Source organism: Actinomycetospora rhizophila, from assembly GCF_042657905.1.
GTDB classification, from domain to species: domain Bacteria; phylum Actinomycetota; class Actinomycetes; order Mycobacteriales; family Pseudonocardiaceae; genus Actinomycetospora; species Actinomycetospora rhizophila.
Map to the genome: position 1 here is coordinate 276,154 of NZ_JBHSKG010000005.1, position 57,671 is coordinate 333,824.

General features: G+C 70.5%; 44 protein-coding genes (2 of these 44 only partly in view). 22 read left to right on the top strand and 22 right to left on the bottom strand.

Features of this window, described 5'->3' with window-relative positions; genetic code table 11:
• Both ACFPK1_RS12710 and ACFPK1_RS12715 read right to left on the bottom strand, forming a co-directional pair.
• Positions 1–1,007: the 5' portion of a PfkB family carbohydrate kinase gene (locus ACFPK1_RS12710; RefSeq protein WP_378021284.1), read on the bottom strand. The gene continues 322 nt to the left of window position 1, outside the view; the window shows 1,007 of its 1,329 coding nt (coding positions 1–1,007); its start codon is at positions 1,005–1,007; its stop codon lies off the left edge, out of view.
• Positions 1,004–1,660, bottom strand: coding sequence for a sigma-70 RNA polymerase sigma factor region 4 domain-containing protein (locus tag ACFPK1_RS12715; protein WP_378021285.1), 657 nt, complete (start codon positions 1,658–1,660; stop codon positions 1,004–1,006). Before ACFPK1_RS12715 ends, ACFPK1_RS12710 begins: the two co-directional genes overlap by 4 nt.
• A 780-nt stretch (positions 1,661–2,440) precedes the next feature.
• Here ACFPK1_RS12715 and ACFPK1_RS12720 point away from each other — a divergent pair.
• Together ACFPK1_RS12720 and ACFPK1_RS12725 are read left to right on the top strand one after the other, a co-directional pair.
• Positions 2,441–3,091 (top strand): hypothetical protein, encoded by a 651-nt coding sequence (locus ACFPK1_RS12720; RefSeq protein WP_378021286.1) that lies wholly within the window; start codon positions 2,441–2,443, stop codon positions 3,089–3,091.
• A gap of 38 nt (positions 3,092–3,129) precedes the next feature.
• Complete coding sequence (locus ACFPK1_RS12725; protein WP_378021287.1) at positions 3,130–5,520, top strand: tetratricopeptide repeat protein; 2,391 nt, start codon at positions 3,130–3,132, stop codon at positions 5,518–5,520.
• Positions 5,521–6,514: 994 nt separating this feature from the next.
• Here ACFPK1_RS12725 and ACFPK1_RS12730 read toward each other — a convergent pair.
• From ACFPK1_RS12730 to ACFPK1_RS12760, 7 genes are all read right to left on the bottom strand, one after another.
• A complete protein-coding gene (locus tag ACFPK1_RS12730) occupies positions 6,515–7,132 on the bottom strand; it encodes a DUF6308 family protein (protein WP_378021288.1) in 618 nt (205 codons plus the stop codon).
• Between the two features lie 613 nt (positions 7,133–7,745).
• A complete protein-coding gene (locus tag ACFPK1_RS12735; protein WP_378021289.1) occupies positions 7,746–8,642 on the bottom strand; it encodes a haloalkane dehalogenase in 897 nt (298 codons plus the stop codon).
• Positions 8,643–8,673: 31 nt separating this feature from the next.
• The gene (locus ACFPK1_RS12740) at positions 8,674–10,509 is read right to left on the bottom strand and encodes a CocE/NonD family hydrolase (protein ID WP_378021290.1); all 1,836 of its coding nucleotides are present in this window, start codon (positions 10,507–10,509) and stop codon (positions 8,674–8,676) included.
• Positions 10,506–12,242, bottom strand: a complete 1,737-nt coding sequence (locus ACFPK1_RS12745) for a CocE/NonD family hydrolase (RefSeq protein WP_378021291.1) — start codon at positions 12,240–12,242, stop codon at positions 10,506–10,508. The genes ACFPK1_RS12740 and ACFPK1_RS12745 overlap by 4 nt, the downstream gene beginning before the upstream one ends.
• Before the next feature lie 55 nt (positions 12,243–12,297).
• Positions 12,298–12,609, bottom strand: coding sequence for a YrhK family protein (locus ACFPK1_RS12750; protein ID WP_378021292.1), 312 nt, complete (start codon positions 12,607–12,609; stop codon positions 12,298–12,300).
• Positions 12,606–13,520 (bottom strand): alpha/beta hydrolase, encoded by a 915-nt coding sequence (locus ACFPK1_RS12755; RefSeq protein ID WP_378021293.1) that lies wholly within the window; start codon positions 13,518–13,520, stop codon positions 12,606–12,608. Before ACFPK1_RS12755 ends, ACFPK1_RS12750 begins: the two co-directional genes overlap by 4 nt.
• Positions 13,517–14,128, bottom strand: coding sequence for an HdeD family acid-resistance protein (locus ACFPK1_RS12760; protein WP_378021294.1), 612 nt, complete (start codon positions 14,126–14,128; stop codon positions 13,517–13,519). Before ACFPK1_RS12760 ends, ACFPK1_RS12755 begins: the two co-directional genes overlap by 4 nt.
• Before the next feature lie 104 nt (positions 14,129–14,232).
• Here ACFPK1_RS12760 and ACFPK1_RS12765 point away from each other — a divergent pair, with 104 nt between their 5' ends.
• Both ACFPK1_RS12765 and ACFPK1_RS12770 read left to right on the top strand, forming a co-directional pair.
• Positions 14,233–17,142, top strand: coding sequence for an AfsR/SARP family transcriptional regulator (locus ACFPK1_RS12765; protein WP_378021295.1), 2,910 nt, complete (start codon positions 14,233–14,235; stop codon positions 17,140–17,142).
• A 92-nt stretch (positions 17,143–17,234) separates the two neighbouring features.
• Complete coding sequence (locus ACFPK1_RS12770) at positions 17,235–18,239, top strand: enoyl-CoA hydratase/isomerase family protein (protein WP_378021296.1); 1,005 nt, start codon at positions 17,235–17,237, stop codon at positions 18,237–18,239.
• Here ACFPK1_RS12770 and ACFPK1_RS12775 read toward each other — a convergent pair.
• The 7 genes from ACFPK1_RS12775 to ACFPK1_RS12805 all read right to left on the bottom strand — a co-directional run bounded on the left by ACFPK1_RS12775 (position 18,188) and on the right by ACFPK1_RS12805 (position 26,511).
• Positions 18,188–19,693 (bottom strand): flavin-containing monooxygenase, encoded by a 1,506-nt coding sequence (locus ACFPK1_RS12775; RefSeq protein WP_378021297.1) that lies wholly within the window; start codon positions 19,691–19,693, stop codon positions 18,188–18,190. The genes ACFPK1_RS12770 and ACFPK1_RS12775 overlap by 52 nt on opposite strands.
• Entirely contained in the window at positions 19,690–20,493 is an 804-nt protein-coding gene (locus ACFPK1_RS12780) for an MBL fold metallo-hydrolase (RefSeq protein WP_378021298.1), read from the bottom strand. The genes ACFPK1_RS12775 and ACFPK1_RS12780 overlap by 4 nt, the downstream gene beginning before the upstream one ends.
• A gap of 30 nt (positions 20,494–20,523) precedes the next feature.
• On the bottom strand, positions 20,524–21,771 hold the full coding sequence (locus tag ACFPK1_RS12785) for an MBL fold metallo-hydrolase (RefSeq protein WP_378021299.1): 1,248 nt from the start codon (positions 21,769–21,771) through the stop codon (positions 20,524–20,526).
• A gap of 1,017 nt (positions 21,772–22,788) precedes the next feature.
• A complete protein-coding gene (gene dmpG / locus ACFPK1_RS12790; RefSeq protein ID WP_378021300.1) occupies positions 22,789–23,817 on the bottom strand; it encodes a 4-hydroxy-2-oxovalerate aldolase in 1,029 nt (342 codons plus the stop codon).
• Positions 23,814–24,764 carry an acetaldehyde dehydrogenase (acetylating) gene (locus ACFPK1_RS12795; RefSeq protein WP_378021301.1) on the bottom strand — a complete coding sequence of 317 codons (951 nt, stop codon included), beginning with the start codon at positions 24,762–24,764 and terminating at the stop codon, positions 23,814–23,816. The genes dmpG and ACFPK1_RS12795 overlap by 4 nt, the downstream gene beginning before the upstream one ends.
• The gene (locus tag ACFPK1_RS12800; RefSeq protein ID WP_378021302.1) at positions 24,761–25,537 is read right to left on the bottom strand and encodes a 2-keto-4-pentenoate hydratase; all 777 of its coding nucleotides are present in this window, start codon (positions 25,535–25,537) and stop codon (positions 24,761–24,763) included. The genes ACFPK1_RS12795 and ACFPK1_RS12800 overlap by 4 nt, the downstream gene beginning before the upstream one ends.
• Before the next feature lie 89 nt (positions 25,538–25,626).
• Entirely contained in the window at positions 25,627–26,511 is an 885-nt protein-coding gene (locus ACFPK1_RS12805) for an alpha/beta fold hydrolase (RefSeq protein ID WP_378021303.1), read from the bottom strand.
• 306 nt (positions 26,512–26,817) lie between these two features.
• Here ACFPK1_RS12805 and ACFPK1_RS12810 point away from each other — a divergent pair, with 306 nt between their 5' ends.
• From ACFPK1_RS12810 to ACFPK1_RS12835, 6 genes are all read left to right on the top strand, one after another.
• Positions 26,818–28,386, top strand: a complete 1,569-nt coding sequence (locus tag ACFPK1_RS12810) for a 4-hydroxyphenylacetate 3-hydroxylase N-terminal domain-containing protein (RefSeq protein ID WP_378021304.1) — start codon at positions 26,818–26,820, stop codon at positions 28,384–28,386.
• A gap of 117 nt (positions 28,387–28,503) precedes the next feature.
• Positions 28,504–29,274, top strand: a complete 771-nt coding sequence (locus tag ACFPK1_RS12815; RefSeq protein ID WP_378021305.1) for a FadR/GntR family transcriptional regulator — start codon at positions 28,504–28,506, stop codon at positions 29,272–29,274.
• 59 nt (positions 29,275–29,333) lie between these two features.
• Positions 29,334–29,924, top strand: coding sequence for a flavin reductase family protein (locus ACFPK1_RS12820; protein WP_378021306.1), 591 nt, complete (start codon positions 29,334–29,336; stop codon positions 29,922–29,924).
• Positions 29,925–30,068: 144 nt separating this feature from the next.
• Positions 30,069–31,046 carry a catechol 2,3-dioxygenase gene (locus tag ACFPK1_RS12825; protein WP_378021307.1) on the top strand — a complete coding sequence of 326 codons (978 nt, stop codon included), beginning with the start codon at positions 30,069–30,071 and terminating at the stop codon, positions 31,044–31,046.
• Positions 31,047–31,125: 79 nt separating this feature from the next.
• The gene (locus ACFPK1_RS12830; protein ID WP_378021308.1) at positions 31,126–31,965 is read left to right on the top strand and encodes a cytidyltransferase; all 840 of its coding nucleotides are present in this window, start codon (positions 31,126–31,128) and stop codon (positions 31,963–31,965) included.
• Between the two features lie 1,023 nt (positions 31,966–32,988).
• Positions 32,989–34,143 carry a CaiB/BaiF CoA transferase family protein gene (locus ACFPK1_RS12835; RefSeq protein WP_378021309.1) on the top strand — a complete coding sequence of 385 codons (1,155 nt, stop codon included), beginning with the start codon at positions 32,989–32,991 and terminating at the stop codon, positions 34,141–34,143.
• On the opposite strand, the gene ACFPK1_RS12840 is transcribed toward ACFPK1_RS12835, so the two are convergent.
• Both ACFPK1_RS12840 and ACFPK1_RS12845 read right to left on the bottom strand, forming a co-directional pair.
• A complete protein-coding gene (locus tag ACFPK1_RS12840) occupies positions 34,125–35,318 on the bottom strand; it encodes an FAD binding domain-containing protein (protein WP_378021310.1) in 1,194 nt (397 codons plus the stop codon). The two genes, ACFPK1_RS12835 and ACFPK1_RS12840, sit on opposite strands and share 19 nt — an antisense overlap.
• 117 nt (positions 35,319–35,435) lie before the next feature.
• Positions 35,436–37,187, bottom strand: a complete 1,752-nt coding sequence (locus ACFPK1_RS12845; protein WP_378021311.1) for a helix-turn-helix domain-containing protein — start codon at positions 37,185–37,187, stop codon at positions 35,436–35,438.
• Positions 37,188–37,341: 154 nt separating this feature from the next.
• Here ACFPK1_RS12845 and ACFPK1_RS12850 point away from each other — a divergent pair, with 154 nt between their 5' ends.
• The 7 genes from ACFPK1_RS12850 to ACFPK1_RS12880 all read left to right on the top strand — a co-directional run bounded on the left by ACFPK1_RS12850 (position 37,342) and on the right by ACFPK1_RS12880 (position 44,963).
• The gene (locus ACFPK1_RS12850) at positions 37,342–38,223 is read left to right on the top strand and encodes an FAD binding domain-containing protein (RefSeq protein ID WP_378021312.1); all 882 of its coding nucleotides are present in this window, start codon (positions 37,342–37,344) and stop codon (positions 38,221–38,223) included.
• The gene (locus ACFPK1_RS12855; RefSeq protein WP_378021313.1) at positions 38,220–38,732 is read left to right on the top strand and encodes a (2Fe-2S)-binding protein; all 513 of its coding nucleotides are present in this window, start codon (positions 38,220–38,222) and stop codon (positions 38,730–38,732) included. The genes ACFPK1_RS12850 and ACFPK1_RS12855 overlap by 4 nt, the downstream gene beginning before the upstream one ends.
• Position 38,733: 1 nt before the next feature.
• Positions 38,734–41,181, top strand: coding sequence for a xanthine dehydrogenase family protein molybdopterin-binding subunit (locus ACFPK1_RS12860; protein WP_378021314.1), 2,448 nt, complete (start codon positions 38,734–38,736; stop codon positions 41,179–41,181).
• 77 nt (positions 41,182–41,258) lie between these two features.
• On the top strand, positions 41,259–42,122 hold the full coding sequence (locus ACFPK1_RS12865) for an AAA family ATPase (protein WP_378021315.1): 864 nt from the start codon (positions 41,259–41,261) through the stop codon (positions 42,120–42,122).
• On the top strand, positions 42,119–43,300 hold the full coding sequence (locus ACFPK1_RS12870; protein WP_378021316.1) for a vWA domain-containing protein: 1,182 nt from the start codon (positions 42,119–42,121) through the stop codon (positions 43,298–43,300). Before ACFPK1_RS12865 ends, ACFPK1_RS12870 begins: the two co-directional genes overlap by 4 nt.
• Positions 43,297–44,427: a DUF3500 domain-containing protein gene (locus ACFPK1_RS12875; protein WP_378021317.1), complete on the top strand. Its 1,131-nt coding sequence runs from the start codon at positions 43,297–43,299 to the stop codon at positions 44,425–44,427. Before ACFPK1_RS12870 ends, ACFPK1_RS12875 begins: the two co-directional genes overlap by 4 nt.
• A 14-nt stretch (positions 44,428–44,441) precedes the next feature.
• Positions 44,442–44,963 carry a pyridoxamine 5'-phosphate oxidase family protein gene (locus tag ACFPK1_RS12880; RefSeq protein WP_378021318.1) on the top strand — a complete coding sequence of 174 codons (522 nt, stop codon included), beginning with the start codon at positions 44,442–44,444 and terminating at the stop codon, positions 44,961–44,963.
• Positions 44,964–45,023: 60 nt separating this feature from the next.
• Here ACFPK1_RS12880 and ACFPK1_RS12885 read toward each other — a convergent pair whose 3' ends face one another.
• The 3 genes from ACFPK1_RS12885 to ACFPK1_RS12895 form a co-directional block, all read right to left on the bottom strand.
• Positions 45,024–46,055 carry an alcohol dehydrogenase catalytic domain-containing protein gene (locus ACFPK1_RS12885; RefSeq protein WP_378021319.1) on the bottom strand — a complete coding sequence of 344 codons (1,032 nt, stop codon included), beginning with the start codon at positions 46,053–46,055 and terminating at the stop codon, positions 45,024–45,026.
• Between the two features lie 106 nt (positions 46,056–46,161).
• Entirely contained in the window at positions 46,162–47,343 is a 1,182-nt protein-coding gene (locus tag ACFPK1_RS12890) for an acyl-CoA dehydrogenase family protein (RefSeq protein WP_378021320.1), read from the bottom strand.
• Between the two features lie 47 nt (positions 47,344–47,390).
• Complete coding sequence (locus ACFPK1_RS12895) at positions 47,391–49,214, bottom strand: sigma-54-dependent Fis family transcriptional regulator (protein ID WP_378021321.1); 1,824 nt, start codon at positions 49,212–49,214, stop codon at positions 47,391–47,393.
• A 267-nt stretch (positions 49,215–49,481) separates the two neighbouring features.
• On the opposite strand from ACFPK1_RS12895, the gene paaZ reads away from it, so the two are divergent.
• The 3 genes from paaZ (at position 49,482) to ACFPK1_RS12910 (ending at position 54,182) form a co-directional block, all read left to right on the top strand.
• A complete protein-coding gene (gene paaZ / locus ACFPK1_RS12900; RefSeq protein WP_378021322.1) occupies positions 49,482–51,044 on the top strand; it encodes a phenylacetic acid degradation bifunctional protein PaaZ in 1,563 nt (520 codons plus the stop codon).
• Between the two features lie 407 nt (positions 51,045–51,451).
• The gene (locus ACFPK1_RS12905) at positions 51,452–53,086 is read left to right on the top strand and encodes a flavin-containing monooxygenase (protein WP_378021323.1); all 1,635 of its coding nucleotides are present in this window, start codon (positions 51,452–51,454) and stop codon (positions 53,084–53,086) included.
• Positions 53,087–53,177: 91 nt separating this feature from the next.
• A complete protein-coding gene (locus ACFPK1_RS12910) occupies positions 53,178–54,182 on the top strand; it encodes an LLM class flavin-dependent oxidoreductase (RefSeq protein ID WP_378021324.1) in 1,005 nt (334 codons plus the stop codon).
• A gap of 57 nt (positions 54,183–54,239) precedes the next feature.
• Here ACFPK1_RS12910 and ACFPK1_RS12915 read toward each other — a convergent pair whose 3' ends face one another.
• Positions 54,240–55,799 carry an AMP-binding protein gene (locus ACFPK1_RS12915; RefSeq protein ID WP_378021325.1) on the bottom strand — a complete coding sequence of 520 codons (1,560 nt, stop codon included), beginning with the start codon at positions 55,797–55,799 and terminating at the stop codon, positions 54,240–54,242.
• 173 nt (positions 55,800–55,972) lie between these two features.
• Between ACFPK1_RS12915 and ACFPK1_RS12920 the strand changes: the two genes are divergently transcribed.
• Positions 55,973–56,872, top strand: a complete 900-nt coding sequence (locus ACFPK1_RS12920) for an SMP-30/gluconolactonase/LRE family protein (RefSeq protein WP_378021326.1) — start codon at positions 55,973–55,975, stop codon at positions 56,870–56,872.
• Positions 56,873–57,671, top strand: partial view of an NAD(P)H-dependent flavin oxidoreductase gene (locus ACFPK1_RS12925; RefSeq protein WP_378021327.1) — the 5' portion only. 206 nt of this gene lie beyond the right edge of the window; the window shows 799 of its 1,005 coding nt (coding positions 1–799); the start codon lies at positions 56,873–56,875; the stop codon falls past the right edge of the window. It begins immediately after the preceding gene.

Here is a 57,671-nt window from a genome sequence, read left to right on the forward strand (position 1 = left end):
GCGAGGCCGCCCCGGAAGGCGTCACTCACGCCGGTCGGATCCGCGTGCTCGCGCGTATGGGCGATGTGCACCCGTTGGGTCTCGACGTCGTCCCCTTCGATGGTGACGTCGCGATGCCCCGAGGTCGTGACCAAGACGCCGATCGTCGAAAGCAGTTCTTCGTGGCTCCACCCCGTGAGGTCCAGAATCCGCCGCAGGTCGCGCTGGGTGACCACGACATAGGTGCTGCCGGTCAGGAGCTCGCGGAGCTCCGATCCCTGGAGCCCGCTCCAACGGATCGGCCCAGCAGGATCGACGAGGTGGTCAAGGCGCAACCGTCGTGCCGTCCGCTTGGCCTTGATCATGCCACTGATTGGTCCGGCGGTGATGACGACGAGATCGGTGCGGCCCAGGTTGCTGACCACGGCATCGAGGTCCACGTCGCTCTGCCGATGGCTTGACCCGTCTTCGAATACGGCTAGCTGGTTGAAGTTCTCGTCTGTCACGCAGCTGAACCGTGGGGTGCGGCCGCCCGCGACCATGACGACGTGGCTGGTGTCCACGCCTTGCGCGTCGAGCTCGCGGAGCACACGGCGGCCCTCGCCCGCCCCGACTGCACTGATGAGTGTGGGACGCAGGCCCAGTCGGGTCGCTCCGTAGCAGATGTTGGCGGCGATCCCTCCCCGACGGGTGACGACTTCGTCCGAGTGGGAGTTGTATACGTAGGAACGCTGATCGTCGCTGCCGCCCCCGTCGGTGAAGAGTCCCGCATATCTGATGAGGCGGTCGATGGCAGTGTGGCCGACGACGATCAGCCCGGTGCGCGGGTCGAGCCGCTCGTCTGTCCGGGACTCCTCCTCCGACCGCTCCTGGTCCCGTCGCGTAGCGATGAGCTCCCGGGCCAGCGTTGGCCGTACGCACTCCCAGGTCTTGAGCGCGATGCGCTCGTCCTCCATCCCGGCCAAAGCCGCCAGTGTCTGCACGACGTCGTCGTCGATGGAGCACGTCTCGGGTTCGTGCGCGCTCATTCCACTTCCCCTCTCTCACGACGTCGCCGGTCGATGAACCTGTAGTAGCGCCGTCGGGTGGCCTCCTCGGAGCAGTTGATGTCGTCGGCGATCGTGCGGAAGTCGTATCCGTCAAGCCGCATCCGCAGGATGCGAAGAGTCACAGGGTCGCGAATTGACTTTGCGAGCCGTTCGAGGATGTCGTAGTAGATAGCCCAGTCCTCTGGCCCGTAGCGGGTGTCGGCGAGACTCGCCAGGTCAGCAATGTCCTGGTACTCGAGAAGTCGCCAGCCGTTCGATCGCAGCCAGCTCCGCCACGCGTTGGAGAACTCCCGGAGGCAGTCCCCGTAGAACCAGGACGTGAGGTTTGCGCCGCCGTCCGGCGTCCAGCCGCGGCCCTCTCGTGCTCTGCGCACCAGGTATTGCAGGCCCCGGAAGACCGCATCGAGAGCGAGTTCCTCGACTTCGTGCTCTTGGGGTCGCAGCGGGGACCGGCTGTAGGGCAGGCGATGCTCAGCGAGCTGTTCAAAGATTGACCGGTTGGCGATGGACTGGCTCAAGCGCGGAAGCGCGTAGTTCACGAGCAGCGTAGTGAGCTTCCTCCATGCCGGACCGCGAAAATCATCCGCGGACGCCTGTTGGTAGAGCGCGGCGAGGTCCGAGAACTCGTACACCGGGCCTCCGTCGCGCGCAGCGTCGTTGTCGCGTCCCAACCCGATCCTCCCTCGCCGGCCCAGTGCTTCATCTGTCCGGCGCGCCCGCGCCTGTGACATGTCGAGGACGAGATCCTCGCGACGTTTGTCGCTGACTCATCGAAGGACAGAGGACATGACACAGACGGCGAGGACGACCGGGGGTCGAGATGGTCACGACGTGGGTCATGGTGGTGATCGCACAGGCCGTAGTGGTTGGCTCGTGTCTCCTGCTCGGCTTTCTGGTGGGGGTCGCCTGTTGGCAGGAGCGCGAGGCACGACGGGTACGGCGCGAGGCCCGTGCTTGCCGCACAGCCCGCGGATCAAGCTCCTGAACCTGGGCAGACGCCGCATGCTGCCCTGATAGCTGGCCACTGCGAGCGGCGTCGAGGGAGTGCATCTCTGCTAGGGCTCAGCGGGACGACTCAGCATGGGTTCGTTCCGCATGCACCCCGAGCCACATGATCGATGGTGGGCGTGCGACGCGACGGGCGCACGTCCGAGGCTCGTTGCTCAAGAGGTCTTGTCTAGACCGCCCTGCTCACACGTCTTTGGGCAATCGTCCGTCGTTAGCAACCACCGGGTCCTATGTCTATCTTGCGGTCACCCGAATGGACTCAAGAACGCCTCTCTCGACGAGCTGAGAGGGCCGAGAGGGTGGATCGGGTCGCCGTCCCGGTGAGTAAAGCGGGCCGTCGATAACACCGCTCTCAGCGACAGCGAGTGACGGATAGGGAAGTCAGCATCTTGGGGGGCGTCGGCGTGATCGGAAACAAGATTGCCGACGTCATCACGACGATCGGTGTCCCAACCTTCCTCGCGGCCGGGCTCGTCCTCAGCCTGGCCGCGGCCGGGCGGGTTCCCTCCTCGGTTCGGGTGCCGGCATACGCGGGCTTCTGGGTGGGGATTCTGGCGTGCACGGCGTACGCCTTGTTGCTTCCCCACCTCGTTCCTTACCTCCCGCTGCAGATGGTGGCGCCGAATCCTCCGAGTCCTGCTTCCTTGCATCGGCTGATGAGCAGCGGTGCCGTCGGTATCCTCGTCGGAGTTGCGGGACTCGGGCTCTTCGGTCTGTTGCGCCGGAGCCGCTGGGTCGGTGTCGTCTGCTTCTGTCAGTCGCTGGGCTCGAGCGGATTGCTCCTGAGCTACTACGTGGTCGATGGCTGGAAAGAGATCATCGTCGGCCTCGCGATGGGCTGCGCCCTTGGGACCTTCCTGCTCTTCCTAATCCCCCGTCGGATCAACGAGTGGGCCGTGGAGCGTTACGAGGACCGGACGATCCGACGTCGCCGGGAACGGGTCAAGCGGAAGAACGATCAACGGGTTGATAGGGCGAGAAGACGAGAGCCGCGCGACCGGCCACCGACCGGTCGATCACGCGGATGGGGGCGACTGCTCCGGGGCCATCGATGAGGACGCGCCGTCTCCGCACCAGCACCCTGGCAACGTCGGTGGCCCTTCCTCGTCCGGGCAGGTGGATTGTCGCGACGATCGCGCTGGGAGCCGTTGCTCTCGTCGTTCTCTACCTGCCGGAGCTTGCCGTCCTGCTGAAGCGCCCGGCGCTGGGCGCCCCGGGGGTCCCGGTGCGGGTGCGTCAGGTGATGTCGGCCGTGCTCGGTGTCGTCGCGCTAGTCGCGATGCGGCGCGCGCTGTACGACCGGCTCGCTCGTCGACCCGGACCAGTGGAGATTCAGTCGTTCACGGGTGAGCTTCTGGGGGACGGCGTGCACCGCACTGAGGACGTCCTGTCCGAGTTCCGCCGGTTGCTCACGAGGATGAGCTTGTCGGCGCCAGAGCCCGTCCCCAACGCGCCGGCCAGCGACGGGGTTCTGGACGACGTGCGCACGGCGTTCGAGGGTCAGCGTTCCCCTGTTCAGAGTGCCGTCCACCTCCTCGTGTCGCTGATCCGCATCAAGAACGCCTACCGGGTCTCAGTGCAACTGCGCACCCGGGAGGGGGCTGGGCGGTGCGGCATATCCGTCCATGTCGTCCGCCTGCCCAGCGGGCACGGTGAGGTTCGCACTGTCTGGGATGACACCTGGAACCGTGCCGCCGAGCGAGCGGCCCATGTGGTCGGTGCGTTCGTCATCCCAAGGAGCCGACTCTCGCGGCGTGCCCCATGGCGAGCCTGGCACGGCCTGGAGATGCCCTACGAGCTGTTCCACCACAGCCAGAAGGCGTCGAACTACGTGCGCGAACGCCGATACGAGTACGCCCTCGGCTCGTTGCACGACGCGCTCGACCTTGATCCGCAGAACCCGTATCTACGCATCGATCTGGGTCACGTCCAGGTGCAGCTCGGCCTGTACATGGACGCCGCGGCGACCTTCGCCGACGTGGTCGCCGTGCAGTCATGGTACGACCGGCGTCTCTGGCGCCGACTGCGCCGCCTGTTGAACGACGACACGACGGGCCCGCCGCCGGCCTGGATTCAGCGCGACCCGAACGGTCGCGAGGCCCTCCTGATCTCGCGGTACCGCCTCGTCGCGCAGCTTGCGGCAGCCGAGCAACTCGTCGGCCAGTGGTATCGCGCGCCGGCCGATGACGACGCCGTGTTCCATAGCAAGCGTGACGCTGAGCGTGAGGCGCTGCGACGCCGCCTATGGATCTGGCTTCGCTCATACGCGCACCGCTACGTCGATGAGTCGGAGATCCTCTCGGAGGAGCAGCGGAACGACCGCGAGTTCGTCAACGCGCTGTCGCAGCCGCCGGGGAAGGTGGTCAAAGGCCAGCTGGTCTGGTCTGAGGAGCGGTTTCGCCACTTCCTGCAGTTCGTGGCCCGCGAGGAGGTCGAGTCACTCGTCGACGACTACCGGTGGAGTCGTGGACGGCGGATCCCAGGAATGTCCGTACCGCAGACAGGGCTAAGCCTTATGCGGATCTGGGCGCAGCTCTACGTCAGGGTCGCGGAGGAGGCCTACTACTCGGGCGGCGAGAGGACGAAGCTTGCCATCGATGCACACGGCCTCGACCTGCAGATCTCTCGCTACCTCGCGCTGAAGCCGGGGTGGGCGCGCGGGTGGAACGAGTACTACAACGCCGCTTGCGTCGTTGCGGTCGCGCTGCGCTGCCACCTCGGCGACGACCAGCTTGAGCGGAAACGCGTTGAGCAGGAGCTGGCCATGCACGCCGTGCGGCACCTCGAGAGGGCAGTGCGGAGCACCGACAGCGGCTACGTGGCTCGCTATGCACAGTGGCTCGCGACCGGCGACCCGGACCTCAATCCACTACGTTCGACCGAGCAGTTCATCGATTTCCTCGACCGCTACCTCCCCAACGTCGACCCGAGGGCGCCCAGACCGGCGCAGGGTCTGCTCGAACTCGTGATGTCATTGCACGCCCTGAGGACACTCGCCTCCTTCTGTCGCGTGCGGGCGGAGTTCTGGAAGTCGTACGAGTCGACGTGGCCCGGTGACGCGTCGTTCCCGACCGTTGAGCTCGAACGGGAGGAGGAGGTCGTCCGGCTGGCGCGGGAGTACACACTTCAACACCGCCACTGGCAGACGCGACTCGAGCTCGTGCAGAAGGCCGACCAATTCGCTCGCACCCACCGCATCAAGCCCGTCCGAGGCGAGTTCCCGAGGTTCCAGGACGACCCCGTCGTCCGCGAGGTGACGACCGCAGCCGGCGGAGATCGCTTTGAGGCGTGGAGGGAAGCGGTGCGAACATTGCGGTGGAACACCTGGCGCGAACTCGTGAAGCGTTTCGACCAGCGGCCGACCGGCTCGCTCCCACTCCCAGGCCGAGAACTCCACCGCTACTGGTCGAACCTCGAAACCTATATCGAGGCTCAGCTCGGACGGCCGGATGAAACCGCTGAACGGTGGTTCGGTCCGGGGTGAGTCGCACCCCGGCTGCCGCCGGTCGCGGCTGGAGGATGTGCGCGACGGTCACTTCCGCACGTCGTCGCGGGTGGCAACGGGGCGCGCTTAGCCACCGACTCTGGGGAAGCTGCCCGCCGCCTCCGAGCAGCGAGCAGCGCTGAGAGGTGGTCCTCGTCCGGTGAGGCCGCAGGCTGCTGGCCGCGTCGGGCGCCAGAACATCAATGACGTCAGCTTCGGCCCCATCGGCGGGGCCTCCTGCCGACGCGATCACTTCGGAGTGGCCGAGCTGGCCCAGGCGCACGCAAGCCGCCAGCCACGAGATCACCCCGCTGAGGGATGGGCCGCGTACCCGTGGCCTCAGGTCGCGGCGTCGCAGAACAAGGATGCAGCCGCGCTGCAGCGGGAGATCGTCGGGGCGGCCGGGCGTCCCGCGCAGACCCGCGCCGTCCTCGCCGCCGTGAGCGAGGCGCTGCAGGTCGAGTACGACCGCGCCACCGAGGTTCGGGAGGAGCGCCGACCATCGGGGTCGCTGCAACGGAGGTGTTCGACCGGATCGTCGCGCTGGGCCGCAGCGACGCGAAGTAACGCGCCCGAGTTGTTGAGCGCGACATCGCCCACCACCTCGTGCGGCTCGGGGGGCTCCGGAGCTCCGCGTTGTCGTCGTGCGCAAGGACCCGCACGCGGCGTCGGCCGACCAGTACGTCACCGCGATCTACGTCGGTCGCTTCCACCGCCGCGGCGGCGAGCGCGTCAACCGGACCCGGATCGATCCCGGCGAGGCGCTGCTCCAGGCCGCAGGCGCACGCATACAGCGACGCGGAAGCACCAAGGAGATCGTGGGCCTCGATCTCAGTGGGGACCAGGGACTGCGGAAGCTCGTCGAGCAACTTCGTCCTACTACCGTACGTGGCGCGTCACTCCCGGCGTTGGGCCACTGCGTAGCAAGGCTCGCCAGCTCCTGCCGACGTGTTCGGCGAGAAAGAGCCCGGAGCCGCATGCCTGCGGGGATGGGTCAAGCGGGCGAGTGGCGCGTGCCCCACGAGGGCGGCGGGCAGCCCGGCTGTCGGCTCATCCACAGCAGGACATCGAAGCAGCGCAGCAGGCTGATCCCGTCGGCGAGGCCAGCTGCCGCGTGGGCGGCGCGCAAGAACTCCCAGCGCGGTGACTCCTCGCGGAGGTAGTCGCGCATCTGACGCCAGTAGTCACCGGACCACGTGATGGCGAGGACCTCGCGCACGACAGAGTCGATGACCGGAAGGAGCCGTGGGCGCTTTCGTGCGAGCAGCTTCGAGGTCGTGGTCTCGCCGACGGGGTGGTAACGATCGACGCGCCGCCACAACTCATCAGCAGGCGAATCAGGGCCGATCTGATGGTTGTCGGCATCGATGAGGTCGAGTTCGGCCGGGATCTTGGCGAGCAACGCCGAGAGATCGTCCGCCTCGGTCTCGAGCATCCGCAGCGCCGCACGCGGGTCGACCGAGACGCTGAGCATGGTCACGGCGCTCAAGTCGTCGGCGGTGAATCGGTTGGCGACCTTCGGTGCGTCGCCTCCACCGGCGAGCCGATCGAAGGCCGCTCCGGTGTACAGCGGGTCTCCCGCGTCCCGGCGGTCGTGGAAGTAGGTCTGCAAGACCGTTGCAGCCCAGTCCCGCCGATCCGGGTCCTCCGGCTCAGCAAGAAATTCCGGCACTGCCCACGGTTTCCGTTCGTTCGATCGTCCCCCCATACCGGCCGACCGTAGGAGGCAGTGGTGGCGTGGCACGAGACCACGATCGGGCAGACAGAGCCAGGCATCCGGCTGCCAGCCGTAACGGCCGACGTGAAGGTCGAAGACGTCAGCTTCGGCCCCTCGGCGGGGCCTGCTGCTCGACTCGATCAGCTGCGGCGGGGCGGCTCCTAGCGATCTTCACACGACCGCCCAAGGGGCCATCGCGCAGGAGTAAACGGCCCGTCGGACCAGTCTGGAGTCACTGTGAAGATCGTTCGGTAGAGCTGTGACCAGCAGAAAGGGGGCGCCGTCAGGGACTCGAACCCCGAACCCAGTGGACAGGAGTCAGGGCGGCAGTGGTGGTGTCCGGTAGTCGTTTGTGCCGGTCAGTAGCCGTGTATTCGAATGTCGATCATCAGCGGCGGCCTCTCGACATCGGCCGTGGTGTGACGAAAGCGGTACCCAAAGCGGGACCACTCCGCCGGCTTCGAGGTGACCGGTCGAAGGACAGGGCGGTGCGGGTGGGCGGAGCTGTCTAGGCCCTCAGACCCTGGAGGAATCCGCGCAGTGCCTGCCCGATCTGGTCGGGTGAGTCCTCCTGGAGGAAGTGGATGCCGGGGACCTCGACCTCGTGCTGGTTCGGCCATGTGCGGCAGTGGTCGACCTCGACGCCGGGCTCGTGGAGGATGTTGCCGGGGTTGGCCCGCACGAACAGCTTCGGAATCGGTGAGTGCGCCATGAACGCGGCGTAGTCGTTGACGATCTCGAACACGTCGGCGGGGCGGGTCTCGCCCTCGACCGGGATCTCCCGGGCCCACAGCAGGGTGGGGATGCGGCTCTCCCGGGACGGCCAGGGGGCGCGGTAGACCTCCATCTCCGCGTCGGTCATCTTGCGGATGACCGTGTTGGGGATGACGTCCTCGACGAAGATGTTGTCGCCCAGCGCCATGTCCTCGCCCCGGGCGGTTCGCAGCGCCCGGAACATCGGCTCGCCGTCGCCGAAGCCGTCCCAGGGCCGGGGCTGGACGAGGGCTTCCATGTAGGTGATCGAGGCGATCTGGTCGGGGAAGCGCTTCGCGCGGTGGAATCCCAGGCCCGAGCCCCAGTCGTGGACGACGAGGTGGACGTTGGCGGTGGCGCCGACGGTGTCGAACCACTCGTCGAGCCACCGCACGTGGTCGACGAAGCGGTAGTTGTACTCCGGTGCCTTGGCCGAGTCGCCGTGCCCGATGAGGTCCGGCGCCAGGCAGCGGCCCAGGTCCGCGACGTGCGGGATGACGTTGCGCCACAGGTAGGCCGACGTGGGGTTGCCGTGCAGGAAGACGATCGGGTCGCCGATGCCGGTCTCGACGTAGGACATCTCGAGCCCGTCGACCTCGACGCGCCGACGGGGGTGGGGATCGGTGGCCGACGGTGTCGATGCCGTGGTCATGGTCTGTCTCCTGTGATGGTCGGGTGATCGGTCACGCCTGGTCGGCGGGCAGGATCGGCAGCAGGAGCCGCGACGACGAATGGACGGTGTTGCGGCTGGACTCGGCGATCGGGCTGTGCACGAAGCCGAGCACCGTGGGGCCGTCGGGACCGTCGTCGTGGCTGGCCAGCACGAGCTGCAGGCGGTGCCCGGGCTCGATGCGCCGGGCGTTGGGCACGATCGGTATGCGGTAGCGGACGACGCGGCCGACCGGCACCGCGACCGGTTCGCGGCACGGGATCACCGGGCTGCCGGGCCGGCTCGCGATCTCGTCGACGGTGCGCAGGGTGGCGCGCAGCCATCCCGCGGTGATCGGCGTGGCGGTGGCGTCGGGGGCCAGGTCGTAGAGCACGGCGATCCACGCCGTGTCCAGGGCGGAGATCTCGGCGTCGAGGTCGAGCTCGATGTCGCCGACGATGTCCATCGGCTCGTCCGCCGCCTCGGTCTGCCACGACAGGCGGTCGGGCAGCACGGGCGGGTTGGCGTTGCGGGGCCGGCCGACCTCTGCCGCGATGTACAGGTAGCTGCGGGACCCGGCGTCGCCCTCGTCGGGCGAGAGGACGCCGTCGGCGCGGAGCGCGAAGGGCACCAGCGTCGTCTGCTCGGGGGGCCACTGCTGCGCGGTACGCCAGCGGTCGGTGCCGGGGATGACGTAGCGGATCGGCGGGCCGTCCATGATCCCGGTCTCGCGCCCCTGGAGCCAGTGGTCGAACCAGGCGAGCGCCTCGATGTGCATGCTCTCCCACGGCCACGCCAGGGCGTCCTCGGCGGGCAGGGTCATCCGCACGTGCGGGTTGTGGGCGAGCGCGCGCCAGACCGGGAAGGTGCTGGGGAGGTGCATCGGCGCGTTGTCCCATTCGCACCCGAGGTAGACCGGGATGTCGATGTCGGCCAGCGCTGGGCGCACGGAGCGGGCGTCCCACCAGGCGTCATGGGTGGGGTGCTCGATCGCGCCCTCCTGCCACAGGCGACCGAAGGGCTCTTCGGCGTAATGGGTGTGGTTGAGCGACCCGAGGACCTTGGCCGCGGTGTCGCCGGTGACATGCGCCATCTGCCGGTGCACGTGCGGGGTGTTGAGCAGCCGGCGGGCGAAGCCGACGCGGTGGCCGCGCCAGAACTCGTCCGGCACCGCGGCCATCGCCCCCACCGCGGACATCCACGAGGCGAAGAATCCGGAGCTGAGCACGCCGCGGTGCCAGACCGCGTCGTAGAGGTCGTCCAGCGTCGCGTAGGGGAAGATCGCTTTGAGGTGCGGGGCCTTGAGGGCTGCTGCGGCGAGCTGGGCCATGGCGAAGTAGCTGATGCCGATCCCGCCGACGGAGCCGTCGCACCAGGGCTGGTCGGCCATCCACTCCACGACGTCGTGGACGTCCTCGTGCTCCTGGCCGTCGTAGAGCCCGAAGGTGCCCTCCGAGCCCGCCGTGCCCCGGGCGTTGACGATCACGTGGGCGTAGCCGCGGGGGACGAAGAAGTCGCTGGCGCCCGCCTCGATGAACCCCAGCGGCGCGCCCAGGTCCTGGACCTGCCGCGGATAGGCGGTGAACGAGAAGAGCGCGGGGGCGACGATCCCGTCGGGGTCGTCGTGGACCTCCCCGGCGGAGCTGGACGTCGTGGTCGGCTCGCCGTCGGAGGGCAGGAACACGTCGGCCCGCAGACGGGTCCCGTCCCGGACCGGGATGGTGACCGAGTTCGTCCGCGAGATCGCGTACCGGGGTGCGCTGAGGTCGTGGTAGGTGCGGCCGGAGGTCTGCAGCCCGTTGAGCTGGCGCTCGCCGGGTCCGGTGCCGGCGGAGGCGACGTGGCTGAGCGGTCCGCGTGCAGTGGTCATGATCGTTCCTGGTTCTCGGGAGTGGTGATCGAGGGGGCGACGGGCAGCAGCAGCCGCGAGGTCGCGTGCACGGTGTTGGTGGCGGTCGTGGCGACCGGGGTGTGGGTGAAGCCGAGCATCGGGCGGCTGCCCGGCACGGTGTCGTCGCTGGTCACGGTGAGCCGGACGCGGTGGCCGGCGGCGAAGCGGCGGGCGGTCGGCACGAGCGGGATTCGGTAGTCGACCGGCTCGCCGATCGGGATGGGGGCTGCGCGGCGCACGGGCAGGATCGGTCGGCCGGGTGCGCTGGCGGCCTCGTCGACCTCGCGCAGCGCGGCCCGTAGCCAGCCCTGGGTGACCGGGGTGGCGGTGCCGTCGGGGGCGAGGTCCTCGAGCAGCACGATCCAGCCGGTGTCGGTGGCGGTGCTCGCCGCGGTGAGCGCCAGCTCGCCGTGGCCGAGGACGTCGAGGTCCTCCGACAGCGGGGTCGTGGTCCAGGACAGGCGCCCGTAGGCGCTGTCGTAGCTGCGGTCGCCGGCCGTGTCGGCACCGTGGTCGGGAGCGAGTCGCCCGTCGGCTTGCAGGGCCAGCTCGGTGAGGTCGGCCGTCGGGGGCCACTCCTCGGCGGTGCGCCACCCGTCGGCGCCGGGGAGCACGTAGCGGATCGGGGGGCCGTCCAGCGTCCCGGTGTCGCGGCCCTTGAGCCAGTGGTCGAACCACGCCAGGGCCTCGACGTGCATGCTCTCCCACGGCCAGGGCAGGCCGTGGTCGCCGAGCAGGGCCAGCCGCACGTTCGGCTTGTCGGCCAGCTGCTCCCAGGCGGCGAGCGTCCCCGGCAGGTGCATCGGCACGTTGGTCCACTCGGTGCCCAGGTAGACCGGGATGTCGATGGCGGCGAGGCGGTGGACGAGCTCGCGGTCGTCCCACCAGGCGTCCCGGACCGGGTGCTCCTGGCCGCACGCGCGGAGCAGGTCGTCCCAGGGGTGCTCGGCGTGGGGGAGGTGCTGGACCTTCTCGAGCCCGGCCAGGGCGGCCTCGCCGTTGAAGGTCGCGAACCGGCGGTGCACGCGCGGGAGCGCGAGGACGCGGCGAACGAGGCTCACCAGCGGGCTGCGGAAGGCTCGGTTGCGGGGGGCCACCAGCGCCAGGGCGGACAACCACGAGTCCATGAATCCGGAGCTGTAGAGCCCGTTGTGGTTGGCGAACTCGAAGCCTGAGATCGTGGCGTGGAAGGGGAAGATCGCCGCGAGGTGCGGGGGGCGTTCGACCGCGGCCGCGAGCATGGCCATCGCGTAGTAGCTGATGCCGATCATGCCGACCTGGCCGTCGCACCAGGGCTGCTCGGCGACCCACTCGACGATGTCGTGGAGGTCGAGGCGCTCCTGGGAGTCGAAGAAGGTCCAGGTGCCCTCCGAGCCGCACATCCCCCGCAGGTTCACGATGACGTGCGCGTAGCCCCGGGGCACCCAGAAGTCGCTGATGCCGGCCTCGATGATCCCCGTCGGGGCACCCAGGTCCTGGATCTGGCGCGGGTAGGGCGCGGCCGCGACGAGCGCGGGGACCGGACGGTCGGTGTCCGGACGGTAGACGTCGGCGAGGAGCACGGTGCCGTCCCGGGTCGGGATCCGGACGTCGTTCTCCCGTCGCACACCGAACTCGGCGTCGGAGAGGTTGCGGTAGTCGCGCCCGGTGGTCTGAGGACCGTTGAGCGGGCGCTGTCCCGGCTCGACGCCGGCGACGTGGGTGGTGGGCATGGCGACCTCGTTCACGAAGCTGGAGAGGGTTGACGGAGCAGGTCCCGTGCGGCGATCAGAAGTCGGGCCCGTCGACGGGCGCGGCCGAGAGGCCGAACAGTCGCTGGAGGTGCAGCCACCGGGCGAGGCGGATCATCGGGCGCACGAGGAGCTCGACGCTGCCCAGGACGAAGAGCCAGGTGACGGCGTACGTCGTTTGCGGGGCGAAGAACAGGGCGCTGCCGACCAGGAACCACACCGCGATCAGGATGTCGTTGACGATGCTGGCGAGCTCGTAGCGCTCGCGGATCGTCCGCTCTCGGGGGCTGATGGCGAGCAGGAGCGGGTGCTTCTGGCGCTCCCCGTCCCGGCCCGGTCCGCCGTTCATGCGCCCCTGCTCTCGGCCGGGACCTCGCGGCGCAGGAACTCGCACTGGTCGTGGAGGACGACCTCGCGCTCGGGGGAGAGGTAGATGCCGAAGTGATCGAAGGGGTAGTCGCGGAGCTGCGTCCGTGTGCCCGCGGCGTACCGGCGGGCGCGGGCGCTGGGAGCAACGGAGTCCTCGCTGCATAGGCAGAGCAGCACCGGGCACCGCAGCTCACGTAGGCGCCGTCCGGGGCGGTAACGCGGGAGCTGGAAGGCGAAGCGGGCGGCGACCTCGTTGCGGAAGGTCGTCCCCGGGGTCAGCAGGGCGGCGTAGCCGGGGAGCGCGTCGGGCGCGGTCAGCAGTGCGGCGCTGCGGCGGCGACCGACGAGGCCGACGGTGACGGGCGCTCGTCCTCGCGCGGCCCCGAGGACGTCGCGCACCGCGCGCGTGCCGACGCGCACCGAGGCGACGGGGTCGTGGCGCATCATCGAGGCGATGCCGTCGGTGAAGGGGCACTGGGCGACGACGGCCGCCACACCGCGATCCCGGGCGGCGGCGGTGAGCGCGTGCCCGCCGCCGAACGAGCTGCCCCAGAGCACGACGCGCTCGGGGTCGCACGAGGGGTGCGAGCGGGCGTACGCGATCGCGGACGCCCAGTCGGTGAGCTCCTGCTCCACGTCGAGGAGCTGGCGCGGCTGCCCGCCGGAGTCCCCGAAGTGGCGATAGTCGAAGACGACGCAGGCGTAGCCGTCGGCGCGGAAGGCCTCGGCGTAGTGGTCGAGGCTCATGTCGCGCGTGGCGCCGAGACCGTGGCCGAGGACGACGACCGGTCGCCGGGCGCGGGTCCCGTGCGGCGGGGGCAGGTACAACCAGGCTGCGCACGAGGCGTCCCCGGAGGGGAAGGAGACGTCGATGCGCTCGCGGTCGCTCACGACGCACTCCCCGCAGCCATGACCGGGCGGGACCTCGCGGCCCGCAGGGTCCGCGTCAGCACCGTGATCCCGTAGACCGTGCTGAACAGGCCGAACGCGACGCCGAGGGAGAGAGGATCGACGCTCGGGAGCAGCGCGAGAGCGAGGCCGAGGGCGATCGACACGAGCCCACCCACGAACCACAGCGCACGTCGGCCGGGCGTGATCCCGCGCCGTATCGCGAGGACGATCTCGCCGATGCCGGCGGCGAGCGCCCAGAACGCCACGACCCAGCTCAGCAGCACGACGGTGGCACCGGGCCAGAGCAGGGCGGCGAGGCCCGCTGTCGCGGAGAGGGCGGCCAGCGCGAGGTGGCCGACCGTGGGTCCGACGCCGTCGACGTGGATCGCGGTCACGACGTCGGCGCCGGCGGCGACGAGCGCGTAGGCAGCGAACAGCAGAGCGACGACGCCCACGGTGACGCCCGGCCAGGCAATGGCGAGGACTCCGAGCGCGACGGCCAGGATCCCGCGCGCGATCAGGACCCACCTCAGGCTCCTCGGCATGTCCATGTCCTTCTCCTCGCCGCCGGCGTCGTCACCCCCGAAGGCTGCGGGCGGCGACTCCACCCGCACTCCGGTCCGACTCCAGTCCGGCCCGGGTGCGGCGCGCGAGCACTCCGGGGCCTCGCGATCCCTTCACCGCCGTTCGTTGTGACGGCTAACATCCGCTGATGCGCGTGCGGGACCTCGGCGCCGTCGCCGTGGCCGTCGATGCTGACGAGCGCCCGGTCGCCGGGCTGCGAGCGACCGCGATGCTCGCACTCCTGACGATCAACGTGAACCGTCGCGTCTCGGTCGATGCCTTGATGGACGCCGCCTGGGGTGAGCACCTCACTCCCGGCGCCGCATCGAGCCTCGACTCGCACATCTGGCGTCTGCGACAGCTCCTCGAGCCGGGTCGCAGCCCTCGGCAGCCGCCGACGGTGCTGGTCAACGACGCCGGGGGCTACCGCCTGGTCGCCGGGGCCCACGGCGTCGACTCGCTGCTGTTCTCCGAGCTCGCCGGCGAGGTCCGGGACCTGATCGCCGCCGGGCACGCGAGCGCGGCCGTGGTCCGGGCCGACAAAGCGCTGGGACTGTGGCGTGGTCGCCCCTACGGCCCGCTCGCCGAGCGCCCGTGGGCGCAACCGGCCGTCGCCCGCCTCGACGAGCTGCACGGACAGGTGGAGGCCCGCCGGATCGAGGCGCTCGTCGAGTCGGGGGCGCTCGACCAGGCGCTCTCCGATGTGGAACCGCTGATCGCCGCCATGCCGTTCCGCGAGCCGCTGCGGGCGCAGCAGATGCTGGCGCTCTACCGTAGCGGTCGTGGCGAACAGGCGCTGCAGAGCTACCGGGACGCTCATCGCCTGTTCATGCAGGAGGTCGGCACCGAGCCCGGCGCGGAGCTCCGGACCCTCCACCGCCGCATCCTCGACGACGACGCCGGGCTGGCCCCGGCGGTCCCGGCCCGCCGCGCAGCGGCCACCGCGCACACCCCCGAGGTGCACCTGCCGACCGCTCTGACGCCGCTGATCGGCCGCGAGGACGCGCTGCCCGCGCTCGAGGAGCTCGTGCGGGAACGCCGGCTGGTCACCGTCGCCGGAGCCGCCGGGTGCGGCAAGACTCGGCTGGCGATCGAGGTCGCCCGCCACGCCGCCCCGGCGTTCGGTGACGGCGTGTGGTTCGTCGACCTCGCGTCGGTGCCCGACGACGCTCTCGTCGTCGAGACCGTCGTCTCGACGGTGGGTTTCTCGGTCAGGGCCGGGTCCACGCCGCTCGAGGACCTCGGGGACTACCTGCGGGCCCGCCGGGTCCTGCTGGTCCTCGACAACTGCGAGCACGTCCTGCCCTCGGTCACCCGCATCGTGGAGGCAGCGCTCGCCGACGGCGTCGACCCGGGCGCCCCGCCCGCGTGCGGCATCCTCACCACCAGTCGCGAGCCGATCGACGTCACCGGCGAGACCATCTGGACCCTCGATCCCCTCCGGCTGCCACCCGACGACGCCGGTACCGACCGCGCCACGGCCCCCGCCGTCGCCCTGTTCCTGCAACGGCTGGCCGCGGCGGCACCGACACTCGCGGTCGACGACCAGGTCCTCGACCGCGCCGTGCACATCTGCGTGGCCCTCGACGGGCTTCCCCTGCCGATCGAGCTCGCCGCCGCCCGCGTCCGCAGCCACACCCTCGACGACATCGCGACGCAGGTCTTCGCGGACCCCGGTCGACTGGGCCGGCTCGGGCGCGGCGCTGACGACCACCGCCGCACCGTGCAGTCGGCGATCGAGTGGAGCCACCGGATGCTGACGGTGCCCGAACAGGTCGCCCACCGGCGGATCGCGGTCCTGCCGGGACCGTTCACCAGCGCGATGGCCGCCGCGGTGCTCGGCGAGGAGGTGGACGGGCCGGCGGGAGCGGACGACCTCCTCGCCCAGCTGGTGCACCGATCGATGCTGAGCGCGCAGAGCGCGCGACGCAGCCAAGGGTCGACGACGTTCCGCCAGCTCGCGACCGTCCGCGCGCACGCACATCACGCACTGCTCGACGCGCGCGAAGAAGCGGAGATCACCGACCGCCGCGACGCGTGGACCGCGGCGCTGGTCGCGGCGCGACCCCGCCTGGGACATCCCGACGAGATCGAGTGGTTCCACACGCTCGACGACGGCTACGCCACGGTTCGGGCCACCCTGACACGGCGCCTCATCGACGAGCCCGACGTCCGGGGCGCCCACATCGCGGTCCGCCTCGGGACCTACTGGTACTACCGCGCACGGGTGCTCGAGGGCACCCGCTGGCTGCAGCTCGCCCACGACGTCGTCCACGACCGCGCCCCCGACGGCGGCCAGGACGGTCGGCCCGTCGACTCCGTGTCGGTCCGGCTGGCGCTCGCCGCGGCGCTGGCCCTGCGGGCCCGGATCGACCTCGCTCGACCCCACGTCGAGCACGCCCTCGATGACCTGCCCTCGGTGGCGCGGGAGGACCTCGTCGAGGTCGGCGAGGGTCTGGCGCGTCTCATCTCCTCGGCCTTCGTGCCGGCGGCCTGGCTGCCGGCCGCGGTCGAGCTGATCGCGGTGGTGCACGAGCGGCTCCGCCGGGTCGTCGATGACGCCGGCGATCCGGACCTCGAGCTCGTCGCTGCCGCCGTCGGCTGTTCGGCGGCGTTCGCCGCCGGCCGCTGGCAGGAGGCGGTCCGCGACTCGGAACGCGTCCACGAGCGCGCGAGTGCCGCCGGGAACGTCATGGCGACCTGGGTGTCCGCGGCACCGCCCATGCTCGTGGCGATGCTGACGGCGGACCCGGACAAGGGCATCCCGTGGTTCCGACGACTGGTCCGTGGCTACGCGCGGCTCGGCACCGGGGGCGTCGGGAGCCCCCTCGAGGTCCGCGCCAACTTCGCCGCCCAGGCCGGCGACTACCGCCGGGCCGCGACGATCTACGCCGCGGCCCGCGCCGAGAACCGCCGCGCCGCGCTGAGCTGGCCGCGATGGGAGCTCACCCACTCGCTCGAGGAGATCACCCGCGAGCGCCTACCCCGCGCCGAGTACGAGCAGGCCCGGCAGGACGGCGAGCGGCTGTCGGTCGCGGAAGTGCTGGCGGCCGAGTAGCCACTGGAGTCGGACTGGAGACGGACGCGTAACCCTGCCTCGGTGCCGGGCCGCTCGGCCCGGATGACCGACGGAACCGAGGAGTCGCGCCGATGCGCACAGCCGATCTGGATCTCGCGACGTTGCGGTGCGAGCAGGACGGCCGTGTCCTGACCGTGCGCGTCGTGGCCCCGCCGTTCAACTACATGACCGGGCCCATGCAGGACGATCTCGTCCGGCTCGTCGCGGCGGTCGACGCCGACGACAGCGTGGGCGCCGTGGTCCTCACCGGCGGCGTGCCCGGTCGCTACATCACCCACTTCGACATCGCCGACCTGCTCCACAGCGCCGAGGGCCTTCCACCGTCGCTGCCGCGCTCGCCGGTGTCCGTGGCGGTGCGCGCGATCAAGAAGATTTCCGCGGTGGGCGGCGAGCCGGCGCGACGGCTGCTGGACCGCACTCCCCTCGCCTCGCTGGGGCTCCTGGCCCGCTTCCACGCCGCGTGCGAGGCGGTCCTGCGCTCGCCCGCGGTGTGGATCGCCGCGGTCGACGGTCCGTGCGGCGGCGGCGGGCTGGAGGTCTCGACGTTCTTCGACGTGCGCCTGGCGTCCCGCGACGCGCACTTCATGCTCCCCGAGCTGACGATCGGGATCACCACCACCTTCGGCGGACAGCAGCTGGCGAAGGTGATCGGACCGGTGCGCGCCCTCGAGCTGATGCTCGAGGCCCGGGCGATCACCGCAGCCGAGGCCGCCGCGCTGGGCCTGGTCAACCGTGTCGTCGACGGCGATGTCCTCGCGGACGCCCAGCAGCTCGCCGCCCGCTACGCCCGGCGGCCCCGGCCCGTGGTCGCGGCCCAGAAGGCGATCTTCCACGACGACGTCCCGCTGTCGGAGAGCCTGACCCGCGAGGCCATTGCGCAGATGGTCTGCCTCTCCACCCGAGTCACCCGCGCGGCGCTCCGCTGCTGGCTACGGCGCCAGGACCCGTCCGGTGACTCCACGTTCCTCACCGATCTCCAGCCCTGGCGGGACGGGACGGCGCTCGACATGAACGCCGGAGCGGGTCAGCGCGGCGACGAGGAGGCGGTCGGTGCGACGGCGGGGCGCACCTCGTAGTTGCCCGCGTCGAAGAAGCGGGTGCGGTTGCGGTAGTCGGTGGTGAAGCCGGGCCAGTTGCTGGTGTTCTTGCCGTTCGCGGACCGGTACCAGCTGGTGCAGCCGGCCTCCCACACCGTGCCGGCCAGAAGCCGCTGGATCTCCTCGTTGTAGCGGGCCTGCACGTCGGGGCGGACGTTCGCCCAGCCGTGGCCGTGCACGCCGAGGTGGCGGATGGCACTGAGCACGTAGTCGGTCTGGCTCTCCAGCATGTAGATGATGGAGTTGTGCCCGAGGTTCGTGTTCGGGCCGTAGAGGATGAACATGTTGGGGAAGCCGGTGACGGTCATCCCCAGGTAGGCCTCGGGCCCGTCGCGCCACGCATCGCGGCGGAGGTCCAGGCCGTCGAGGCCGGTGATCGCCATGGGGGCCAGGAGGTCGCTGGCCGCGAAGCCGGTGCCGAAGATGATCACATCGACCTCCCGCTCGCTGCCGTCGGCGCCGGCCACGGCGTGCGGCCGGACCTCGGCCAGCCCCGTGGATAGCACCTCGACGTTCGTCCGCGTGATCGCCGGGTACCACTCGTTGGAGATCAGGACGCGCTTGCAGCCGAGCGGGTAGGTCGGGGTGAGACGGCGCCGCAGCTGCGGGTCGGGAACGCATCGGCGCAGGTGGCGGCGGAACAGACCCCTGATCAGCGGCAAGCCGCGACCCTTGGTCATCGGGATGACCCGCGCCTCGTAGTACAGGTACTTCCGGGTGCGACTCGTCGCCAGCGTGGCGGGGAAGTTCCGGTAGACGTACTTCTCCAGAGGGGTGTAGGGGCGATCGGGCTTGGGCAGGACGTACGGGGCCGAGCGCTGGAACAGGAAGAGCTGGGCTACCTCGCCGACGATCCGCGGGACGAACTGGATCGCGCTCGCGCCGCTGCCGATGACGGCGACCCGCTTTCCGGCGAGTTCGACGTCGTGATCCCAGCGCGCTGAATGGAACACCGTGCCCTCGAAGCTGTCCAGGCCGGGCACGCTCGTTTCGGCGGGCAGGCTCAGCTGCCCCGTGGCCGGCACGAGGAAGCGGCTCTCGACCTCGGTGCCGTCGGCCACGGTGACCCGCCACCGCCCGCGGTGCTCGTCGAAGGACGCGGCGGTGACCTCACTGTCGTAGCGCACGTGGTCGAGCACCCCGTACTTGCGCGCGCACGACTCGATGTAGCTGCGGATCTCCGCGGCCTGGCCGAAGGCGCGCGACCAGTCGTGGCTCGGTTCGAAGGAGTAGCTGTAGAGGTGCGACGGCACGTCGCAGGCGGCGCCGGGATAGACGTTGTCCCGCCAGACGCCGCCCACCGCCGACGCCTTCTCCAGGATGACGAACGGGATGCCGGCCCGGCTGAGCTTGATGCCCAGACACACGCCGGCGAACCCCGCGCCGATGATCGTCACCGTCGGTTCGGCGACGGTGTTGTCGATGTCGCTCACGGCCGCTCTTCCTCGCTGACGTGCTCGGCGGCCTCCAGGGCCTCGTCGGCCGCCCGGCTGATCGGGCCGTCCCAGGTCGGCCCGTGGCCGGGGACCAGGGTGTCGGCGTCGACCGTGCGCAGGGTGCTCAGCGCACGGACGGCGCTGTCCTGGTCGTTCGAGAAAAAGCCGGGCAGTAGGCGGGGCGCGACGACGTCGGGGAGTGTCGGGTGCGCGGTGACCAGCGCATCGCCGCTGATCAGGACGCCGGCGGACGGCAGGAGGTAGCTGGTGTGCCCGGAGGTGTGCCCGGGGGTGGCGACCGGGACCGGTCGACCGGGCAGGTCCAGGGCGCCGTCGTCGGGTCGGTCGTCCTGGCCGTCGTCCTGCGGGAAGGGCTGGGCGTCGGGCACGGTGACGTGGCGCAGGGCCCCGACACCGACGATCTGGGCCGCCCAGAGCGCGACCCGCGGCCGATAGAGGATCTTCGCGATGTCGAGAGGGCCGCCCGACTCGTCGACCGTGCCCACCGCGTTGGGCACCTCGGCGGAGTCCATGTACAACGGCACCCCGTAAGAGTCGTGCAGGTGGTTCAGCGCGCCGGTGTGGTCGGCGTGCGCGTGGGTGAGCACGACGGCGCGCAGATCCTGCGGGTCCCGGCCCAGCGATCGGATCGATCGCTCGACCTGCTCGGTGTCGCCGCGCCAGCCGGCGTCGACGAGGGTGAGCTCGCTGCCCTCCCGGATCAGCACCCAGTTCACGGCGGTGCCGGTGAACACGAACACGTCGTCTGCCACCTGGTGGCCTCGGACCTCGGACATCGATCGCTTCCTTCCTGACGGGGTGGTGGGTCAGCGGCGTCGAGGAGCCCAGGTGATGCGGTCCATGTCGTTGCCGACGTGCACGGCCCCCCGGAAGTTGGCGCTGATCTGGGTGTGCCAGACCGGATCGGGGATCTGCCGGGGGTTGGACGGCACCAGGTGGGTCAGCACCAGTTGCCCGACCCCGGCCTGCGTGGCGACCTGCCCGACCTGACTCGTCGTGGTGTGGGAGTCCTGCAGATGCGTCATCAGCGCGGGCGTGACGTGGCCGAACCGCTCGATGAGCTCCAGGTTGATGACCTCGTGGACCAGGACGTCGGCGCCCTGGGCGAGCCGGATGACGTTCTCGGAGTACTTGGTGTCGCCGCTGAACACCACGGAGCCCTTGGCCGTGTCGAAGCGGTAGGCGAAGGACGGGAACACCGCGCCGTGGGAGACGAGGATGGCGTTCACCCGCACCCGGTCGTCCTCGTAGATCGGGAACGGAGCCATCGACGGTGCGGTGTTCGCCGGGGTGGCACCGACCGCAGGCACGACGATCTCGTGGATGTCCTGCAGGGACTCCACGTCGCGGGTGCCGATGCCCCGCATGAAGACGTTGTAGCTGTAGGCGTACCCCTCGTTGAGGCGATCGGTCAGCTCCTTGATGCCCGGGGTCGGGTTCTGCGGCGCGATGGTCGCCACCGGCGGGGTCGGCATGGGCGGCAGTGCCCCGGCCGGCCCGGGGCCGTAGACCGTCAGCGGCCCGGCAAGGTTGTCGCCCTCGCCGTTCGGTTCGCCGCCCTCGCAGAGGAAGTAGTTGTAGTAGTCCGCGAGGTGGTCGGCGTGCAGGTGGGTGATGAACATGGCCTTGAGCGCCTTGAACTCCAGCCCGGCGTTGATGTACTGCGTGACGCTGGCGCGCCCGCAGTCGACGACGTAGTTCTGCCCCTCGACGGTCAGCACGGTCGACGTGCCGGTCCGCACGTAGTCGGCCTGCGGGCCACCGGAGGTCCCGAGCAGCGTCAGCGAGGTGTCCCGGGGCTGGGAGTTGCTGGTCGGGAGCACCGGGTTCAGCGGGGTGGAGAGCGGCCCGGCGGTCTGCTCGGCCGACGGCGCACACCCCGCGGCGGCCGCCGCCACGAGCCCGGTGCCGGCGATCGCGGAGCCGAGCAGCGAGCGTCGACCGATCGAGGGGCGTGGCGGCTCGGGGGTGCTCGCGGTGTCGTCGGACGGGGCGTCGGTGCCCGACGGCGCGCAACAGGCGACGGGCTCGCGCACGCCACGGCGGCGGAACATGGGGGCTCCTTCGTCTCGGTCCGGTGCTCGAGACGCTCACCCCACCGACTTCAACGGCACTTCAATCCGGCTCCAGTCGCCGCGACGAACCAGGGCGCTCGACGTCGACTCCGACCCGATTCGGCTCCCTCGGTCCTGTGCGACAGCGTCTGCGCCCTGTCGTGCTCCCCCACGGCAAACACACACGTCTACCCTCCGGCGAGAGCCGCGCCCGCCGAGACCTACGGCGGCAAGCCGAGCGCGAGGCGCAGGCCGACCCTCGAGGAGGCATGCGCCGAGGCCGTATCAGAGCTGCTGGTCGAGATCGCTACTCAGGGGTTGAGGCGCGGTCCAGGTCGATGGGCCCGAGCCTCTACCGGCGCCGATTCGCCCACCCGGTCGTCGAGCGTCTCGCAGCTGCCGCGACCTCGACACTCGCGCCCGTCGCTGCGGCCTTGCCGAGACGGTGGGCCGAGCCTCCCGTGGCCGACTCCGACGTCCGCGAGTCGAGCACACGTGGGGGGAGTCACGGGCGCTGGCACGGCGCCCCCGCTCTCCCCGCAACGATCATCCGGAGACTTCCCGGGCGCTAGTCCAGGCGATCTTCAGCCGCGCACATCTCAAGAGTAAGCGTGCCCGAAAGTAAAGAGAGCCACGTTGGAAGATCGCTCCGTAGTGCCGCGACCAGCAGAAAAAGTGCGCCGTCAGGGACTCGAACCCCGAACCCAGTGGACGAGAGTCACGTCGTGCTTGCTGACGCCTGGTCTTCGTCTGTGCTGGTCAGTGATGGTGCCGCGTAGCGCTGATCATCAGCGCTGACGCCTCGCTAGCGACCGTGGTGTGACGTAAGCGGCCACCTAAGCGGACGGTCGGGCCGACGACTCGCCCTCTGCGGGGTCGACCGCGATCTTGATCTTCTGACCGACGGGCAGGACGTAGAAGCTGGAGCCCGATCACCACGCTGAAGCCGAGCCCGGGCTGCGGGCGCCGGTGCCACTCAGCGCCCGATCGTGAGCCTGGTCAGGTCGATCAGCGCAGTCACGCAGCGCTTCGCTCGGTGACGAGGTCGAGCGCGATGTCGACGATCATGTCCTCCTGCCCACCGACGAGCCGCCGCCGGCCGGCCTCGGTGAGGATGTCGCGGGTGTCGAGGCCGTAGTGGGCGGCGGCGTTCTCGGCGTGGCGCAGGAAGCTGCCGTAGACCCCGGCGTAGCCGAGGGTCAGCGTCTCGCGGTCGACGCGCACGGGGCGGTCCTGCAGGGGTCGCACGAGGTCGTCGGCGGCGTCCTGGAGGGCGAACAGGTCGCAGCGGTGGGTCCAGCCGTAGGTGTTCGCGACGGCGACGAACGCCTCGAGCGGCGTGTTGCCGGCGCCGGCGCCCTGGCCCGCGAGGGAGGCGTCGACTCGCGTCACGCCCTCCTCGACGGCGACGACGGAGTTGGCCACCGACAGCGAGAGGTTCTCGTGGGCGTGGATGCCGATCTGTGTCTCCGGCTCGAGCACGTCGCGGTAGGCGCGGATGCGCTCGGCGACGTCGGGCATGGTCAGGCGGCCGCCGGAGTCGGTGACGTAGACGCAGTGCGCGCCGTAGGACTCCATGAGCTTCGCCTGGCGGGCGAGCTCCGCGGGCGGGGCCATGTGGCTCATCATGAGGAACCCGGACACGTCCATGCCCAGCTCGCGAGCGGTGGCGATGTGCTGGGCGGCGACGTCGGCCTCGGTGCAGTGGGTGGCGACGCGCACCGAGCGCACGCCGAGCTCGTGGGCCCGCGTCAGCTCCTTGATGGTGCCGATGCCGGGCAGCAGCAGGGTGGTGAGCACGGGGCTGTTCTCGCTGGCCTCGATCGCCTCGGCCGCGGCGGTGATCCACTCCCAGTCGGTGTTGGAGCCGGGCCCGTAGGTCAGGCTCGCGCCGGCGAGGCCGTCGCCGTGGGAGACCTCGATGGCGTCGACGCCGGCGTCGGCGAGCGCGCGGGTGATCGTGCCGACCGCGTCGGGGGCGAGGCGGTGGCGGATGGCGTGCATGCCGTCCCGCAGGGTGACGTCCTGGACGTAGAGGTGGGTCATCGCGTGCTCCGGGTGGCCAGTTCCTCGCCGACGCGCAGGGCGGCCGAGGTCATGATGTCGAGGTTGCCGGCATAGGCCGGGAGGTAGTGCGCGGCGCCCTCGACCTCGAGGAACACCGACACCTGGTGGGTCGGGCGGGGCGCGTCGCCGATGAGCGTGTGCAGCGGCTGGTCGTCGGGGATCGCGCGGACCTGGACGGCCTGCTTGAGTCGGTAGCCGGGGACGTACTCGGCGACGGTCTTGACCATGGCCTCGACCGCGGTGCTGATCTCGGCGGCGAGCAGCTGCTCGTCCCGGGCCTCGGCGGCGCCGCCGACCAGGCACAGCACGGTGTCACGCATGATCAGCGGCGGCTCGGCCGGGTTGAGCACGATGATCGCCTTGCCGCGCCCGGCGCCGCCGACCTGCTCGATGGCGGCCGCCGTCGTCTCGGTGAACTCGTCGATGTTGGCGCGCGTGCCGGGGCCGGCGGACCTCGACGCGATGGACGCGACGATCTCCGCGTACGGGACGGTGACCACCGACGCGACGGCGGCGACGATCGGAATCGTGGCCTGGCCGCCGCAGGTGACCATGTTGACGTTCGCCACGTCGCCGAGGTCGTCGAGGTTGACCGGCGGCACGACGTAGGGGCCGATCGCGGCGGGCGTCAGGTCGACGAGGCGCTTGCCGTACGGGCTCAGGACCTCGGCGTTCGCGATGTGCGCCTTGGCCGACGTCGCGTCGAACACGATGTCGATCTCGTCGAAGCCGTCGAGCTCCGTGAGGCCCTGCACGCCCGTGTCGACCGCGGCGATGCCGAGGCGTCGGGCGCGGGCGAGGCCGTCGGAGTCGGGGTCGATGCCGACCATGGCGGCGACCTCGAGCGTCTCCGAGAGCCGGACGATCTTGACCATGAGGTCGGAGCCGATGTTGCCGGACCCGATGACGGCGACCTTGGTGGTCACGGGTTCTCCTTCGCGAACGTGATGGCCACGTCGCCGAGGCCGGTGATCCGGGCGGTGAACCGGTCGCCGGGCTCGACCGGGACCATCGGGCCGAGCGCGCCGGAGAGCACGACGTCGCCCGCGCGCAGCGGGTCGCCGAGGTCGCGGGCCGTGCGGGCGAGCCAGGCCAGCGCGGCGAGGGGGTCGCCGAGGCAGGCGGCGCCGGTGCCCTCGGAGACGGTCCCACCGGCCCTCTCGAGCGTTCTTGTGACGCCGACCGGCTCCGTGGTGCGCAGCGCGACCTGCTCCGGACCGAGCACGTAGAGCCCGCTCGACCCGTTGTCGGCGACCGTGTCGCCGAAAGTGATGTCCCACCCGGCGATGCGGCTGTCGACGATCTCGAGGGCGGCGCGCTGGTGGTCGACGGCGGCGCGGACCGTCGCGTCGGTGATCTCTCCGTCGAGGTCGGCGCCGAGCACGAACGCGACCTCGGCCTCGATCCGTGGCTGCAGGAGGCGGCCCGCTGCGACGGTGCCGTCGTGGTCGACGGCCATGTCGTCGAACAGCACCCCGAAGTCCGGGGAGTCGACGCCGAGCTGGGCCTGCACGGCGGGGTTCGTCAGCCCGATCTTGCGCCCGACGACCCGGGCCCCCGCGTCGGTGCGGTGCGCGGTCAGGCGGCGCTGCACGGCGTACGCGGCGTCGACGTCGTCGGTGCCGATGAGGTCGCGGAGCGGGGCGCACGGCGCTCCTGTGGCGGCGGCGTCGAGCAGACGGTCGGCGGCCTCCTGCACACCAGGGGCGAGTGGGGTCGAGGCAGTCGTGGGTAGGGGCATCGAAGAGTCCTGGCCTCGTGGAGGAAGGACCCGGCGCCGGGGCCGGATCAGCTCGGACTGGTGGTGTGATTCACGGGCAGGAAGGTCTCGAGCTGGGCGACGAACTCGCTGAGCCGCTCGATCTGGGTCCAGTGCCCGCAGTGGCCGAAGACGTGCAGACGGGAGTTGGGGATCAAGTTGTGGAGGTCGAGTGAGGACTGCAGTGGAATGACTCTGTCCTCGCGGCCGTGCACGATCAGGGTTTCGTGCTCGACGGCGGCGATCTCGGCGTCGCTGAGGGCCAGGGCGTCGACTCCGTTCTGGCGCGGAGCCGGGAACATCGCCGAGTAGGACTCCTGCACTCCGGGCCGTACCGAGGCCTGGTAGCGCAGTTCGGCCAGGTCGGGGCCGAGCAGGGTCTGGTCGTAGGCGAACACGCCGAGCAGTTCCTGCATGTTCTCGACGGAGGGCTCGTAGCCCCACACCGCGTCGAGGCCGGGGGTGATCGGGAACGAGGTGCCGGCGCTGCCCATCAGGACCAGGCGCTCGACCCGGTTCGGGTAGCGGCTGGCCAGCCAGAGACCGAGTGCGCCGCCGAAGCTGTTGCCGACGATCGAGACCCGCTCGAGTTCGAGGGCATCGAGGAATCCGATGAGGTGCTCGACCCAGTTCTCTCGGGTGAAGGCGAAGTGGTCGGGGCGCTCGGTGTAGCCGAAGCCGATGATGTCCGGGGCGAGCACTCGCCGGCGGGCGGCGAGCTGCGGGATGACCCCGCGCCAGTTGGCCCACGCCGAGACGCCCGGGCCGGAGCCGTGGATGAGCAGGACCGGCTCGCCGGCGCCGTGGTCGTGGTAGTTCGTCAGCACGCCCGCGGCTCGGACACTCGAGCCCACCTCGGGGTTGGCGCTCTCTCCTCCCGACGACAGGCCAGCGGGCGCGTAGGTCTGGGTCATCGTTTCTCCAGGGGCCGATGGCGGAGTCCGCGACTCCTCGTGGGCGCTGCTCGCCAGGCCGTCGGGGTCCCCGCGCAGACGGCGTCGGACCAAGTCACAGCCTCAGACGACAGCGAAACTTTCGCTGAGGTTAGCAGTGCTCCGGACCACGGGGAAGAGAAGGTTGCCAGTTCAGAGGCGTTGACAGCTGCCGAGGGGCGTGCCTATCTTCATTCACATTGACGAACTTGAGAGCAGGATCACGGGCTGGTCCTGACTCGTTCGGCCCCGCCAACCGCGGCAATGACGCTGAAGGGAAGTACCGCCATGACGCAGGTCGCCGACGCGCCAGGCTCCACCAGCACCACCTCGGAGGAGCGCCGTCCGTTCACCGGCGCGGAGTACCTCGCGAGCCTCGACGACGGCCGGGAGGTCTGGCTCGACGGCGAGCGGGTGGGCAACGTGGCCGAGCACCCGGCCTTCCGGAACACGGCACGGATGGTGGCCCGGCTCTACGACGCGATGCACGACCCCGCGAACCAGGGCACGCTGGCCGTGCCCACCGACACCGGGAACGGCGGCTTCACGCACCCGTTCTACAAGGCGCCGTACTCGCCGACCGAGCTCCGTGCGGGAGCCGAGGGTGTCGCGGAGTGGGCCCGCATGACCTACGGCTGGCTGGGGCGCAGCCCCGACTACAAGGCGGCGTTCCTGTCGACCCTGGGGTCGCACACCGAGTTCTACGCGCCGTACCAGGACAACGCTCGGCGCTGGTACACCGAGTGCCAGGAGCGGCTGCTCTACGTCAACCACGCCATCATCAACCCGCCGGTCGACCGTGGTCTGGGCATGGAGGCGGTAGGGGATGTGTTCATGCGGGTCCTGGAGGAGACCGACGACGGGCTGATCGTCTCCGGGGCCAAGGTCGTCGCCACGAACTCGGCGCTGACGCACTACAACTTCGTCGGCAACTACGGCCTGCCGGTGAAGTCGAAGGAATTCTCGGCCATGTTCATGGTGCCCATGGCCACCCCAGGCGTGAAGCTGATCTGCCGCCAGTCCTACGAGCTCAACGCGGCCACCAACGGCGACCCCTTCGACTACCCGCTCTCGAGCCGGCTCGACGAGAACGATTCGATCCTCGTCTTCGACCGCGTTCTCGTGCCCTGGGAAAACGTCTTCTGCTACGACGTCGACAAGGCCAACGAGTTCTTCGCCGGATCCGGATTTGTCTTCCGCGCGATGCTGCACGGCTGCGTGCGGCTGGCGGTCAAGTTCGACTTCCTCGTTGGCCTGCTCACCAAGGCCCTGGAGATGACCGGCACGTCGGAGTTCCGCGGTGTCCAGACCCGGGTCGGCGAGCTGGTCTGCCTGCGCAACCTGTTCTGGACATGCGTCGACTCCATGGTCGACAACCCGGTGGCGTGGGCGGACGGGACATGTGTCCCCAACCCCGACGCCGCCTCGGTCTACCGGCTGATGATGACCCAGGCCTACCCGCGCGCGAAGGAGATTTTCGAGCAGGACGTGGCCAGCGCACTAATCTACCTGCCGTCGAGCTCGAGGGACTGGAAGAACCCGGAGCTACGCCCCTACCTCGACCAGTTCGTCCGAGGCTCGGCCGGCCGCACCGCCGAGGACCGGGTCAAGCTCATGAAGCTGATCTGGGACGCCATCGGCTCAGAGTTCGGCGGCCGCCACGAGCTGTACGAGCGCAACTACTCGGGTAACCACGAGAACCTGCGCATCGAGGCGTACATGGGCCAGAAGATGTCCGGCCAGATCGACAGCTACCGCGCGATGGTCGACCGCTGCCTTACGGAGTACGACCTCGACGGCTGGACCGTGCCCGACCTGGTCAACAACGACGACGTCCGCCGCCACGTGGGCGGCTGAGTTCCCGGCTCCTCGGACCGGGCGGCATCGCACACGCCTGCGACGCGTGCACGATGTCGCTCGGACCGAGCGAACCTCGACCGGACCGCACCGCTGCAGACCAGGAAGGAGGCCGACGTGGCACGCAAGTCTGGTGGGTCCCGCGCCGAGGAGCTGGCCGACGAGATCGAGATGGACATCCTGCGAGCAGCCATGCCCGCGGGAACCCGTCTTGGGCTGCGCACCGAGCTCATCGACCGCTACCAGGTCAGCCCCGGGGTCATGAACGAGACGCTGCGGCTGCTCAGGGCCCGCGAGATCATCGTCGTCAAGCAGGGCCAGTCCGGCGGGGTGTACGTCGCCGACCAACCCCCCGGCGTCCGCCTCGGCGCGCTCGACCTCTGGTTCCAGGGCATGACCGTCCCGCCCCTGCAAGTCTTCGAGTCCCGCACCCTGCTCGAGGACATGTTCAACACCCTGGCCCTCGAGCGCGCCGGAGCCGAGGACCTCCCCGCGATCGAGAGCGCGCTGCGCTCGATGACCGAGCGGGCCCAGGACGCACGAGGCTTCTTCGAAGCCAACGTCGAGTTCCACCGGGCCATCGCTCGCTCCACCCGGGTGGAGGTGCTCGTGGGGCTCTACGACGCGATGGTCACCGTGCTGACCGGCAGCCTCGTTCGCGCGGCGTGGACCGAAGGCCACGAAGCCACGATCGATCACAATCTCAGGGTCCACGCGCAGATCCTCGAGGCCATCCGAGCGGGCGACCGCAAGCGCCTCGAGACCGCGACACGCCTGCACCACGTCGACATGGTCAGCATCAGCGAGCCGGAGAAGTCGCCGGCCGCCCCGCTCGACCTTCACTCCACCAGCGCGGCGACGACTCGACGACAGAACAGCACCGGCTGACGACAGACCGCTGCCGCCAGCCGCGCCCCACCACTCGGCCCTCGGGAAAGGACCACGTCATGACCACTGTCGAAGCGGCCGACCTGCGGTCCTGCCTCGGGCGATTCGCCACCGGGGTCACCGTCGTGTCATACGCCGCCGACGGCAAGCCGCGAGGGGCCACCGTCAACGCCTTCAGCTCGGTCTCCCTCGACCCGCCGCTGGTACTGGTCTCGATCGCGCGCAGCGCCAAGGCCTGCCCGTTGCTGGAGAACAGCGCCTTCTGCGTCAACGTGCTGGCCGCCGACCAGGTCGACATCGCCATGAACTTCGCCGGCAAGCCCACCGACCGGCCCGTGCACTGGGACCACGGCGACTGGGCGCCGCGGCTGCGCGAATCCCATGCTTGGCTCGAGTGCAAGCCCTGGCGCGCCTACGACGGCGGCGATCACGTCCTCTACCTCGGTGAGGTACAACAACTGTCCATCCGGGCGAGCAGCGAGCCGCTGCTCTTCCACGCCGGCAGCTTCCTGCGTCGTGGCGACGGCCTCGATCGAGATGGCCAACGGATCGGTCGCGCCATCGGGCACCCGTTGCCACCGGCCCCCGCAGAAGACGAGGACGAGATCCATCGCTTCGCCCGCGAAGGGTTCGCCGAAGGCTGGCTCTGACCTCTCGGGCGACCTGTCGCCCGCCGCACTCGTGCTGTACATCCACCGCGACCCGGCGAACAAGTCGCAGCGATGGCGCACGCCTCCCGACGACCCGCTTACGCGGCAGCCCGCTGGCTACCGCCGATGAAAGGAGATGGTCCGGTGTCGACCGCGACCGAGTCCCGCCCCTCGAACGTCGAGTACGTCGAGGTAACCACCCCACGGGTGCACAACCTGCACCACGTCGAAGTTCTCACTCCGAAGCCCGACGAGTCGCTCGACTTCTTCACCCGCGTCCTCGGCCTGCACGAGACCCACCGCGAGGGCCAGTCGGTGTACCTGCGTGGCGCCGGCGAGTGGGCCCGCTATTCCACCAAGCTGACCGAGGCCGGAGCCCCCGGCCTCGGGCACATGGCCTGGCAGGTCGCCGAACCCGACCAGGTGCAGGGCTGGGCCCGGCGGCTCAAGGAGGCCGGCGTCGAGCACAAGTTCGAGGACGGCGGCACTCGATTCGCCCAGGGCGAGACGCTCAGCTTCACCGGCCCCTTCGGGCACCGCACCGAACTGTTCTACGACTTCGAGCGCTACGAGGACCCGAACCCCTCGGCGCTGCTCAGCCAGCCCATGAAGTTCCCGACCCCGGGCATCGGCGCCCGTCGCCTCGACCACCTCAACATCACCGCGGCCAACGTCGACGAGGCCCGCGACTGGTACTCCGACGTGCTCGGCTTCAAGCTGCGCGAGGCCGCCCGCACCCCCGAGGGCGACATCGGGGTCTGGATGTCGGTCACCTCGCAGGTCCATGACCTCGCGATCATGCGAGACGGCATGGGGGAGCGCGGCCGCCTGCACCACATCGCGTACTACCTCGACACCCCCGAGACGCTCCTGCGTGCTGCGGACACGTTCGTCGAGGAAGGCACCCCCATCGACGCCGGCCCCGGCAAGCATGGGCTCACCCAGGCGTTCTTCATCTACGTCTTCGAGCCCGGCGGCAACCGCGTCGAGCTGTTCTCCGGCGGCTACCCCATCCACGGGCCGGACTGGAAGCCGATCATCTGGGACGGCGCAGCCATCGAGAAGGCCATCGTCTGGTACGGCGGGCAGCTGCCCGACACGTTCTTCAACATCGCCACCTGACCGGCGTCGGGCTGCCGGCGGCACGAGACGGCCGCCGGGAGCCCCGGTCAGGTATGCGCGCCATCGGAGGACCGGCGACATGATTGCCAACCTCACCGCCGAGGCGATTCCGCCCAGGATCTGGAGAGGCCCGGAGGACGTACCGCCCAGCATGCGCGCCAGCGTCGTCACCGTCGGGGTCTTCGACGGTATGCACCGCGGACATGCCCGACTCGTCGACACCGCCGTGCGGCACGCGCGCGAGCGTGGACTGCCAGCAGTACTGATCACCTTCGATCCCCATCCCGCGCAGGTCCTCGGGCTCCCCAAGGACACGTCACGGCTGTCGTCGCTCACTCACCGAGCCGAGCTCGCGCGCCAGCGGGGTATCGACGCGGTGTACGTGCTGAGCTTCACCAGCGAACGGGCAAGGCAGAGCTCCGAGGACTTCGTCGACGACGTTCTCGTCGGCACGCTCCACGCGAAGGCCGTTGTCGTCGGCGCCAACTTCACGTTCGGGCACCGAGGTACTGGCACTGTGCGGACCCTCCACGACCTCGGTCAGCGCGGAGGCTTCACAACCCACGCCGTGCCGCTGCTCGCCGACCTCGGGGCCGCCACGTCCTCGACCCGAGTACGGAGGTGCCTTCGGAACGGCGACGACGGCGGAGCTGCGGTGGCACTCGGACGCCCTCATCGCATCGAAGGCCGGTTGGTGCCCCTCGAGATGTACGACGGTGCCTTCATCCCTGTGCCCGACAGCGCCCTTCCGGCGCCCGGGCGCTACACCGCCCAGGTCGTCGGTGGCGGATGTGTCGAACTCACCGTCACCGTTGATGGATCGATGCTCGTCCAGAGTCCTCTCGTCGCCGGGCCCGCGACCATCGAGCTCGACGGCAAGGACTACCGCGTTGGGTCGACAAGGACCTTCATCTTCTGACCGGCGTGCAGGGCGTCGAAGCCTTCGGTGACGACGTCGGTGAGGGCGATCTTCTCGACCCAGCCGGGTGGTGTCGTAGTGGCCGCAGCCCGTGAGGTCGATCACACGGCGCGGTAGTCGTCGGCGGTGTAGCAGAGCGTGCCCTGGATGCGCTTCTCGCCCATGACGAGGTGCAGCAGCGGGTCTCGAGGGGCTTCTCGTAGATCGCGACGCTGACCATCGTGCGGGCGGACCGATCGAGGCCAGCGCGGCCTCGACCGCGGGCGCGAGACCGGGACAACGCCCGTGATCGGTGCGCCCCGCGCACGAGGGCCGCGCCGGACGGGGTCGCAATGGATACGGGGCCCGTCCGCTCAGGCTGTCGTGGGCCGGCTCGCGCGTGCGGTTCGCGAGCAACACCCGTTGATCGATTTCGACCCGCTTGCAGGGTGCTACGGCACCACGGCACGTCGGCTGGACCTCACCACTGCCATTGGTCCTGGAGCACCTGCTCCTCGACGGCGTCCGGATCGTCGAGGTCGACGACCTCCCGACGATCGCGGTCCACGTGCTCTGGCGTGATGGCGACGACGACCCGGCCCCCGCACCGTGTGCTGGAGACCTCGCGGGATTTGCTTCCTTCGATCCCGGAGGTTCCGGTGACGGGCTGGACGACGGCGTCCGACCGCCTCGCTCGGACTCGTGTCTGGCAGGTTCGACGATCTCGTTGGCGCGCCCGGACCGGAGTAAACGGCCGGTGGATCGATCTGCGATCTGATCGAAGATCGCTCCGTAGAGCCGTGACCAGCAGAAAGAGTGCGCCGTCAGGGACTCGAACCCCGAAGTCACGGTCTTAAGGGTGATGTCTGGTCGTCGTTCGTGCTGGTCAGCGGACATGCTGCCGCCCGTCGATCATCAGCGGTGAGCCGTCGACGGCAGCCTTGGTGTGACGTAAGCGGTACCCAAAGCGGGACCGGTCCGCTCGCTTCGAGGTGACCTGTTATCGGACATGGCGGTGCCGGCCGGCCGATCTACCTTCGGGCGATGAGCCCCCTGGACGGCATCCTCGTCGCGGACTTCAGTCGAGTGCTGGCCGGTCCGCTGGCGACGGTGACGCTCGCGGACCTCGGCGCGACCGTGGTCAAGGTCGAGCGTCCGGGTTCGGGCGACGACACCCGTCAGTGGGGTCCACCGTGGACTCCGCACACGAGCGCCTACTTCGAGTCGGCCAACCGAGGCAAGCAGTCGGCCTGCCTTGACCTCGACGACCCCGACGATCTGGAGACCGCGCGGGCGCTGGCGACGGACGCCGACGTCGTCGTCGAGAACTTCCGCGTCGGGGCGCTCGAGGGGAGAGGCCTGGGGTACGCCGCAGTGTCTGAGGCCAACCCGCGGGTCGTGTACTGCTCGGTCTCTGGGTTCGGCTCGGGTGCCGGCTCGGAGCTACCCGGCTACGACTTCATCGCTCAGGCCGTCGGTGGGCTGATGAGCATCACCGGTGACGCCGGCCCCACGAAGGTCGGAGTCGCCCTGGTCGACGTGCTGACCGCCAAGGACGCCACCGTCGGCATCCTGGCCGCCCTCCGCGAGCGCGACGCCTCCGGCCGCGGGCAGCACATCGAGGTCAACCTGCTGTCCAGCCTGCTCGGCTCTCTCGTCAACCAGGCGACGTCCTACCTGGCGACGGGACGGTCACCCGGACTGCTCGGCAACACCCACCCGTCGATCGCTCCGTACGAGACGCTGATGTGCAGGGACGCCGCGCTCGCCGTCTGCTGCGGCAACGACCGTCAGTTCCGCCGCCTCGCCGAGACCGTTGGACGTCCCGAGCTCGCCGACGATGCTCGGTTCCGAACGAATGCCGACCGTGTGGAGCACCGGCCGGACCTCGTCACGGCCCTGGAGGAGGCACTCGGTGCGGACATCGCCGAGCGGTGGGCACGGCGACTCACCGGCGTCGGCGTGAGGGCCGGGTGCGTCGGCGACATCGCTTCTGCGCTCGAGCTGGCGGACGCCCTCGACCTGGCCCCACTGGTCGACGTCGGTTCCGAGGCGTTGCCGCAGGTCCGCAACCCGGTCAGCTACTCCCGCACCCCGATCACCGGCTACCGCCGCCCGCCCCACCTGGGGGAGCACACCGAGCTGGTGCGGCAGAGGGTGACCCGGCGGACGACTCCCTGTCAGCGGCCCGGGCCGTAGAGGCCGAACCGGAGTGCCGGGTCGTCGGCACGCCAGGTGTTGGCGAACTGGGAGCGGTGGCCCATCATCGCCACGCGGTCGATGAGCTGGTTGCCGAGCTCGAGCTGTCCCGGCTCCCAGCGCTTGAGGGCGGTGGGGATGTCCCCGCCGGCGCCGCCGAGGTGCTCGTAGAGGTTCCACGCGTCGTCGGCGGCCTTCGCTGTGCCTGCGGCGGCGTGTGGACGGGCGGCGAAGGCGGCGTCGCCGATGATCGCGACCCGGCCGTCGATCATGCCGGGGATGCGGGTGTCGAACACGACCTGGACGTAGGGCTGCTCGGTGCGCTCGACGACCTCGGCGAAGGCCGGCGCCAAGTGCTCACCCGCGGCGGCCCGGAGCTCATCGACGTAACGCTGCTGTACCGCTGCAGGGTGGATGGAGACGGGCGCCTCGAAGCCGCGGGTGTCGGTGCAGAGCTCCTGCAGCTCGGGTCCCTCGGGGACGTTGCGATACCAGACGTAGTTGAGCAGGCGGGCGCCCGGCTCGAGCTCTCCGTCCCACCCGGGAATCTGGTACATGACGATGTGGGTGTGGGGAGCGCGTCCGTAGTTCAGGGCGTCGTCGAGCGCCTCGTAGGTCTCGCGGCTCACCTGGTCCTCGCGCAGCGTGCCCCGCCAGCCGACGTAGCCGGAGTACCGCCGCTCGAGATCGGGGAACATCCGCCGACGGGCGGTGGAGCTGATGCCGTCGGCGAAGACGACGAGGTCGGCGTGCTCGACCCGGCCGCTGACGAAGCGCACCTCGACCTTCTCGTCGTCCTGGGAGAACCCCGCGCAGTGCTCCCCGAGGTGGTAGCGCTCGCGGCCGAAGTCGGCGAGCAGGGCGCGGTAGACCGTCCCCCACGAGGTGTAGCGCCACTCGGCCGGTTCGTCGTAGACGACCTCGTTGTTCCCGGCGAGGTAGCGAAGGCGGCTGCTGTGGGTGCTCAGCTCCTCGATCTTGCGCGAGCTGCGCCCGTCGAACCACTTCACGGTGATCGGCTGGAGCACGATCCCGCCGCCGCGGTGGTCGAGCTCCTCGGGGGTCCGCTCGAACACCTCGACCGAGAAGCCGAGTTCGCGCAGCAGCAGCGCGCTGGTGAGTCCGCCGATGGAGCCGCCCACCACGACGGCGCGTGAGCCAACGTATGAGTGCACGCCGAGTCCTCCCTGACTTGCTGCGGTCGTCGTCACATCGTGACCGCCGCAGGCGAGCAGGTGGATGTGGCGAGCCACAGTCCTGCCGCGTTCGACTGTGTCCCTCGACAGGGAACCTCAGGCGATCGCGCCGGGAACCCCGGTGCCGAGGACGTCCTCGGCCATCAGCGCGACCTTCAGCCGAAGGAGGGCCTCGGGCTGCTGGATCGAGATGTCGACCAGCTCCTCCACCTTCTTTAGCCGCAGCGCGACGGTGTTGGGGTGGACGTAGAGTTCGCCCGCCGCGCGGGCGACGCTCATGCCCTGGTCGAGGTAGACCCGCAGCGTCGATACGAGCGTCGCCTTCTTCCGCTCGTCGTACTCGCGCAACGGTCGCAGCGTGTGCTCGGTGAAGCGGACGAGCTCGCGGGGGTCGTTGAGCTGCAGGAGCAGGCCGTACACCCCGAGGTCCGGAAGGGCGACCGTGCGATCGGCGCCGTGGAGACGTGCGAGCTCCAGGGCCCCCCGCGCGGTCCGCACGGCGGAGCGCACGGAGTCGACCTCTTCGCACCGGTGCCCGATCGCCACGGTCACGGTCTTCCCCGCGAGGGCCCGACGTCCGGCAGTACGGATCTCTGCGGCGGCGTCGCTCGCGCCCGTCGCGGTCGAGGCGGCCGGCCACAGCACGATGACGTGTTCCCCCCAGGTCGTGACGAGGGGGCGGGGCTCACAGCGGTCCGCGACGGTCTGGGCTGCGCCGAGCACCAGGCGCATCCGGTTCGCATCGGCTGGGCCGTCCGGGGCGGCGAGCAGGACGGTATGGGCGCGGGTCAGGTCGTGCCCGAGAGGCACGGCCCGAGCCGCGACCGATGCCGCGCTGGACGTCTCGGAGAGCAGGTCGGTGAGCAGGTCGCCGCGCAAACGCCATTCGACGTCGACCGCGGTCCGACGGCGGAGGACCTCGAGAGCGCAGACAACAGCCGCGTGCTCGAGAGCCCGCCGCTGGAGCTCGGTGAGCTCGGCGAGTCGACCGGGCAGCCACAACCGAGCGACCACCTCGCGGCCGAGCAGGACGGGCGCACACACCCGCCCGGTGGCCGCGTCCTCGCCGATGTCGTCGCCCGGCGGGGTGGCGCTGCCCTCCTCGGGTGCCAGCAGCACGCCGTCGTAGCGGGCGTTGGCGGCGACGCCGCCGCTGTCGTCGGTGACCAGGACGGGGCGGGAGAGCAGCCGGGCCAGGGCCTCGGTGACCCCCTGCATGCCGCCGGCCCGTAGCGCGACGGCGGTGAGTTCCCGGTGGATGTCCTCGGCTTGCTCGAGCATGCTGCTCTGCTCGGTGAGCGAACGGATGAGTCGCGCACTCTGGAGTGCGGTTCCGGCCTGGTTGGCCACCGTGGCGAGCAGGGCGAGTTCGTCGTCGCCGAACTCGTGCACCTGCCGGCGATAACAGTTCAGCGTGCCGACGGGTTCACCGGCGATGACGAGGGGGACGGCGACGATCGCCCTCCAGCCGTGGTCGGTGGCCACCTTCGCCCACGGTTCGAACGACGGGTCGGCGAGGATGTCGGCGATCGGCACGGGTTCCGCGTCGCGGAAGGCGCGGCTCGACGGGCCGTCGGCGAGCGGCCCGGAGCCGAGCTCGATGGTGTGCCGCTCGTTGACGCGCTCGATGTACTCCGTGGTGATCCCGTGCGAGCCGCTGATGAGCAGGCGCTCACCCGCGTCGTCGGTGAGCAGGACACCGGAACCCTCGTACCCCGTGAGCTCGCACGCGGTGCGCGCGATGAGGTCGAGGAGCTCGGGCAGCGGCGTCTGGGCGTTCACGGCGGCCGCAATTGCGCCCACACCGGCCAGCCAGCGCCGCACCTCGTTATTCGGGAAGGTCGACACCCGCGCTGCCCTCCTCCTCTCGGTGGGCACATCACCAGTGGTGAGCCCACACGCTGTGGCTTCTCACAGTCCGCCCCAGTGTGACCCAGCGTACGTTCCCGCGGACAGGGCCTCTTCGGGCCCGATCACCACCACACGACGAGGGGACGTGGCGATGAAGCCGCCTCGGTTCTTGTACTGCGACCCGGAGACCCTCGACGAAGCGGTCGCGCTCAAGACCCAGCACGAGTTCGACGCCCTGGTGCTCGCCGGGGGCCAGAGCCTCATGCCGATGCTCAACATGCGGCTGGCCGGTCCTGACGTGCTCATCGACATCAACGGCGTCACCGACCTGCAGCGCATCACCCGTACCGACGGTGTCCTCGAGATTGGCGCCGGGGTCCGCCAGTCCGTCCTCGAGGCGGACGCGCAGGCCGCGGCCGCCGTCCCGTTGATCGCTGCGGCCATGCCGCACATTGGCCACATCGAGAACCGGCACCGGGGGACCGTCGGGGGCAGCATCGCGCACGCCGACGCCGCGGCGGAGCTCCCGTGCACCGCGATCACGCTCGACGCGGTCGTTGTGGTCCGCAGCGAGCGGGGCGAGCGGGAGATCCCGGCCGCCGACTTCTTCCAGGGCTTCCTCACCAACAGCTGTGAGCCCGACGAGCTCGTGGTCGCGGTCCGCTACCCGGTCACCGCGCCGTCCGCCGGATCGGCCTTCGTCGAGTTCGCCCGGCGCGAGGGCGACTTCGCGCTCGCCTCCGCCGGGGCCGTCGCCGAGGTCGACGGTTCCGGGCGCTTCGCGAATCTGGCCGTCGGCGTCGGCAGCATCACCACCGAGCCGGTCCGGGCCCGCGCCGTCGAGGAGGCCCTCGTCGGGCGCGACGTCACGCCCGAGGCGATCCGCGAGGCCGCCGGGCTCATCACCGAGTCGGTGACCGTCGGCGACGACATGCACGCCACCGCCACCTACCGCCGGCACCTCGCCACCACCGTCGTCTCCCGCGCCGTCGCGGCCGCCGCGGCCGACGCGCAGAACAGGAGCTCCTCGTGACCACCGCCGAGAACCCGGCGATCGCCTCCGACACCCGGACCATCACGCTGCGGGTCAACGGGCGGGAGGTCACGCGCGCCGTGTCCACCCGCACGACGCTGTCGGACTTCCTGCGCGACGACCTGGACCTGGTCAGCGTCCACCTCGGCTGCGAGCACGGCGTGTGCGGCTGCTGCACGGTCCTGCTCGACGGCGAGTCGGTCCGCTCCTGCCTCATGCTGGCCGTGCAGGCTCGCGGTCACGAGGTCGAGACCGTCGAGTCGCTGTCGGCGGACCAGAACAACCTGCACCCCATCCAGCAGAGCTTCGCCGAGGAGCAGGGTCTGCAGTGCGGGTTCTGCACCCCGGCCATGGTGCTGCGCTGCAAGGAGCTGCTCGGCGAGCGCCGCGAGCGCACGGACGAGGAGGTCCGCCGCGAGATCTCCGGGATCCTCTGCCGCTGCACCGGCTACCAGAACATCGTCAACGCGGTGCAGAACGCCGGCCGCAAGCTCGCCGGGGAGGCCTGAGATGACCGCGACCCAGGAGCCGACGGCCGTCACGCACGGCGGCACCAAGCCCGCCTACAAGTACATCGGCACGGACCGCAAGCGCGTCGAGGACCCCCGGCTGCTGGTGGGCCGCGGCGGCTACATCGCCGACATGAAGATGCAGGGGCTGCTGCACGCGGCGATCCTGCGCAGCCCTCTGCCGCACGCGCGCATCGTCTCGATCGACACCTCGGCCGCCGAGGCGATCCCCGGTGTCGTCGCCGTGATCACCGGCGAGGACTGCAAGGCCCACATGAACCCCTGCATGAACTTCGGGCCGCCGACGATCGCCCAGTACCCGATCGCCGTGGACAAGGTCCGCTACGTCGGGGAGTGCGTGGCCGTCGTCGTGGCCGAGAGCCGCTACGTCGCCGAGGACGGCATCGAGGCCCTCGAGGTCGAGTTCGACGATCTGCCGGCGGTGACCGACCCGCACGCAGCCCTCGCCGACGACGCCGCCCTGCTCCACGAGGAGCACGGCAGCAACCTCGGGTACGAGCGCACGTTCGAGTTCGGCGACATCACGAAGGCCATGGACGACGCGAGCTTCGTCGTCGAGGAGACCCTGCACTGGGGCCGCTCGGCCGGCATGCCGATGGAGACCAGCGGCGCGATCGCCCGCCCGGGCACCAACGGCGTCCTCGAGGTCTACTGCAACTCCCTGAACTTCAGCTACCTGCAGTTCCTCGTCGCCGGCGCGCTGCGCATCCCCTCGAACAAGCTCAAGATGCAGCCCGTCGCGGCCGGCGGGAGCTTCGGCAGCAAGTTCACCGCGCACAAGGTGCCGACGCTCGCCGCGTTCCTCGCACTGCGCACGGGCCGGCCCGTCTCCTACGTCGAGGACCGCCTCGACCACCTTATGAACTCCGACCACCACGCCTCGGACCGCTACTACGAGGCCCGGATGGGGTTCACCGAGGACGGGATGATCACCGGCCTCGACGTCGACGTCGTCGACGACTACGGCGCCTACCTCCAGTTCGGGGTCGGCACCCACGGCAACGCGCTCTCGCAGGGCACCGGGCCCTACCGGTTCCGGGATCTGCGCTACAAGCTGCGTGCCGCGCTGACCAACAAGTGCCAGCAGGGCGCCTACCGCGGCTTCGGCTCCGAGGTGCACAACTGGGTGCTCGAGCGCCTTGTCGAGCAGGGCGCGAAGAAGCTCGGTCTCGCCTCGGAGGAGATCCGGCGGCGGAACTTCATCATGCCGGACGAGTTCCCCTACAAGATCCCCTGCGGGAACGTCTACGACAGCGGTGACTACCCCCAGGTACTGGACAAGGCGCTCGGGATGATCGACGTCGCGTACTGGCGCAAGGAGAAGGAGCGCCTCCGCAAGGAGGAGGGCCGCTACATCGGGATCGGGATCGCCACCACCCAGGAGCGGTCGGTGTTCTCGTCGACCGAGTTCTGGTTCTGGTTCGACGAGCCCGCGTTCCCGATCACCTCCAGTCCGGAGAGCGCGACGATCACCATCGACCCGGCCGGACAGTTCCAGCTGCTCCTGCACTGCCAGGCGATGTGGGGCAACAGCCCCGAGACCGTGTCCACGACCGTGCTCGCCGAGGAGTTCGGCGTCGAACCCGAGTCGGTCAACGTCTCCTACGCCGACACGTCGCGAGCGCTCCCGGGAACGGGACCCGGCGGCAGCCGGTACACGGTGATGGTGGCCGGCGCCGTGCGTGGTGCGTCGCGGAAGCTGAAGAAGAAGCTCATCGACATCGCCGCGCACAGCCTCGAGGTCTCGCCCGACGACCTCGAGCTCGTCGACGGCCAGGTGCAGGTGGTCGGTGCCCCCGAGCGCTCGATGGGCATCCCCGAGCTGGCGGCATCGGCCTACTTCTTCGCGCTCAACCTCCCGCCCGGTATGGAGAGCGGCCTCGAGGAGGCCTACACCTACGATCACCCGTACACGACGCTGCCGTCGGCCGACCGCACGGACCTGGGCGTCTTCTACCCGATCATGGGGCACGCCTGCCACATCGCGGTGATGGAGGTCGACCCGGACACCGGGGGCACCTCGTTCCTCGACTACGTGGCCGTGCACGACGCGGGCACCGTGGTCAACCCGAAGAGTCTCGGCGGCCACGTCACCGGCGGCTCGACCCAGGGTCTCGGTACCGCGCTGTACGAGGAGCTCGCCTACGACGCCGAGGGCCAGTTCAACTCCGCGACGTTCCTGGACTACCTCGTACCGTCGGCGACCGAGGTGCCGACCTTCCGGATGGGCCACGTCGAGACCCCGTCGCCGTACACCGAGTACGGGATCAAGGGCGGCGGCGAGGGCGGCCGGATGGTCACCCCGTCGGTGGTCTCGGCCGCGATCGACGATGCCCTGGCCGAGTACGGGATGCACGTGCGCGAGCTGCCCGTCCGGCCGTCGGTGATCGTGCAGACCGTCCAGGACGCCCTGCACGGCAAGCAGTGAGAGCTGCCGGGCGCGACGGAACCGCACCGTCGCGCCCGGCTCCCTCTCCCGATCATTCCGACCTCGGAGGACCTCCGTTGCCGTCCCCCTTCCGTTCGCCGACCGAGCTCGCCGAGGGGCTGGAGGGCGTCGGCTACCTCGCCGACGACGCGCTGGCCATGGCCGCGCACCTGGCCCTCGGACTCGACCGTCCCCTGCTGCTCGAGGGCGCCAACGGGGTCGGGAAGACCGAGGTGGCCGCGGCACTGGCCCAGCTGCTCGGACGCGACCTCGTCCGGCTCCAGTGCTACGAGGGCCTCGACGCCACCCAGGCCCTCTACGACTGGCACTACGCGCGTCAGCTCCTCGACGTCCGGGCCGGCGGCTCGTCGTCCTCCGCCGACGTCTTCACCCGTGCCTACCTGCTGCCACGGCCTCTCCTCACCGCGCTCGAGGCCGGGGACCGGGCGGTCCTGCTCATCGACGAGATCGACCGCGCCGACGACGAGTTCGAGGCCTTCCTCCTGGAGCTCCTCGCCGACTTCGCGGTGACCATCCCCGAGATCGGCCGCGTCGCCGCGCCGTCCCCGCCGCTGGTGGTGCTCACCTCCAACCGGACGCGTGACCTGCACACCGCGCTGCGCCGCCGCTGCCTCTACCACTGGGTCGCCCACCCCGACGCCGAGCGGGAGTACCGGATCCTGCTGGCGCGTGCTCCGCACATCGCTCCCGAGCTGGCGCGCCAGGTCGCCGACGGCGTCGCCCGCATCCGTGCGGCCGTGCTCGGCGCCCCGCCCGGGGTCGGGGAGGCCATCGACTGGGCCAGCGCCCTGCAGATGGTGGGCGCAGCGACGCTCTCCCCGGACGACGCCGCGGCGACGCTCAGCGCGCTCATCAAGGACGTCGACGACCAGCAACGCATCGCCGAGCGCATCGACGAGCTGGTCCCCACCGCCTCGTGAGCACCACCGAGGAGGCCGTCGAGCTCACGATGCGCACGTGCCTCGACCTCGCGGGGGAGCTGCGGGAGCGGGGCGTCCCGGTCGGGCCGGAACAGACCACCGCGCTCTGGTCGGCGCTGCATCAGCTCGACGTCCTGCGCCTGCGCGACCTCTACTGGGCGGGGCGCGTGGTGCTCGTCGGCGACCGTCGGCACTTCGCGGCTTATGACGCGGCGTTCCGGCGATCCGTGCTCGGCGAGAGCGACGACGGAGCGACCATCGAGGTCCCGCACCCCGTCGCGGTTCCGGTGGTGGACCGTGAGGAGCAGTCGGCCGGCACACCCGGCACCCGTGCCGCCGACCAGCTCGAGGACGAGGCCGACGACGCGCGGCTGACCCCGAGCGACGTGCGGGTGCTGAAAGCGAAGTCGTTCGCCGCGATGGACGCCGTCGAGCAACGCCGCGCGGCCTTGCTCGTGCGCCGTCTGGACGCCGAGCTTCCCCGACGCCGCGGACGGCGTCGCGTTCCGGCGGCCCGGGGACGGCACCTCGACACCCGGGGCATCCTGCGCTCGGCCCTGCGCACCGACGGCGAGCCGCTCCGTCTCGCTCGCCGGCGCCATCCCTGGCGCGAGCGGCCGATCACCCTCGTCGTGGACGTATCCGGCTCGATGGCGCCCTACGCCCTGGCCGTGCTCCGGTTCGCCCACGCCCTGCGGCACGCCGGGCACCGCGTCGAGGTGTTCACGATCGGCCTCGAGGCGAACCGCATCACCGACGAAATGGCCCGCCCGGCCGTCGACGCCGCGCTCGCCCGGATCAGCGCGTCGGTGCGCGACTGGGACGGCGGCACCCGCCTCGGCAGCTCGTTCGCCACTCTCGTCGAACGCTACGGCGGGCACCGTGCCCTGCGGGGCGCGGTCGTCGTGGTCTGCTCCGACGGCCTCGACCGCGACGATCCCGAGCTCCTCGGCGACGCGATGCGCGCCGTGCATCGCATCGCCCACCGCGTGCTCTGGCTGAACCCGCTGAAGGGTGATCCGCGCTTCCGGCCGCTGCAGCGCGGTATGGCCGCCGCCCTGCCGTCCGTCGACGTCCTCATGGCCGGGCACAACCTCCTCGCGCTCGAGCAGCTGTGCCTCGCCCTCGCGACGGCGCGCCAGCCCCGACCGACCCCGACGACCGGGAGGACCCCGTGACGCACCCGAACGCCGCCGATCGCATGGCCGCGGCCGCCCGCGCCTGGCTGGACGGCCTCGACGACGCGCAGCGCGCCGACGCCTGGTTCCCGTGGCCGTCGGAGGACGAACGCCACCGCTGGTACTACACGCCGACCGACCACGGTGGGCTCCCGCTGACCCGCCAGCGCCCGGCCCAGCAGAGCCTCGCGATGCAGCTGCTGCGAACCGGGACCTCGCGAGCGGGCTACGTCACGGCGACCACGATCATGGGGCTGGAGAACATCCTCGACGAGCTCGAGGGCTGGACCGTCGACTGGGGACGCGAGCGCGGCCGGGACCCGCAGCTCTACTGGATGCGCGTCTTCGGCGAGCCGGGCGGCGACGCGCCGTGGTCCTGGCGCTTCGGTGGGCACCACGTCTCGATCCAGCACGTCGTCGTCGACGGCGAGGTCCGGGGGAGCACCCCGTTCTTCCTGGGCGCCGACCCGGCGTCGTCGCCGCTGCTCGGGCCGCATCCCCTGCGTCCCCTGGCGGGTGCCGAGGACCTCGCCCGCGACCTCGTGCGCTCCCTCGACGAGCCGACGGCCGCGCGGGCCCTGCTCACGCCGGTGGCACCCGTCGACATCGTCGGCGGGAACCGGCCGCACGTCGCTGACGGGGATCTGCTGATGGCCCTGCCCGACGTGTGGCGCGGCCACTTCACCGAGCGGCGCCTGGCCGACCGTGTCGCGGCCATGCACTCCGGCGCGGAGGAGAAGGCCGGCGTCCGGCCCGAGGACCACGAGGCCGTGCGCCTCACCGACCCGCCCAAGGGTCTGCCCGCCGCCGACATGAGCGACGAGCAGCGCGACCAGCTGCGCGCGCTGCTCGGCGTGTACCTCGACCGCATCCCCGACGAGCTCGCCGACCGTGAGGCCGAGAAGTTCGCCGGCGACAAACTCCACGATGTCCACCTCGCGTGGGCGGGTGGCACAGAGCCCGGTCAGCCGCACTACTACCGGCTCCAGGGCCCGCACCTGCTCGTCGAGTACGACAACACCCAGCGCGACGTCAACCACGTCCACACCGTCTGGCGTGACCCCGAGAACGACTTCGGCGACGACGTCCTCGCCCGCCACCGCCAGAAGTTCCACGACGGCCCCTGAGGAGGGGATGCAGCATGGCCATCCAGGTGTCCAACGTCCGCGACGTCGCGGACGGCACGCAGGCCGGGCAGTTCGAGGTCGGCGACCGCTCGGCGGTGCCGAGCTTCGACGATCTCGACCCGGTCTACAAGCACCTGCTCGACGAGCCGATCACCGCCGTCATCGCGGTCATCGGAAAGACCGGGCGAGCGAACCTGACCCCGGTCTGGTTCGACTACGAGGGCGACCTCGTGCTGCTCAACCTCGCGTCCCACCGCAAGAAGGTCGACTGGCTGCGGAACAACCCGCAGGCGACGTTCATGCTGATGAACCCGGCCAACCCGTACCACTGGATGAGCATCAAAGGCACGGTCGCGCGGGAGGTCCACGAGGACGACCCCGACGAGGGCGAGCGGGTCACCGCGCAGATCGACAAGATGTGGGCGAAGTACATCCAGCAGCCCGGTGGCTACGCGCTGCGAGACCCGGACCGCGACGAGCGCCGCGTCCTGTTCGAGTTCAGCGTCGACTCAATCGCGACGTTCGGGCGCCCCTGAGCCGGTACACGACGACCCCCGACCGGCGTAGGGTCGGGGGTCGTTGCGTTGGCTGCCGGGTCAGGCCGAGAGAACGACCTTGACCGCGCCGGTCTCGCCCGGGCGCAGGAAGGTGTCGTAGCCCTGCTCCATCTCCGAGAGCGACATCCGGTGCGTGATCATCGGCGTGGCGTCCAGGGCGCCGGTGGCGATCGAGTTCATCAGCTGCGGGATCGTCAGGCCCGACGGGATGCCCGTGGTCAGCGTGATCTGCTTGGCCCACAGCTTCTCGACGTGCAGCGTCGCCGGACCCTCGTGCACGCCGATGTTGGCGATGTGTCCGCCGGAGCGCACCAGGTCGCACGCGAGCTCGAACGCCTCGGGGAACCCGACGGCCTCCACGGTGACGTCGGCGCCGAGCCCGTCGGTCAGCCGATTGACGACGTCGTGGACCTCGTCCTCGGTGACCGCATGCGTCGCGCCCATCTTCAGGGCGAAGTCGCGACGGGCGGCGGTGCGCTCGACGACGACGATGTTCTGCGGTGAGTAGAGCTTCGCCGTCAGCGCGGTGCTCAGCCCGACCGGGCCGGCGCCGACGATCACGACGGTGTCTCCGGGGGAGACCTTGCCGCGCAGGACGCCGACCTCGTAGCCGGTGGCGAGGATGTCGGTGAGGAAGAGAACCTGCTCGTCGGTCAGCGACTCGGGAATCTTGTACGCCGAGTTCCGGGCGTAGGGGATGCGGGCGTACTCGGCCTGCACGCCGTTCACGGTGTGCCCGAGGATCCAGCCGCCGGTGAGGCACTGGCCGTACATGCCGGCGGTGCAGAAGCGGCAGTAGCCGCAGGCGCTCACGCAGGTGGCGAGGATGCGGTCGCCGGCCTTGAGATTGCTGACCGAGGCGCCGACCTCCTCGACGATGCCGGTCGCCTCGTGGCCGAGGATGGTGCCCGGCACGCAGGTCGGGACACCGCCCGCGATGATGTGCGCGTCGGTGCCGCAGATCGTCGAGTGCGTGATCCGCATGATGAGGTCGGTGTCCTCGCGCAGCGTCGGATCGGGCTGATCCTTGTACGCGATCTGCTTCGGTCCGTCGTAGACGAGGCCCTTCATGCGAACTCCTTCGGTCGGCTGTGTGCCCTCGATCCTCGCCGCCGGAACAGCTGTGGTCGCTGGTGTGAGCCACTGCTCCACGGCATGCCGCTGTGTGTCGACACAGTCAGCGGAAGGCGGGAAGGCCGGTGACCGCCTGGCCGATGGAGAGGGCGTGCATCTCCTCGGTGCCCTCGTAGGTCAGGACCGTCTCGAGGTTCGCCATGTGCCGCATGACCGGGTACTCGAGGGTGATCCCGCTGCCGCCGAGCATGGTGCGGGCGGTGCGCGCGACCTCGAGGGCGGCGCGGACGTTGGCCATCTTCCCGAAGCTGACCTGGTGGTGGTGCAGCGTGCCTGCGTCCTTGAGCCGGCTGATCTGCAGGGCCACGAGGCCGGCCCGGTTGACCTCGACGACGAGGTCGGCGAGCTTGCGCTGGGTGAGCTGGAAGCCCGCCAGCGGCTTGTCGAACTGGTGGCGGTCGAGCGTGTAGCGCAGTGCGGTCTCGTAGCAGTTCCGGGCGGCGCCGACGACCCCGGCGAGGATGCCGAAGCGGGCCTCGCTCAGACAGGTCAGGGGGCCGCGTAGGCCCCGCACGTCGGGGAACGCCGCGTCCTCGGGCAGCCGGACGCCCTCGAGCACGAGCTCGGAGGTCACCGAGGCGCGCAGCGAGAGCTTGCGGTGGATCTCCGGCGCGCTGAAGCCCGGGGTGTCCGTCGGCACGACGAACCCGCGAATGCCCTCGTCGGTCTGCGCCCAGACGACGGCGACGTCCGCAGCGGTGCCGTTGGTGATCCACATCTTGGTGCCGTCGAGGACCCAGTCCGAGCCGTCACGGCGTGCGCGGGTGCGCATCGAGCCGGGGTCGCTGCCGGCGTCGGACTCCGTGAGCCCGAAGCAGCCGATGGCCTCGCCGGCGGCCATCGCGGGCAGCCACTGCTGGCGGTGCTCCTCGCTGCCCCAGCGGTGGATGGCCTTCATCGCCAGCGAGCCCTGGACCGAGACGAAGCTGCGCAGCCCGGAGTCGACGGCCTCGAGCTCGCGGCACGCGATGCCGTAGGCGGTGGCGCTCGTGCCGGCGCAGCCGTAGCCGGCGAGGTGCATGCCGAACACGCCGAGCTTGCCGAACTCGGCGGCGAGGTCGCGCACGGGCAGCCCGCCGTCGGAGTACCACTGCGCGACGTGGGGTGCGAGGCGCTCCTCGGCGAACTCGCGCACGGTGTCACGGATGGAGCGCTCGTCGTCGTCGAGACCGGCGTCGACGGCGAGGAAGTCGGAGGGATCGGGCGTCGACGGAGTCGTGGACATGCTCTCGACGCTAGGGAGAGGGCAGGCCCTCGAAGCGTCCGAAATCGCTACAGGGATGTGGTGGGGGCCATCGGGAGGTGGTTCTCGTCGATACCCAGGATGCGCATCTTGCGGTAGAGGGTGGACCGCGCGATGCCGAGCCGTTCGGCGGCGGCGAGCTTGTTCCCGTGGGTCTCGGCGAGGGCCTCGAGGACGATGTCGCGCTCGGCTCGCTGCAGGGACCGGTGCTCGGTGCGGTTCGAGGTGGACCGGTACTCGGGCGGCAGGTGCTCGTGGGTGATGTCGCAGCCGAGCGAGCGACCGGCGGCGGTGGCGAGCACCCCGTCGAGCTCGCGGACGTTGCCGGGCCAGTCCAGCGAGCGCAGCGTGCGCAAGGTCCCGGGCTGCAGGCGCGGCAAGGGGCGGTGGGTCGTGTGCCGGACGAGGAGGTCGGCGGCCAGGTCGGCGATGTCCTCGGTGCGGTAGCGCAGCGGCGGCACGGTGAGCGAGAACGGCAGGTGGTCGAGAACCCGTGCGGCCGCGCCGTCGCCCCCGCGGGCCCGGGACGTCGCGACGAGCCATCGTGCGGCCGGCTCCTCGAGGAGCCTCTCCATCGCGTCGGCGAGCGTCGGCGCGAGCTGGTCGATGCGCCGCAGGATCACGGTCTGTTCGGCGGCCAGGGCGTCGCGCAGCTGCTCGATCCACTGGTCGGAGGTGTCGTGACTGGCTCGGGCGTCCAGCTCCGTCAGTGGTGTGTCTCCGTGGCGGCGGCGGTGCAGGTGGGCAGCCACGAACCGCTTGCCGGCGCCCGGCTCGCCGCACACCAGCAGGGGCCCGGCCGCGGCGAGGGCCGTGTCGACGTCCTCACGCAGCCGGGCGCTCGCGACGCTCCGTCCCTTCAGCGGGGGCTCGTCGGACGACGGGGAGAGGCTCGTCGACGGCCGGGGAAGGACGGTCGCCCGGGTGGTCACTCGAGATCGGGGCCGCATCTCGACCAGGACCCCGGCCATCGACCCGCGCTCGCCCACGCGGCTGGCCCGGGCCTGCACGAGGACGTCCCGGGCGAGACGCACCTCGCCGACGACTTCGTCCTGGGCCCCGAGCATCTGGCAGGCCCACTCCCAGAGCATCGCCTGATCGGACACGTCGACCAGGGCTGAGGCGGCGGTGTTCGCCATGACGACGTCCTCGTTGAGGGACAGCACAGCGGCGGTCGTGGCCCGCCGGCGCGCGCGCAGGAACTGCTCGAGCAGCATCTGCTCGCGCCGCGAGGCGTCGGCGTACATCCGAGCCTCGATCTCGCGGGCGGCGCTGAGCACCAGCGGCTTGATGGCCTCGTGGGTGTTGCCAATCCGGCACGTGACGTCGAGGACGCCCTCCACCGTGCCGCTGATGGGGTGCACCAGCGGCGAGCCGATGCAGGTGAACTCCTGCAGGTTCTCGCGGAAGTGCTCGGAGCCGGACACGATGAACGGCCGTCGCTCCTCGAGAGCGCTGCCGATGCCGTTGGTGCCGGTGAACTCCTCGGCGTAGAGGAACCCAGGGGCGACGTACGCCGCGTCGAGGGCCTTCGAGAGGTCCCGTCCGCCTGCGCGGCGATCGACGATCTGGGCGTCGGAGTCGGCGACCAGGATCGAGATGGGTCCGTCGTCGAGCTGCTCCGCGAGCTGGTCGATGACGGGGTCCGCGGCACGACGCAGGCGCTGGGGCCGCTCGAACTCCGGGCGGTAGGGCACCTCCGCGCCCTCCGGCACCACGCCGACCACCTGGCACCGCCGCCACGAGGACACGATCTCGTCCCGGACGACCTCGGAGGCCGGGCCGGCCGGCAGGCGGGTGGCCAGCAACCGCTCTCGTTCGGCGCGCCGCACCGAGTCCTCTGTCCGGCTCATCGCTGCCTCCTCACCGTCGACGAAGGCTCCGGTCCAGTGTGATCGGGGCAACCAACCATGACGATGGGCCAGGTCACTGTCCGAAAACGCGACACTGTGCGATCTCACCGCGCGCGCCGGACGCCGATGTGGCGCGCCCCGGTGTCGCGAGATGGGACACGAGCGCCCCCGGCCGGACCTGCATCGTCCGCCGTCACCCAGGCACGGGCTCCCGCCTCTCGGGTCGCGAGAGGTGGTGTCGTCGCCCGCGCCGGAACGGAGACGACGATGACGGTCCTGCCCAGCTTCGTCCAGGACAGATGGCAGACACCCGAGGACGCCGGGCGACCGGTGCACGACGCCGTGACCGGCGAGGAGGTCGCGCGCGTCTCGTCTTCCGGCGTCGACATGGCCGCGGTCCTCGACCATGCGCGCACGGTCGGTGGCCCGGCCCTGCGCGTACTGACGTTCCGGCAACGCGCGGACCTGCTCGACCGGCTGGCTGCATATCTCCGCGATCACCGGGAGGAGCTCTACGCCCTCTCGGCGCGGACCGGCGCCACCCTGTTCGACGCGCGCTTCGACGTCGACGGCGGCCTCGGGGTCGTCAAGTCGTACGTCGCCCTCGGACGTACCGAGCTCCCCGATGCGACGTACCTCGTGGAGGACGCGGCCAGGCCATTGGGCAGGGGCAAGGGCACATTCCTCGGCCAGCACGTCTGTGTCCCGTTGCGCGGGGTGGCCGTGCAGATCAACGCCTTCAACTTCCCGGTGTGGGGACCGCTGGAGAAGCTCGCCCAGTCACTCCTGGCCGGCGTGCCGAGCGTCATCAAGCCGGCGACGCCGACGGCCTACGTCACGGCGCGGCTCGTCGAGCTGGTCGTGGCGTCGGGCGTGCTGCCGGCGGGCGCCGTCCAGCTCGTCTGCGGTGGCGTCGGTGATCTGCTGGATCACCTCGGCGAGCAGGATCTGCTCTCGTTCACCGGCTCGGCGGACACCGCGCTGGCCTTGCGGAACCATCCCGTGGTCTCGGCACGCGCGGTGCGCTTCAACGCCGAGGCCGACTCCCTCAACTGCTCGATCCTGGGCCCCGACGCCGCGCCCGGGACTGCGGAGTTCGACCTCTTCGTCGACCAGGTCGTCACCGAGATGACGGTGAAGGCCGGCCAGAAGTGCACCGCAATCCGCCGAGCGTTCGTGCCTGCCGCCGTCCAGGAGACCGTGCTCGAGGCCGTCGTCGATCGGCTCGGCGGTGTGCGGGTCGGGAACCCCGCCGACCCCGACGTCCGGATGGGCGCCCTCGCCGGGCTCGACCAGCGCGACGAGGTGCGTGCCGCCATCACGCGGCTGCGGAAGGCGGCAACCGTCGCGTTCGGCGACCCGGACCGGGTGGCTGCCGTGGACGCCGACGACACGCGCGGCGCCTTCCTGTCCCCGATCCTGCTGCACGGCGCCGACCCCGACCTCGAGGAACCGCACTCCGTCGAGGCCTTCGGGCCCGTGTGCACCGTGCTGCCCTACGCCTCGGTCGAGCACGTCGTGGACCTCGCCGCCCGCGGCCGAGGGAGCCTCGCCGGATCGCTCGTCACCGCGGACCCGGAGATCGCCCGCCGGGTCGTGCTGGAGCTCGCCCCATGGCACGGCCGGTTCCTCGTCCAGACGACGGCCAATGCCCAGGAGTCCACAGGACACGGGTCCCCACTGCCGACCCTCGTCCACGGCGGACCGGGACGCGCCGGTGGTGGTGAGGAGATGGGCGGTGTCCGGGGCGTGCTGCATCACATGCAACGCACCGCGGTCCAGGCCGACCCAGACGTGCTCGCCGCGCTCACCGGTCAGGTCGGGCCATGACGGGGCTCCCGCTCCCGCTGCTCCGCATCCCGCCTCCGCCCGGAACAGAGGACAGAAGGATCGCTGCCCTGCGCCGACGACTCGGTACCGCGCTCACGTCCGTCCGGTTCCCGGCACACCGCTGGCAGGTCGTCATCGCAGCGGACACCGATGGCGCCGACTACGCCGTCAGACGGGCGTTGCACGGGCTCACGGCGAGTTCCTATCCGGATGCCGCATCCGTTCTGGCCGAGCTCGCGGGATCGGCGCACGTCTTCGAGGCGCTCATGCGCGCTGATCTATCTCGGTGATCGGTGATCACCCGACGCTGTGTCGCGTTCTCGGACAGTGCACGGGGTCACACGCCGCACAGACTTCCCACGACGCCAACGAGCGCTCCCGTCACCACCATTCTCCCTAGGAGCACCATGAGTACGACCGACGACACCGCAGTCGACACCGCCGTCGAAGAACTCGACGTCCTCCTCATCGGGGCGGGCTTCGCCGGCATCTACCAGCTCGACCGGCTCCGCCGGCTCGGCTACTCGGTGAAGATCTACGAGGCCGGCGCCGACCTCGGCGGCATCTGGTACTGGAACTGCTATCCGGGTGCCCGTGTCGACACCGAGGGTCCGATCTACCAGTTCTCCCGCGACGATCTGTGGAAGGACTGGGAGTACTCCGAGCGCTACCCGGACTGGCGCGAGGTCCGCCAGTACTTCGACTTCCTCGAGCAGAAGCTCGACATCAAGAAGGACGTCCGCTTCAACACGCGCGTCACCGGCGGCGAGTTCGACGAGGAACGCCGCCAGTGGGTCGTGAGCACTTCCGACGGCCGGACCGTGCGGGCGACCTACCTCGTGCCCTGCGTCGGATTCGCCTCGAAGCCCCACGTGCCCGAGATCGCGGGGCTCGATTCGTTCCAGGGCGTCTCGCACCACACGGCCTGGTGGCCGCAGGAGGGGCTCGACTTCACCGGCAAGCGCGTCGCGGTGATCGGCACCGGTGCCAGCGGCGTGCAGGTCATCCAGGAGGCGGCTCGCGACGCCGCCGACCTCACGGTGTTCCAGCGGACACCGAACCTGGCGCTGCCGATGCACCAGAAGAAGCTGACACCCGAGGAGCAGGACGCCATCAAGGCCGGCCTGCCGCAGCGGTTCGACGACCGCACCCGCGCGTTCGCCGGTTTCGACTTCGACTTCCTGCCCACCAACGCGGTCGACCTGCCCGAGGACGAGCGCACGGCGGGCTACCAGAAGGCCTGGGACTACGGCGGGTTCAAGTTCTGGGTCGGGGTCTACCAGGACACGTTGTTCGACCCCGCCTCCAACGACCACGCCTACGCGTTTTGGCGGGACAAGGTGCGCGCCCGCATCCACGACCCGGAGCTGGCCGACAAGCTCGCCCCGATGGAGGCGCCGCACCCCTTCGGCGTCAAGCGACCCTCGCTCGAGCAGAACTACTACGACCTCTACAACCAGGACAACGTGCACCTGGTGGACATCAGCGAGAACCCGATCGACCGTGTCACCCCGACCGGCATCAAGACTCGGGACGGCCAGGAGCGCGAGTTCGACATCATCGTCCTGGCCACCGGGTTCGACTCGGTCTCCGGCGGGCTGACCCAGCTCGACTTCCGCGGTACGGACGGCTCGTCGCTGCGGGACAAATGGGCCGCCGGGATCGACGCCCACCTGGGCATGATGACGGCCGGCTTCCCGAACCTGATCTTCATCTACGGCCCGCAGAGCCCGTCCGGATTCTGCAACGGCCCGACCTGCGCCGAGGTCCAGGGCGAAATGGTGATCGAGATGCTCGAGCACCTCCGGGAGACCGGGAAGACGCGCATCGAGGCGACGGCCGAGGCGGACAAGGCCTGGAGCCAGCACATCCACGAGCTGGTCTCGCCGACGCTGTTCCCCCTCGCGAAGTCCTGGTACATGGGGCACAACATCCCGGGCAAGACGATCCAGAGCCTGAACTACCCGGGTGGTCTCTCCTCGTACCGCAGCAAGTACGCCGAGGCGAAGGACAACGGTTACGCCGGGTTCCAGTTCGCCTGACACCTCCGACGGCCCCGGGAACGGCTCCGGCCGCTCCCGGGGCCGTCGGCGTCACCCCGCGTCACCAGTTCCGCGTCGCCGAGGAGAGCAGATGAAGATCGGGCTGGTCGTCATGGACGAGGACCCGGCCGACGCGCTGAAGGTCGCCCGCGCCGCGGACCGCGCCGGTGTCCACTCGCTCTGGTCGATCGACTACTACAACCGCAGCAGCCTCGTCCGCGCGTCAGCGTTCGCGGCGGTGTGTGAGCGGGCGATCGTCGGCACGAGCGTCACACCGCTGTTCGCCCGCTCGCCCTTGGCGCTGGCCTGCGCGGCGAGCGACATCCAGGCGATCGCCGGTGGACGGTTCGTGCTCGGGGTGGGCAGCAGCACCCGACGGATGAACCAGGACTGGTACGGCACCGCCCTGCAGCACCCCGGCCCGCAGGCGAAGGAGCGGATCGAGCTGATCCGGCGGCTCATCGCCCATCGCGGGGGGCCGTTCGAGCACGACGGCCGGTTCGATCACGTGACGATCGCCCACTACGAGCGTCCCGACCTCCCCGACAGCGTGCCGATCCTCGCGGCCGGAGTGGGCGAGCACATGGTCGGCGTCGCCGGCCAGTGCGCCGACGGGTTCGTCGGACACACGATCGCTTCCGCGGACTACCTGCGCGACGTCGCCCGGCCACTGCTGGCCAAGGGCGCCGAGAAGGCGAACCGGGACGTGAGCCGGCTGCGGATGACGACGCAGATCGTCGCCTCGGCCGACGACGACCCGGCCACCGCCCGCCGCGACGCCGCCGCCCAGGTCGGCTTCTACGCCACGCCCAAGGGCTACGACGCGCTGTTCCCCGACGGTCGGTTCTCGACCGAACGAGCCGACGCGCGCGACGCCGTCCGGAACGGGGACGTCGACGGCGTCGTCGCCGCCGGCGAGGCGATGATCCAGGAACGAGCCGTGTACGGCACCCCCGACGACGTCGCGGACCAGCTCCGCCGCTACGCCGACGTCGTCGACTGGGCCCTGCTCTACCCGCCCCACTACGGCGTCGAGCCGGAGCGCGTCCACGCGAACGAGATGAGGCTCATCGAAGTGGCGTCGGCGTGGACCTGAGGCGGCGTGACCGTCATTGAGCGGTCACGCTGCCAGGTCCTCACCGTCTGATGTCGATCAGGTCGACGCCGTCTGACGCTCGCGCATGCCGCGCTTGTCGAGCTTGCCGACCGAGGTCTTGGGGATGGCGTCGACCCGCACGAACGCGTCCGGCACCCAGTACCGGGGGAACGTGGCGCTGACGTGCTTCTTCAGCTCCTCGTCGGTGACGTCCCCGGTGGGCACGATCCAGGCCACGGGCCGCTCCTGCCACTTCTCGTGGGGAACGCTGATGACCGCGGCCTCGTGCACCGCCGGGTGCAGCATGAGGTGGTTCTCGAGCTCGATCGACGAGATCCACTCGCCGCCGCTCTTGATCAGATCCTTGAAGCGGTCCTTGATCTCCAGGGCACCGTCGGTACCGATGACCGCGACGTCGCCGGTGCGCAGCCAGCCGTCGTGGAACGAGTCCGAGGGCCCCGTGTCCCCGAGGTAGCGGCCGGTGACCCACGGCGCGCGGGCCTCGAGCTCGCCGGTGCTCCGACCGTCCCACGGGAGCTCGGCGCCGGCGTCGTCGACCACGCGGATCTCCGAGAGGGGCAGCTGCGGTCCCTGGTCCTCGGGCCCGTTGCAGAACGTCGCCATGGGCGAGGTCTCGGTCATGCCCCAGCCGTTGGCGGTCGCGATGCCGCGCTCGGCCCACCAGGCCGCCAGCGCCTTCGGCGGCGTCTGCCCACCCATCCACAAGGTCCGCAGCGACGACACGTCGTACGCGTCGGGCCGCGCCGCGAGCTCGTCGCGCAGCAGGGCCATGACGGCCGGGGCGCCGACGATGACGTCCGGCCCCTGGTCGGTGATCAGCCGGAGGTAGTCGCCCGGGGTGGGGTGCGGTCCCGGCAGCACCAGGCGAGCACCCTGCAGCGGCGCCGCGTGCGGCACGCCCCAGCTGTTCACGTGCGACATCTGGCACGCGACGAGGTACGAGTGCTCGTGCGACACGCCGATCGCGCCGGCCGCGGCGAGTGCCGTGGCGTGCAGGACGGTGCTGCGATGGGTGTAGACGACGCCCTTGGGCTTGCCGGTGGTGCCCGAGGTGAAGCAGATCGAGGAAGCGGTGCGCTCGTCGAACTCGCCGAAGTCGACCTCGCTCGCCTGGTCCACGAGCGTGTCGAACGACCACGTCTGCACTCCGGGGATGTCGGCCTCGGCGTCGCCGAGCACGACGACGTGTTTCACCGACGGCGTCGCCGGAACGATCTCCCGGGCCACGGGCAGGAGGTCGGCCTCCACCAGCAGCACCTCGTCCTCGGCCTGGTTCACCGAGTAGACGATGTGGTCGGTCGGCATCCGCTGGTTGATCGTGTGCAGCGCCGCACCGATGCCCGGTACGCCGTAGTAGGCGGCGAGGTGGCGGTCGCTGTTCCACGCCAGTGAACCGACGCGGGTCCCGTGCCCCACGCCCAGCTCCCCGAGCGCGGCGCCGAGTCGGCGGGCCGAGGAGCCGAGCTCGCGGTAGGTGAATGTGCGTCGGACCCGGCCGGCCTCACAGCTCACGTTGACGCGGTCGCCGAACAAGCGTTCGGCGCGGTTCAGCAACGAGCTGATCAGCAGGGGACGGTCCATCATCGTTCCGAGCACCCGCGCTCCCTCCCTGGTAGGTGAGCGCACACACTCCTCGTCACCGAGAGCCCGCGACTGTCCCAGTTCGCGACTCGGCGCCAGAGCCCTGTCGCGTATTCGGACAGCCCGGGCCGCCGCCGGCGACCCACAGTAAGCGTCCCGTTCGCAGAGCATCGAAAGGTCGCGGAGCCATGGCAGACAGGGACGTCTCGAAGGTCGCCGAGGGTTTCACCTACACCGAGGGGCCGCGCTGGTACAACGGCCGCCTCTACTTCGTGGACTTCTACACGTACTCGGTCAACGTGGTGAATCCCGACGGCAGCGTCGAGGAGGTCGCCCACGTCGAGCAGCAGCCCTCCGGTCTCGGATGGCTGCCGGACGGGCGCATGCTGATCGTGTCGATGAAGGACCGCAAGGTGCTCCGGCAGGAGGCCGACGGCACGCTCGTCGAGCACGCGGACATCGCGCACCTGTGCACCGGCCACGCCAACGACATGGTCGTGGCGCCCAATGGACAGGCCTACATCGGCCACTTCGGGTTCGACCTCATGGGCGGCGCCGACCACGAGTTCGCGTCGGTCATCCTCGTGGACACCGACGGCAAGGCGCAGACCGTGGCCGAGGGCCTGTCGTTCCCGAACGGCATGGTGATCACGCCGGACGAGCGCACGCTGATCGTCAACGAGCTCTTCGGCAACCGCGTGTCAGCCTTCGACATCAAGTCCGACGGCACGCTGGGCCCGCGCCGCGACTTCGCCGCCTACGACGACCTGGGCGACGAGAAGAGCTGGCACAAGCGCGTCGAGCGGTCGACGATCATCCCCGACGGCCTGACCCTGGACGCCGAGGGCGCGGTCTGGGTGGCCGACTGCGCCCACCAGCGCGCCGTGCGCATCGCCGAGGGCGGGAAGATCCTCGACGAGGTCAGCACCGCGCCCTACGGCGTGTTCGCCGTAGGCCTGGGCGGGGACGACGGCCGCACCCTGTTCCTGTGCGTGGCCCCCGACTTCGACGAGACGGCCCGCTCCGCGGCCCGCGAGGCACGCGTCGACGCCGTCCGCGTCGACGTGCCGCACGCCGGGACGCCCTGAGTGATCTCCACGCGCGTCACCGAGATGCTCGGCGTCGACCACCCCGTGGTGTGCGGGGGCATGACGGCGGTCGGGACGGCGGACCTCATCGCCGCCGTCGCCGACGCCGGCGCACTCGGGTTCCTCACCGCGCTCACGCAGCCCACGCCCGAGGCACTGGCCGCGGAGATCCGCCGGTGCCGGGACATGACCGACCGGGCGTTCGGCGTCAATCTGACGATCCTGCCGACGCTGACGCCGGTCCCGTACGACGAATACCGGGACGTGATCATCACGTCGGGCGTGGACATCGTGGAGACGGCCGGCAGCAACCCGGCCGAGCACGTCGCCGCCTTCAAGTCGGCAGGCGTCCGCGTGATCCACAAGGCGGTCAGCGTCCGGCACGCGGTCAAGGCGGAGTCGCTGGGCGTGGACGCGGTGAGCATCGACGGGTTCGAGTGCGCCGGCCACCCAGGTAACGACGACGTCCCCGGGCTCGTGCTCATCCCGGCGGCGGCACGCCGGGTGTCCGTGCCGCTGATCGCGAGCGGAGGGTTCGCCGACGGCGCCGGCCTCGTCGCGGCGCTCGCGCTCGGCGCCTCCGCGATCAACATGGGCACCCGCTTCGTCGCCAGCACCGAGGCTCCGGTGCACCGCAACGTCAAGGACCAGATCGTCGCCAACGACGAGCGGGCGACCCAGCTCGTGTTTCGCGAGTTCAACAACACTGCGCGGGTGGCGCGTAACGCGATCTCCGAGGAGATCGCGGCCCGATCGCGCCGGCAAGGGGCGACCTTCGACGACGTGGCCGAGCTCGCGT

What these genes read in the sequence shown, in the direction of transcription:
- ACFPK1_RS12860 (WP_378021314.1), top strand. Translation starts at nt 38,734, where the DNA reads ATGACCGCGACCCAGGAGCCGACGGCCGTCACGCACGGCGGCACCAAG.
- ACFPK1_RS12820 (WP_378021306.1), top strand. Translation starts at nt 29,334, where the DNA reads ATGACCACTGTCGAAGCGGCCGACCTGCGGTCCTGCCTCGGGCGATTC.
- ACFPK1_RS12735 (WP_378021289.1), bottom strand. Translation starts at nt 8,642, where the DNA reads ATGACCACGGCATCGACACCGTCGGCCACCGATCCCCACCCCCGTCGG.
- ACFPK1_RS12770 (WP_378021296.1), top strand. Translation starts at nt 17,235, where the DNA reads ATGCGCACAGCCGATCTGGATCTCGCGACGTTGCGGTGCGAGCAGGAC.
- ACFPK1_RS12835 (WP_378021309.1), top strand. Translation starts at nt 32,989, where the DNA reads ATGAGCCCCCTGGACGGCATCCTCGTCGCGGACTTCAGTCGAGTGCTG.
- ACFPK1_RS12905 (WP_378021323.1), top strand. Translation starts at nt 51,452, where the DNA reads ATGAGTACGACCGACGACACCGCAGTCGACACCGCCGTCGAAGAACTC.
- ACFPK1_RS12920 (WP_378021326.1), top strand. Translation starts at nt 55,973, where the DNA reads ATGGCAGACAGGGACGTCTCGAAGGTCGCCGAGGGTTTCACCTACACC.
- ACFPK1_RS12780 (WP_378021298.1), bottom strand. Translation starts at nt 20,493, where the DNA reads ATGTCCGAGGTCCGAGGCCACCAGGTGGCAGACGACGTGTTCGTGTTC.
- ACFPK1_RS12880 (WP_378021318.1), top strand. Translation starts at nt 44,442, where the DNA reads ATGGCCATCCAGGTGTCCAACGTCCGCGACGTCGCGGACGGCACGCAG.
- ACFPK1_RS12830 (WP_378021308.1), top strand. Translation starts at nt 31,126, where the DNA reads ATGATTGCCAACCTCACCGCCGAGGCGATTCCGCCCAGGATCTGGAGA.
- ACFPK1_RS12810 (WP_378021304.1), top strand. Translation starts at nt 26,818, where the DNA reads ATGACGCAGGTCGCCGACGCGCCAGGCTCCACCAGCACCACCTCGGAG.
- ACFPK1_RS12765 (WP_378021295.1), top strand. Translation starts at nt 14,233, where the DNA reads ATGCGCGTGCGGGACCTCGGCGCCGTCGCCGTGGCCGTCGATGCTGAC.
- ACFPK1_RS12890 (WP_378021320.1), bottom strand. Translation starts at nt 47,343, where the DNA reads ATGTCCACGACTCCGTCGACGCCCGATCCCTCCGACTTCCTCGCCGTC.
- ACFPK1_RS12740 (WP_378021290.1), bottom strand. Translation starts at nt 10,509, where the DNA reads ATGACCACTGCACGCGGACCGCTCAGCCACGTCGCCTCCGCCGGCACC.
- dmpG (WP_378021300.1), bottom strand. Translation starts at nt 23,817, where the DNA reads ATGACCCACCTCTACGTCCAGGACGTCACCCTGCGGGACGGCATGCAC.
- ACFPK1_RS12910 (WP_378021324.1), top strand. Translation starts at nt 53,178, where the DNA reads ATGAAGATCGGGCTGGTCGTCATGGACGAGGACCCGGCCGACGCGCTG.
- ACFPK1_RS12750 (WP_378021292.1), bottom strand. Translation starts at nt 12,609, where the DNA reads ATGAACGGCGGACCGGGCCGGGACGGGGAGCGCCAGAAGCACCCGCTC.
- ACFPK1_RS12895 (WP_378021321.1), bottom strand. Translation starts at nt 49,214, where the DNA reads ATGAGCCGGACAGAGGACTCGGTGCGGCGCGCCGAACGAGAGCGGTTG.
- ACFPK1_RS12850 (WP_378021312.1), top strand. Translation starts at nt 37,342, where the DNA reads ATGAAGCCGCCTCGGTTCTTGTACTGCGACCCGGAGACCCTCGACGAA.
- ACFPK1_RS12885 (WP_378021319.1), bottom strand. Translation starts at nt 46,055, where the DNA reads ATGAAGGGCCTCGTCTACGACGGACCGAAGCAGATCGCGTACAAGGAT.
- ACFPK1_RS12805 (WP_378021303.1), bottom strand. Translation starts at nt 26,511, where the DNA reads ATGACCCAGACCTACGCGCCCGCTGGCCTGTCGTCGGGAGGAGAGAGC.
- ACFPK1_RS12785 (WP_378021299.1), bottom strand. Translation starts at nt 21,771, where the DNA reads ATGTTCCGCCGCCGTGGCGTGCGCGAGCCCGTCGCCTGTTGCGCGCCG.
- ACFPK1_RS12745 (WP_378021291.1), bottom strand. Translation starts at nt 12,242, where the DNA reads ATGCCCACCACCCACGTCGCCGGCGTCGAGCCGGGACAGCGCCCGCTC.
- paaZ (WP_378021322.1), top strand. Translation starts at nt 49,482, where the DNA reads ATGACGGTCCTGCCCAGCTTCGTCCAGGACAGATGGCAGACACCCGAG.